Source organism: Rheinheimera pleomorphica (assembly GCF_011634895.1).
GTDB classification, from domain to species: domain Bacteria; phylum Pseudomonadota; class Gammaproteobacteria; order Enterobacterales; family Alteromonadaceae; genus Alishewanella; species Alishewanella pleomorphica.
The window spans coordinates 346,029-402,691 of the sequence record NZ_SIRR01000007.1 but is presented as its reverse complement, the minus strand read 5'-3'; the positions used below and the strand labels follow the sequence as shown (position 1 = coordinate 402,691).

Here is a 56,663-nt window from a genome sequence, read left to right as displayed (position 1 = left end):
GGTGATAATGCCGAAACGCCGTTCAGAATAAAAACGGTATGGGGCAAAGGCTATCTGTTTGTTGCTGATGCCTGGCAATAAAACGATAGTTAACTGAATGCAGCGGCTGTTCTGGCATTTTTATTTGTTTATTTTTCTGGTACTGCTTGGCACCGGCTGGGCCGTTGACCAGCTATGGCAACAATGGCAACCGTCAGCAGAGCCGCCCTGGCTAGACAGCTATACCAGCCTGCTACAACAGCAACTGCAACAGCCCACGGCCAGCTGGGCCAGTAACACCGGGCTGAATATTGTTGCCCTGGCCAACGACAGCATTAGCTGGCTACCCGCAGAGCAAGCCTTACTGGCGCAAGGTCAGGTGTTAAGCCTGTTTGAGGCCGAGCAAGTGTATTTTTACTACCAGCACGCCGACCAGCTGTGGCGGCTTGGGCCTTTGCCGCTGGTACAAAGTGACGGCGCACTCTGGTTTACACTGCTGTTTTTTGTCTTGCTGGCGGTGGCGGTAGCCTTATGGTTGTGGCCGGTAGCTCGCGACATTCGGATCCTGCAACGTAACCTGCAACATTTTACCCAGCAGCATGACACACCAGTACCGCTGCCGGCGCATTCTTTTATTGCACCTATTGCCGAGCGGTTTATGCAGATGAGCGGACAAATCCGCAGCCTGCTAAGCCTGCAGCGGGAAATGACCCACGCCGTGTCACATGAGCTGCGCACACCAATAGCACGCTTAAGTTTTGCATTGGAAATGGCGCAGCAGCTGCCCGAGCCGGAGCGCCAGCTAATGTTGCAGGATGTGCGTGAGCTGCAGCAACTGGTGGACGAAATTCTCGATTACGCCCGACTGGAAACCGGTCAGCTGCCATTGCAGCTGCAACAGATCAATTTAATCGAGCTGATTAGTAATGTGCAGGAAAAGCTGGCGCCGCTGCCCGGGGCTGATATCCGCTTACAGTTGCCCCCTGACGCCAGCTTGTATGGTGATGGCCATTACCTGGAGCGGGCGCTGCAAAATTTGTTGGTCAACGCGAAAAAATACGCCCGCAGCCAAATCTGTCTTAGTTTAAGCCGGCACCAGCAATACTGGCAAATCAGCATAGACGACAATGGTCCGGGCATCGCCGCAACGCAGCGCGACGACATTTTTAAACCATTTTTCCGGGTAGAAGCCAGCCGCAATAAACATTCCGGTGGTTTTGGCCTGGGGCTGGCGATAGTGCAGCGCGTTGCGCAATGGCATCAGGGCAGCGTAACAGTAACAGACTCGGCTCTGGGCGGAGCCTGTTTTATACTGCGTTTACCGCTGCGTCAATAAGCGTTACAGGCCAAGGTTCTTCAGAAAGTCGTCGTCTACCTCAACATCAGCGCTAACGGTGTTCTCCGGGGTATATTGCTGCGCATTGGCCAGAATATCATCCGGGTGCTCCTGTGCGACCTTGTCGAAATCGTGTAACTGGATAAACTCAGTTTTGTCCATTGCCAGTTCCAGATAAAAGATATTGTGCTCTGGCGTGCTAAAGGTGACCCGGCGCGCCTGCGGCTGATCGAGCTGGGTATTAATTAAAATTTGTACCTGCTTATTAATCGCCATCATTTTGGGCTGGCTCTGGTTAATCGAGGTATGCAGGTCATACCGCACGGTATTGGTAAAGTCACCGACGATCTGGTTCATCAACTCGCCCATCACATTACCCACTTCATCCGAGGTATGAAACTGCGCCAGCTCGTCTTCTGGCATACCCATACTCATCAGGTATTTCTTATAAATTTCCATTGCCGCCTGGGCAGTAAAATTAATGATCACCAGGCCGGAAAAGCCGCCATCGAACAGCACAAAACAGCCCAGGTCAGGGCGCAGGCAGGTTTTCTGGATCTTTTGCACCATAGGCGAGTACGCCACATTGCTGTTACCCGCACCTGACAACACTTTAGTGACAGACTGACATAAGGTCAGCAAAATCTCGTCCGTTGTAATAATTTTTGTTTTTTTCATCTGGAATACCCAAGCAGCGAAGTTACTTCAGTATAAGCCTAAGCGGGTGGTTAAGGCTATGGTGTTGCCGCGTTGCTGTCTGGCATATATTGCTGCAGTAGCTGCTGATATTCACCACTGTGTTGTAACTGGCGCAAGCCCTGGTTAAATATCTCGGTCAGATCCGGCTGCCAGCAGGCTGCCGGATAGGCCTTTTCGGCAAACAGCCTATGCGTTGTCAGGCGGTATTGTGGTGCTAGTGCCGCGGCCAGATAGTGCAATACCCGACGCTCACCGATCACCACATCGACACGGCCACTGAACAGCAATTCTAGCTGCAGTTCCCGCTCGGCCAATTCAAGGTAACTGGCATTGGCAATAACACGGCTAAATGCCTGCCCCAGCACACGTTCGGCCTGCTGGTAAGCAACAATGCGTTTATCCGCCAGTGCGGCCAGCTTATCGATTTGCAATTGCCGGTGCTGTAAGCTGACAGCAACATCCTGAAACGGCAAATAATCGCTACTGTAACTGGCTTCTGCCAGCTTTATCGCCATCGGCGAGGCACAGTCGAGCTTTTTATCGCTGAACTGCTTTATTAAACGGCTGTAACTGTGTAGCTCGTATTCGACGGCAAAACCCGCCCGGCTGAAAATACGTGAAACCAGCTGGTACTCTATGCCATCCAGTTCACCACTGGCAGTATAAAATGACCAGGGCGCCGACAAATGCAGACCTACGCGTATCGACGTCGCATCCTTATCCGGTTCATTGCCCGCTGCCAACGCCGGTGAGCCCAACAGCACTAGCAACACCAATACGCCTGAGATAAGGTTACCGGTAATGAACATATATCGCCCATCTGATTGACTGACCACCATTACAAAGCTTTCTGCGGCCAAATGCAATGTATGCGCTGGTGGCCAGACATATTTGCTAACCTATTTTTACACTCTGCCGTTAGCGGTAAGTGTGAAAAGCGCGTATTATAAAGCCCCGCTGTCGTACGAGCTTTATTCAATGTCACACAAACCCGCTGGCTGGATCATCCTGTTACTGGCCGCAGTTGTCGCCACTACCCCGCTGGCTATTGATATGTATCTGCCCGCCATGCCGGTGATGGCAAAGCAGCTGGACACCTCCATTGGCATGGTGCAGCAATCATTAAGTATTTTTTTGGCTTTTTTTGGCATTAGCATGCTGATTTGTGGCCCAATGGCCGACAGCCTGGGACGCCGGCCGCTGGCACTGTTTGGCTTAACCGGCTTTGTGCTGGCCAGTGTAGCGCTAAGCTTAGTTAACAGCATTGAATGGTTTTTAGCCTGGCGGGCGCTGCAGGCATTATGTGGTGCCGCTGCCACTGTGGTGGTGCCTGGCATCGTCAGGCAGCTGTATCAGGAGCACACTGCTAAAGGTATGTCCTATGTGTCGATGATCATGATGCTGGCACCGCTATTGGCGCCTGCGCTGGGCAGTGGTGTGTTGTGGCTGGCCAACTGGCAGATGATTTTTGTCTGCCTGGCCGGTTATGGCCTGCTGGTGTTACTGTTGAGCTGGCGCTATCTGCCAGAGATCCGTCCCGCCGGGCCGCGACAACGGCTGGCCTTTTTTGCTGGCTATAAAGTGGTATTCTCCCAGGTATCGGCACGGCCTGACATTGCCACCTCGATGTTTGCCTCCTTTTCGTTCTTTTGCTTTTTAACGGCCGTGCCCTTTGTTTACATCAAATATTTTGGCGTTGACGAGCAGCAATTTAGCCTGCTGTTCGGTTTTAATGTGTTAATGCTGATGCTGGCCAACTTTATTAACAGCCGTTTGGTCACCCGCCAGGGCCCGCAGCGCATGCTGCGTGCCGGCCTGGTTCTGGCAGTGATTAGCGCCAGCGCGCTGACATTATTTAATTTCTGGCAGTTTAGCCTGGCGTTTACCGTACTAAGCATAGCACCACTGATGGCCAGCCTGAGCCTGATTGCCACCAATGCTGACGCGATGATTTTAATGAAGTTTCCCGATAACAGCGGCACGGCAACAGCGGTAATTGGTACCCTGCGTTTTGGCATTGGTGCCCTGGCCGGCCCCTTACTGGCCTGGTCTTACAATGGTACACCGCTGCCATTTTCATTACTGATGCTGGCCGGCGTATTGTGCATTGCTATTAGCCAGTTGTGGCACACGCCAGTGCAACAACTGCCACCGGCCCAAACCGATTAAATTTTGCAGGCGCCGCCGCTACATTCGTCATCATCATCGCCAAATTGTGGCTCGGCTGCGCGCTGCAGCTCAGCTTGTTGTTGCTGTTCAATATTTTGCTCGGCCTGAGCAAAATCCAGGTGGTCCAGGTCAAAGTCTAAATCTGACATTATCGTCTCTCCGCATCGGTTAACAGTTGGCAGTGTAGCAAAGCGCTGCGCCGGTCTGAAGTAAAAACGCGGGCAAATTTAGCCGGTGCGGTTAAGCGATGAAATTGCTAGAATAGCCGGCAGTTTTCGCCTCACTGCCTGCAGGAGCTTTGCATGACCACCTTAACCATTCAAACCCCGGATGACTGGCATTTACACTTTCGTGACGGCGATATGCTGCACGAAACCGTGCCGGCCACAGCGCGCCAGTTTGCCCGCGCTATTGTAATGCCCAATTTAGTACCACCAGTCACTACCGCCGCGCTGGCTGTGGCTTATCGCGAGCGCATTCTGGCCGCACGGCCACTGGGCAGCAACTTCGAGCCTCTTGTGACACTGTATCTGACCGATAAAACCACGGCACAGGATATTATCGATGCCAAAGCTGCCGGCGTGGTAGCCGCCAAACTGTATCCGGCGGGTGCCACCACCAACTCCAGCCAGGGTGTGGGGGCGTTAGACAGCCTGTATCCGGTATTCGACGTCATGGCCGAGCAAGGCATGCTGCTGCTCATTCACGGTGAAGTGACCGAGCACGAGATTGATATTTTCGATCGCGAAAAAGTGTTTATTGACCGCCACCTGCAACATATAGTGGCACGCATCCCCAGCTTGAAAGTGGTGTTTGAACATATTACTACCGCCGATGCCGCGGCTTTTGTAACCGAAGCGTCAGCCAATGTCGCCGCGACCATTACGCCACAGCATTTACTGTTAAATCGCAACGACTTACTGGTTGGCGGCGTGCGGCCGCATAATTACTGCCTGCCGGTATTAAAACGCCGCACCCATCAGGACGCGCTGCGGGCGGCGGTGGCGGGCGGCTCCAGCAAGTTTTTCCTGGGTACCGACTCAGCACCGCATGAAAAACACCGCAAAGAATCGGCCTGCGGTTGCGCGGGCTGTTACAGCGCGCACAGCGCCATAGAGCTGTACGCCCAGGTATTTGATGATTTAGGCTGTCTGGATAAGTTGGAAGCTTTTGCCAGCCACTACGGTGCCGACTTTTATGGCTTACCACGTAATAGCGGTACGGTAACGCTGGTAAAACAGCCATGGCAGGTGCCTGCTGAAATTACCCTGCCCAACGGCAACCCTATAGTGCCGTTTTACGCCGGTGAAACCTTAAACTGGAAGCTGTTGTAACACTACCGCACTGGCGCTATAGCTTATGGCTGTAGCGCTATTTCATATTCCTGGCTGAACTGGCTAAACTCGGCGACCGACATTTTAATCACGACGTCAGCAGCGGAAAAATACAGTTCGCCCAGGTGCTCAAAATAGATTGGCTGACCATAACTTTGCGGCGATAAGGTGCACTTGGTTTCGGTGTGACACAACAGCCCGTTTTGCCTGACCCACATATATCCGTCCTTAGATACTATCCGCTGTGTTGGTACGTCGACAATTTTACCCAAAAAAGTTACAATGTAAACTTTTTGTGCAAATAAATTTTAAAATTTAACAAATTCAGCTTTTCAGGTAACTTAATAAGCGCTCCAGCGCGCGATAGCTAAGCGCCTCCATTAAATGCGCCCGACTGATCTGAGTTTGTTGTTGTAAGTCAGCAATGCTGCGCGCCACCTTAATAATTTTATGGTAGGTGCGTGCCGATAACTTAAAGCGATGTATGGTATCTTCTAAAAAGCGCGCATCAGCGCTTTGCAGCGGGCAGAAATCGGCAATCTCACTGCCACTTAAGCGGGCATTGGCCTTACCCTGCCGTTGTAATTGCAGTTGTCTTGCTGCCAGCACGCGCTCGCGTACACTGGCGCTGCTTTCTTCCTGCGTATGCTGGCTTAACATGCCCTTGGGCAGCAGCGGCACTTCAATTTGTAGTTCAATGCGGTCAATAAAAGGGCCAGACAAGCGGTTTAAATAGCGCATCACTTGCTCTGGCGTCGCGCGGCCATCCTGATGATGCCCGGTCGGGCTGGGGTTTAATGCCGCTACCAGTTGAAACTGCGCCGGAAACTCGGCCTGCCGGGCGGCCCGGCTGATGTGCACCACGCCGGTTTCCAGTGGCTCACGCAGTACATCCAGCACCTTACGCGGAAATTCCGGTAATTCGTCTAAAAATAAAATACCGTGGTGTGATAACGAAATTTCACCTGGTCTGGGCACCGAACCACCGCCCACCAGTGCCACCGCCGAGCTGGTATGATGGGGGCTGCGAAACGGCCTTTGCTGCCAGTCGGTTAAATTACGCTTTAGCCCGGCAATAGAGTAAATAGCGGCTGTCGCCAGCGCTTCGCTCTCGGTTAAGGGCGGCATAATGCCAGGCAGCCGCTGTGCCAACATCGACTTACCGGTACCAGCCGGCCCCAGCATCAGCAGGTTATGCTCACCAGCAGCGCATATTTCCAGCACCCTTTTAGCATGAGCCTGGCCTTTAACATCGGCTAAGTCAGGCAGTTGTTGCTGCTCGCGTACCGGTAACGCCGGTATAGCAGGCAATGGTTGCTGCGCTAATAAAAAGCTGTGTACTTGCAATAAATGTTCAGCGCCATGCACAGCAACCTTAGGCACCTGTTGTGCCTGTTGGGCGTTTAACATCGGCAGCACCGCTTCACGACCGGCATCACGACAGGCTATCGCCACCGGAATTTCCCCCACTATGCTTCTGATCTCTCCGGATAACGCCAGCTCGCCACAAAACTCATAGCCGTTCAGGCTTTTTTCTGCCAGTTGGCCGGACGCCACAATAATGCCCAGAGCTATCGGCAGGTCAAAGCGGCCACCTTCTTTGGGTAGATCGGCCGGCGCAAGGTTGACGGTAATTTTACGATCCGGAAAGGCAAAACCACTGTTCACCATGGCACTGCGTACCCGATCACGTGATTCTTTTACTGAGGTTTCCGGCAGGCCCACCAGCTGAAACGCCGGTAAGCCATTGCTAATATGCACTTCGACGGTAACCAGGGGGGCATCCAAGCCATGTCTGGCACGGCTAAACACGACAGCCAGTGACATCCTGTCTCCTGCTTAAATGAAATAAAAGATAAATTAATGTTTAGCACATTGTTAAATATTGGCAAGACTAATACGCTTATTTACTCTAATGGCGCCTTAACCGGCTCTGCTGGCGGGGCCTCTAAAATCAGCTTTAAATTATCCAGCCCTTGCTGTAGATCTGCGGCAATAATGCTTTCCACATCCATCACCAGCAGCATCAGGTTCATTGGGTACGGCATCCGCCCGGCAAAGCCCCAGCTTACCCGGGTTTGTTGCGCCGTAATCGCCTCCGTCGTCATATAAGCCGGCGATACAGATGCAAACGGCTCGGTGAACCGCAGCTCAAACTCTATCCGCTCGGCTTCTGTTATCGCGGTAATTTCCTGCTCACCGCTACCCACATCCGGATTATCACTGCGCCAGCTTGAGACAAAGCCGACGGTGCCGTCTACACCCCGGTAAGACTTTTGCATATTCGGATCCATCGCCGCCCAGACACTAAAATTGTCCTGATTGCTAAGAAAGCGAATATAGTCAAACACCAGCTGTGCTGGCTGCTGAATCACTACCTGGGTTTCTACTTTGTAATCCTGCTTAACAAATAATGCCAGCAGCAGCGGCGTCGCCAACAGCAGTACCATCACCAGCAGTATTTTTTTTATCATCGTGAATTATCCTTATTGTTATGTTTCACAGCCATTGGCGGCCAGTTGCACCGGCGCCATTTTCCGCTTAAACATAGCTGGCTTTTTGTTAACACTCCAGCCGGTGCCACAGAGTGCCCTTTTCAAACCTCACTAAGTGGCGTAATTCACCAGATATTAGTGCTTCAGGCTAATGCACAACACCACTATAAAAATATAAGCTTTTGAATTAAAATAAATTATGTAACGGCATTGATTTTGCTTAACTGCTGTCAGACATTGCTTAATCACTAAACTTCAAGGAATCCCGATGAAAAATTCTGTTTTAACCCTTGCTGCCGCCACCTTACTCAGTGGCTGTGTTATCTACGTCGGCAACGGCCACGCCGGTGACTTGCAGCACGAAGAGCGTACGCTGGCGTTAAATGCGGTAAACCTGAGCCAACTGATTGCCGATACCGGTGCCGGTAAACTCGACATTGTCGGTGAAGACGGCCGTACCGACATTGAGCTGGTGGCGAATATCTACTACTACAACGCCGACGATATCCGCCTGTCATTGGTTAACCGTGGTAGCAATGCCAAACTTGACGCCGGGTTTGACCAGGCTTTTCATTCCGGCAACAGCCCTTATATTGATCTGCAGGTTAAGGTACCGGCCCGCTTCGGCCTGCAACTGGATGATGGCTCCGGTGATACTGATATTCGTGGCCTTAAGGGCGATTTGCAGATTACAGATGGCTCCGGCGACCTGCATATCCGCGGCGGCAACAACGCCCGCATCACTGATGGCTCAGGCGAGTTGTCTGTCAGACAACTGACGGGCTCACTGCAGCTGGAAGACGGCTCAGGCGAGTTGCTGCTTGAAGACATTGCAGGCGATGTCACTGTCGACGATGGTTCAGGCGATCTAACCATACGTGCTGTCGGTGGTGTCGTGACCCTAGATGATGGCAGCGGTGATATTGACGTCGATGGTGCCGGCGGCCTGACCATTCTTGATAGCGGCTCAGGTGGTTTGAAACTGAATGCGATCAACGGCCCGGTTAACATTAACGATTAACTAATTATTTTACGCTACCGCATTTGGCTTAAGGCAAAACTGCGGTAGCATTACGCCTTTGTGTTTATTACTTGGGCGTTATGATCTCTGAGACGGCGTTTCCGCTTAGCCAACAACAACTGGAACACTGGTTTGATGCCGTGACCTTTCACCGCGCCCAGGCCTATTTGCAGGCCGGTAAAGTGGTGAAGCTGGAATACAGCAGTGACTTATCAGAAATCAGCGCTCAGGTCTGGGGCGCCGCTTTTACACCCTATCGCCAGTTTATAAGTTTGCAGCACAACAGTAATGGCTGGCGTTTGCAAAACCGTTGCACCTGCCCGGTAGGCGCTAATTGTAAGCATGTGCTGGCGGTGTTGCTGCGCCTGCAGCGCGATTATCAGCAGCATAAACTGCAACTGGAACAACAACCGGTGCGCCAGCTTAACCAATGGTTTGAGCAGGTTGAGCAATCCCTGGCACCACAGCAGCAGGACAAAGATATCGTGCTGTATCTGCTGTCTTATGGCCAGGCCGGCTTGCAGCTTAGCCCGCGCCGGGTTAAAAGCAGTAAAAAAGGCGGCTACACCAAAGGCGTGGCCATTGGTAAGTATGATTTAGTCAGCCCGGCGATACCGCACTGGATTGAAGAACAGGATTACCGGCTGCTAAGTTATTTCCGTGCCCAGAGCTTACGCGACTTACCCTTGCTGGAAGCCGACTGGGGCTATCAGCTGCTGCAGCAACTGCTGCAAAGCGGTCGTTGCTTTTTCTCAGAAGCGCGCTACCCGGTTGAGCAAGGGCCATCGCGGCCACTGAGTTTTAGTTGGCACGACAGCGCCGCCGGCCAGCAGCTTAGCTGGCAACTGGATGATGCCGACCGCGAGTTTGAATTGGTGTATACCGATCCGCCCTGTTATCTCGACACCAGCTACTACCAGATTGGCTTACTCGATACAGCTCTCAGTAGTGCCCAGCTCAAACTGCTAAACAAAATGCCGCCCATTCCGCAGCAGGCGCTGGCCCCCAGTCTAAGCCGCCTGCAGCAGCTGTTTAGCCAAACCAGCCTGCCGCTGCCGCGTGCGGCCGGGATTAAACAGGTACGCAGCAGCGCCAAACCCGTGTTGCAACTAAAAATGCTACCGCACAAAGCCCGTGGCCGCCATGAGCCCAGCGCGGTGCTGCAGTTTCAGTATGCCGACTACCTGTTACCGCTTAATTTAACCCAGGCGCAAACTGAGCTGAGCGACAACGGCAGCACCGTCTTTATTCAACGCGACCGCGCCGCAGAAACTGCCGCACTAGAACAGCTGCTGCAACTAGACTTACTTCAACTGCCGCCATTACCGCCGCCTTACCAGGAGCAAAGTGCCTTTGCTGTCGGCGAGGGGCCGGATAATCCGCTGTTATGGCAACCGCTGCTGGATGCGCTGCCGCAACTTGAGCAGCAAGGCTGGCACATAGCGCGCGATGACAACTTTAATCTGGATATTTTAACCGGTAATCCGTACTTACAGGTGCAGGATAATGCGGTTGGCGGCTTTGCGCTGGCAATACAGGTGGATATCGACGGCACCCAGGTACCGCTGCTGCCGCTGATTAGCCAGTGGCTGCGCCAGCACGGCTTGCCCGATGCCGACAAACCGATTTGGTTATCTTTACCGCAGGGCAAGCTGGCATTGCCGCTGGCACTGATCCAGCCGTTTATCGATACCATTATTGAACTGCTAAACCCGCATAAACCGCAGTTCAGCCTGGATTTGCCGGCGTTTAAAGCTGCGCTGCTGCCGCCGGAAACCGCCAAAGACATTCAATTTTTAAACGCCCAGCGCGTGCAGCGACTCACACAGCTGCTGCATAACTTTAATGGCATTACCCCTTGCGAAGTGCCGCCGGGCCTGCAGGCGCAACTACGCGATTACCAGTTACAGGGCTTAAGCTGGCTCAGTTTTTTACGTGAATTTGGCTTAGGTGGTATCCTGGCCGACGATATGGGCCTGGGTAAAACCCTGCAAACGCTTAGCCTGTTGCTGGCCCTGAAACAGCGCGGCGAGCTTAACCAGCCGGCGTTAATTATTTGCCCCACCAGTTTGCTGGGAAACTGGCTGGCCGAAGCCGCCCGTTTTACGCCACAGCTGCGGGTGTTACAGGTACATGGCAATAAGCGCCAGGGTCTGTTTAATACGCTGCATGATTATGATCTGATTGTCACCAGCTATCCGTTGGTGGTGCGCGACCATAAGTACTATCAACACCAACCGCTCAGCGCCGTTATTCTGGATGAAGCCCAGCACATAAAAAATGCCGGCAGCCTGGCGGCCAAAGCAGTGCGCTTGTTAAAGGCCGAATTTAAACTGGCATTGTCCGGTACGCCGCTGGAAAACCACCTTGGAGAACTGAAGTCTATTTTTGACTTTGTGCTGCCAGGCTTGTTAGGCAACGATGCTCACTTTAATCAGGTGTACCGCAAACCGATTGAGAAACACGGCGACACCGAACGCGCCCATGCCCTGAAAAGCCGCATCGCGCCCTTTATGCTGCGACGCACCAAGGCACAGGTAGCCAGCGAGCTGCCGGAAAAAACCGAAATAGTACAACTGCTGGAACTGGAAAGCGATCAGCGTAACCTGTATGAAAGCATCCGCCTGGTGATGGAAACCAAGGTGCGCGAGTTATTTGTGCAAAAAGGCGTGGCCGCCAGCCAAATTCAGTTTTTAGATGCGCTGTTAAAGCTGCGCCAGGCCTGCTGTGATGCCCGGCTGGTGCCGGTAGAACATGCGCGCTCGGTGCAAAGTAATGCCAAGTTGCAATGGCTGCGTGACACCCTGCCGGAAATGCTGGAAGAAGGCCGTAATATCTTATTGTTCAGCCAATTTGCCAGCATGCTCACCCTGATAGAAGACGAGCTGAACGCCCTGGGCATTAGCTACAGCAAACTGACCGGCCAGACCAGACACCGCCAGCAGCAGATAGATGCTTTTCAACACGGTGATACCCGGGTATTTTTGATCAGCTTAAAAGCCGGCGGCACCGGCCTTAACCTGACCGCCGCCGACACTGTTATACACTACGACCCCTGGTGGAACCCGGCCGCCGAGGCCCAGGCTACCGACCGTGCTCACCGTATTGGCCAACAAAAAAAGGTGTTTGTCTATAAGCTTATCGCCAGCAATACGGTAGAGCAAAAAGTACAGTTGTTGCAGCAACATAAACGGCAATTGGCCGATCAACTGTTTGCCGGTGGTAAAGGTCAGCCCTGGCAGGGCAAGGCTGACGACTTACTGGCGTTGTTCAGTGCTGACTAACGCCAGCAACCTAGTCGGCATACCACATTCTGGCCTGGCGTGCCGGAATGCTGAAGTTATAACTGCCGCCATTGATATACACCAGATTACCGCCGCTTAGCACATCGCGGTAATTGCGGTACCAGTAAAAGCGGCCGTGGGTATTAACGTTAAAGCTCTGGTTGCTGCTGCATTTATTAACACCTACCACGCCTTCCTGGCCACGGCGGAATAAAATGGCGCAGTCATTCCAGGCCAGCATTTCCATGCCCTGGCCCTGCATGCGGTTATGAAAATTCAGCATCTTACTGATATGGCTGGCTTTGTAGGCATTCACCCAGCGGCCGTTGTCGGTGCCGGTGCTGTCGCTAAAAATAAGCGGTTTGCCACCATCGCGGCCCATCACATAGGCATAGGCCAGATATTCATCGGTGGGGTCCATAATCAGGTAACGAAAACCGTCATTGGTCGGAATATCATGGGTAACGGTAAAGGTCACGGCGCGGCTGTTTTGCAGCGCCTGGCCGTAAGCAGCCGGATTAACCAACTGGCTTAAGCTGCCGCCAAAACCAAAAGCGCTGCGGATAGTACTAAACAGCGGAAAATCATAGGCTTTATGATCGGTATGGGCTAAGTACGGTGATAAGAAACTGTCGTACTCATTATTGCCGGCACCGCCACTGGTGATAATTTCGCCAAATACATACATACCGTCTTTAATGCTGCTGGTAAAGATTTCATTAATATGCCAAATCGTCATATGTTTGGCTGCATCCACCCGAAAGCCTTTCACCCCCAGGGCTTTTAGCGCACTGAGGTAGGCGCGCTGTTGCTGCACCACCCAGCTATTGGGGTTTAAGTCCGGTAAGCCGGTATCGCCACCGCCGCCGCACAGCCGGTAATTCTGAACCTGCCAGACATCGTTATAATTGCTGATACAGTTTGCCGGGTTAAAATCCCACGGGCTGAATAACCCCTGGCTTAAATTGCCAAACAGTTGCTGATTATTCCAGTAACTGCTGTTGTTGCCATAAGCATCCAGCGCGGCCTGGCCGGGAAAGTCGGTAGCGCCATAGCGCTCATTGGCCATATGGTTTAGCACAATATCAGCGTAAACCTCTACCTTGCGCGCAGGGTTGCTATCATTCAGGGCATTGATCATATTCACAAAAGATTGCTTATTGCCTTTGCAGTGGTCAATCACGCGCAGATCCTGCGGCTGATAACGCTGCCACCAGGCGCAACTGGCCGCGTTAGACTTTAGCGGCGGCGCTACCAGCACCGCCTTATAACCCAGGTTTTTAATTTCGCTGGCTTTAGCGGCTACCTCGTCATAGTGCCAGTCAAAGGCGTGTAAAATGGCATCGGCACTGGCTGCGCTGCTAAGCAGTGCCGGGCTGATGATCAGCAGCAGCTTAAACAGCTGATGCTTAATAGTGGTACTGATTACTTGCATTGGTCTATCCCTTATTCTGTTTGGTGTATGCAAGTCATCCGTGAGTAATTTACTGTGCGCTACAGGCGACACAGCGCAGTGTTAGTGACATCAAGCTCCGTTAACACCGGCCTACAGTAGCGGTTAAGTTTGTCTATTTATTGCTCATATACGCCAAGTTTACAGTTTTGCTACAACAGGAACAAAGTGTCTCATTGACCCCGCCGGCGACTGGATTTAGGCTAAATGCCAAGCCCCTTGTCGCCAGAGATAAGTCAATGAAAAACCTGACTGAGCATTTAAGCCAGTATGCCAAGTACCATAGAGATGAGCGTAATATCCTCACTCACTATGCTGGCATTCCGCTGATTGTTATCGCTATTTTTGGCCTGCTGTGGTGGCCACTGTTCAGCCTGGCCGGTATCAGTATTACGCCAGCCTTACTGCTGTTTATTGCCTCAACGTTATTTTATTTCCGGCTCGATTTACGCTTTGGTGTAGTGATGTTGCTATTCAGCGGTAGCTGTTTTGCGATTGCTGCCTACCTGGCGCTGCAGCCGACAGCCCTCTGGCTTAGCAGCGCCATAGCGCTATTTGTGGTTGGCTGGGTGTTGCAGTTTATCGGCCACTACTTTGAGGGCAAAAAACCGGCCTTTGTCGATGATTTAATTGGCCTGTTTGTCGGCCCGTTGTTTATTATCGCCGAGCTGGGCTTTAAACTGGGCCTGCGCAAAAACCTGCAACAGGATATCGAACAAATAGCCGGTAAAACGCATTAAATTCAGATTATCAATGCAGGGATCAGCTTGTTCTAAGTCAACCGTTGAAGGCATGGATGCTGACAAATTCGTCAGGAACGAATTTGAACAGCTCCGCTGGCCCGCAGGGTGAACTTCAGGATGAAGTTCATAATCGAGCCCCCATGGACGGGTTTACGGCGTGTTTATGTGAACAAGGTGAGCTCTGCTTTAACAGTTACACGGTTGTTCTCACTGAAGTAAGTGGTAGTGAATGCAGTATTTTTTTATTGTTGTTAGCAGCTTACTGCTGCTGTTATCCAGTGTCAGTTTAGCGGCGCCGACGAATTTTGACCAGGCGAAGAAACTAGCACAGCGTATTCACGCGCCTGAGGCAAACAGCTTTTATTGCGACTGCGATATCCGCTGGCAGGGCAAAAAAGGCATTCCCAACCTCAGCGGCTGCGGCTATCAGGTGCGCAAAAACGGCCCACGCGCCAACCGCATTGAGTGGGAACATGTGATGCCAGCACACCACTTTGGCCATCAACGCCAGTGCTGGCAAAATGGTGGCCGGAAAAACTGCGTAAAAACCGATGAAGTGTTTCGCCTGATGGAAGCCGATTTATATAACCTGGTACCGGCGATTGGCGAGGTCAACGGCGATCGCAGTAACTTCCGTTTTGGTGTGCTGCCATCAACGCCGGCCAAACACGGCGCCTGCCCGGTAAAGGTCGATTTTAAACAACAGGTGTTTGAACCCGCGCCTAATGTACGCGGCGATATCGCCCGCATCTACTTTTACATGGCCGACAAGTACAACCTTAACCTGTCCCGCGCCCAACAACAGCTGTTTATCGCCTGGCACAAGCAAGACCCGGCAACAGCGCAAGAGCGCGAGTTAAACCAACGTATCCAGCAGCATATGGGCCACGACAACCCCTTTGTCAGCGGCGTGCGCGAGTGGAATTTGGGCTATAAACCTACCGGGTATGGATTGGTAGTTAGCCGGTAAAATAACTAAAGCTACCCAAAGCAGCTAACTGTCTCTATGCTAAAGCCTGTTGATACAGGCTTTATGTTAAGGAGCATGATGATTACTGCACTCTACGCCGCCCTGCTCGGGCTGATGTTTGTTGTACTAAGTATTAAGGTAATTAAGCAGCGCCGCCGTTATCAGGTGGGCATTGGTAGCAAAGGTGAGCTGGCGCTGGAGCGGGCGATACGGGTGCACGGTAATTTTGCTGAGTACGTGCCTTTTGCACTGCTGCTGATGTTTTTGGCGGAGTACAGCGGCCTGGCGCCGGTGTATCTGCATGTATTGGGTATGGTGCTGATACTGGGTCGCTTAAGCCATGCCTTCGGCGTGCAACAAATCAAAGAACCGCTAAAGTTCCGCGTATTTGGCATGCTGCTGACATTTGCTGTGTTACTGTTATCCGCCGTTGCAATTCTGGTTTTACTGCTGTTAAAAACCGCGATCTAGTATTGGCGCTAGCCACCTTAGCTAACGTTACCGCCCGGCCCATTGATGGTGGTTACTGTTACATGGCCGGCGCGAATAGCACCGGCCAGATCGCTGTGCAACTGCGATTCAACCTCAGCAAAGCTGGTGTTAATACCTTCCACCATACAGGCCTGGTTGCGGCCGTTAGTTTTACTTAAATACAGCGCCATATCAGCAATTTGCAGCACCTTTTCCCAGTCCAGCTGCACCTCGCTGATACCGGCAAACGGCAGATGAATAAAACCACCACTCACTGTAACCGCAATGGGCTGGTTATCAAACATCACCGGCTGCTCAGCGATACAATTTAGCACCCGCTGCACAAAGCTGCTGACCTGGGCCGGATCGATATTATCCAGCACCAGTAAGATCTCTTCTCCGCCCCAGCGCACCACCATATCTTTGTCACGGCAGCTGTCCTGCAAACGCTGCGCGACGCTTTGCAATACCGCATCACCACCTGCATGACCGAAGTTGTCATTAATGCGTTTAAAAAAGTCGATATCCAGCAGTAAAAAGCCGGTCACGCTAGTAATAGCCAGATCACCTTCCCGACGCTTTAACGCCCGTTTTTGTAAGTATTCCTGTAACGCGCGGCGGTTATACAGCCCGGTTAGCACATCGCGTTGTGACTGATACGCCAACAGTTTATTGGTTTCATACAGTTTTTTGTTAGAGCGGCGCACCTTGCGGTACAACTGAAACACCATTACGGCCGCAAAAGCCACTATTACCACCACCAGCCACACCAGTTGCTGCTGTAAACGCTGGTTTTCCAGCAGCTGGGCATGCAGTGCATTTTCCTGCTCTAAGATGGTAATTTGCTGTGCTTTGGCTTTAGAGTCAAAGCGATCCTGCAGGGCAGCAAGCCGGCTTTCGCTATCGGCTTTACGGATATCAGCCTGTAATGCCATTTGTTCCAGCAAGGTGTCAGCTTGCTCTTTGTAGCGGCCTGCCGCCGCATAAGCTTTGGCCAGCCATTCATAATAGGGTTCATATTCCGTTTTGGCAGAATGCTGGCTTAAATAACGCATAGTACTTTCCATCTGCGCTATACCCTCATCATGCTCACCTTGCATAACGCGGATAAAGCCCAGATTTTGCATGATTAACTGCTTGCTGTGCTCGTCTTGCAGCTGCTCAGCACGCTTAAGTGCCTGCAGTAAGATGGTTTTGGCCTCAGCATACTGCGCCATCTGGATATAAGTAGCCCCCAGGTTATTCTCGAAAATAAGTGCAGTGCTGTCACGGCCCGAGGCATTTGCTGACGCCAGGCCTTGCTGATTAATTTGCACCGCACGTTGGTAATCTTTTTCAGAGCCCGCGATATAACCCAACAGCAAATACAGATCCGGCAAAAAGCCGTCGTGGCCATACTTCTTTGCTTCAGCAATATTCTGCTCGGTCAGGGTTCTGGCTTGTAACCAGTTTCTTAATTCGGTATGCACATGGGCAATGTTGTAGTTGAGAAAAGCCCGCCGCCTGAGGGTAAAAGCGTCATCGGTTTCACTTACCGCATCCAGCGCCAGAATAAAATGCTCCAACGCTTTTTCAAACTGCTGATCCGCTTTGTACAATCTGGCTATCACATTGTTGGCGTAATAACGCACCCGCGGTGTCACCGCACGGCTAACGCTTTGCTCTGTCCGCTCTAAATTAACAAAAGCCTCATTTAACTTTGTCTGGTACAAGCGGATTTCCAGCTCGGTGGCATAAATTTCTGCCAGCGTATCGGCATTTTCGGTTAGCTCTGCCTGCGCCAGCAACTGCTGTAACCGTTGCTCCAGCCGCTCACCGTCTTGCTGATAAAATTGGTAATTTACCAGGTAGCTGAGTAACCGCACCCGGCTGGCAATGGCCGGGTTCGCAGCGTGCTGCTGCTCGAGTTCCAGCAGTTTTTGCTCCGCAGCGGGTATATCTGTGGTCGACAGCATTATATAAGCATCAAGTGCGGCTTCCAGTTCTGCATCGACGACAGGCTGTGCTAACACCGGCACAGCCAGCAGCAGTGATATAAAAAACACAGCGCGATAAGCAGACAACAACAAAGACATAAACGCAGACACCTTAAAGGTTTTTATTATTTTTAGCCCAAGATAACGGATGCGTATACCTAATGCACATTTTTGCGGCAAATAACGGCTGCCTAATATGCTGCCGCCTGGCGCTGGTTTATTTTCGCTGTTGCTGGCGGGCAGGCTATTTCTATGCACTGCTAACTAAGGTATAACGGCGCAATGAAAATACCAAAACGTATTCAGCCACTGGTTGATGAAGGCCTGGTGGATGAGGTTATCCGCCCGTTAATGAGTGGCAAAGAAGCTGCTGTGTATATCGTCCGCTGTGGCGAGGAGATCCGCTGCGCCAAAGTGTATAAAGAAGCCGATAAGCGCAGCTTTAAACAGGCGGTGCTATACCAGGAAGGTCGCAAAGTACGCAGCTCGCGCCGGGCCCGCGCGATGGAAAAAGGCTCGAAGTTCGGCCGCAAGCAGCAAGAAGAAAGCTGGCAAAACGCTGAGGTAGATGCGTTGTTTAAACTGGCCAAAGCCGGCGTTCGGGTGCCACAGCCCTTTGGCTGCTATGACGGCGTACTGCTGATGGAACTGGTATGTGACGACGAGGGCATGGTGGCCCCCCGGCTGGCCGATGTGGCGATGGATGCCGACTTAGCCCTGGCCGACCATGCCACTATGCTGCATTACATTGTCATTATGCTATGCGAAGGCCTGGTGCATGGCGACTTATCTGAGTTTAATGTGCTGGTCGATGATAAGGGCCCGGTGGTCATCGATCTGCCCCAGGCAGTGGACGCGGCAGCCAATAACAACGCCAAATGGATGTTCTGCCGCGATGTGAACAATATGCGTGCTTACTACGGCCAGTATGCGCCGCAATTGCTCGGTACGAACTACGCCGAAGAAATTTGGGCGCTATATGAAGCCGGTGAATTACAGCCGGAAGTGACGCTAAGCGGAAACTTTATTGCCGACAGCAGCGAAACCGATGTTGATGCGGTACTCGAACAAATAAAAGCCGCCTTTGCCGAAGCCGAAGCGCGTAAGGCGCGCGCGTTGGATCAGGGCGATTAACCCAGGCACTAGGTTGTTCAGCCCCAGCATAGCTGTCTGCCAGAATGCAGATAATTAGTCATTTTCGCTATAAAGTGGTAAAAAATCCGCTCTCCCGGACGCCGCCACACAATAAATTGTTATTTTTCAACTGATTAAAATTGGCAGTGCTTTTGCAAACTACAGTGGCAAACTCACTATAACAAGGACATCACGATGAAATTATCGCAATTTACTGCCACTGTTGGCTTAGTTATCAGCGCCTGCTGTTTCACTGCCAGCACCGTTGCCGCATCCGGCTACGGTAATATCGACAAAGTCATGGGCTCTGCCGTTGTCGGCAGTAACCAGCATTACGGCGACATTTCACTGGTAAATGGCAGCGTGCAAATGGCCAGCGACAGCAGTGCCAAGGATGTGTCTGTCGTCAATGGCAGTATTGACCTGCGCGACAATGTCCAGCTACAAAGTGCCAGCACCGTAAACGGCAGTATTGAAAGCGGCAGCGGCCTTAAGGTGGCTGGCAACCTGGAAACCGTAAACGGTAAAATTCTGCCAGGCACTCATGCGGTGATAGCCGGCAATGTCGACAGCGTTAACGGCGATATCGTGCTGGACCATAGCGAAGTGGCGAAAGATGTCAGTACCGTAAATGGTGATATTAAGCTGACCGGCAATACGCTGATAAAAGGTGATCTGGTGTATAAGCCTCGCGGCAAGAAAAAAACCTTTTTCGGCTGGACGAATACCAATAAACCAACTTTGTATATCGCTGCCGATGCGGTAGTAGAAGGCCGCATTATTTTGCAACAAGACGTTGAGCTGCAAATCGACAACCCAGCCATGCGGGAAAAAATAGTGTACGACATTAACGACGGCCGTTAAGCCACCAGTGGCAGCCAGACAACTTTACTGAGTCTGGCTGCAACGCCGCTCTGAATGCGCCTTTGAATCGCCGCGATAATGTCAGTTGGTAAAATATTATTGCCGAATAAGCAGTGACATACCTCTCATGGGGCATGCCACTGCATAAAGCCTTGTCTATGCAAGCGCAAGCCCGCCTATACTTAATAATCTAACACCAACCTACCGGATAGCTGCATAGCGCCGATATGAAACAGACTTATCTGCTTTATTGCTTACTGGCATTGTTTTACCTGCCTGCCGGAGTAAAGGCAGAGCCGATGATTATTGTCGATGCCGTTGCACTGTTGCAGACAGAAGCAAAAACTGACAATGAAGCACAGATCCTGCAGCAGCTGTTAGCCGCCTATCCGGCCGGTTACAGTATTGAGGGTATTAGCCGTAACCGCGCCCGGGAATGGGTCAAAGCGGCCGATAATGCCTGTATGCCGTGGCTGAAAAAAACCGTCGCCCGCGAGCAGGATTTCTTGTTCAGCTTACCCTATATGGTAGAAGATGCGCTGCAATTGGTAATGCCGGCAAATTCTAAATGGCGCAGTACGCTGCAGGCCTTACAACAGCGCAATCAGCAAATATCCCTGCTGCAGATCCTCAGCCTTAAGCCTGGCCCGGTAATTGGCATTGAAATTAACCGTAGCTATGGCGAAGCGCTGGATCAGCTGCTGTCTCAGCGCCAGAGCAGTTGGTCAATTTATACCCGCACCACCTCAAGCAGCGAAACCGGCAGTATGCTGCCTATGCTTCAACGCGGCTTTATCGATGCCACACTGGAATACCGCAAAGTGGCGCAGCGCACAGACAATAGCCTGCGTTTTTACTCACTGCGTGAAGCCGAACCGGTTAACCTGGTGCATTTTGCCTGCTCTAAAGGCGAACGTGGGCAGCGTATCGTCCATTTACTTAATCAGACCATACTCAGCAAAAGCCAGCAGCCAGACTATCAGCAATTGGTGTTGCAGGGCATTGCACCATCAAGCCGGGCCTATGCATTAGAAGTCTGGCGACAGAGCCTGATTGCAGTGCCGTAAACACTGCTGGCTTATCAGTGCTTGCTAAGGTAAAACTATTGCAAACGACATTTGCCACCTTTGATAAACGCTGCACCTTTGCCAGCCGCTACCGGAAACAACGCTATGTTAGCTGTCCGCTTATTACGCGCTTTATACCTTAGTTGTTTTTTGCTATTGCTAAGCCATAACAGCTGGGCCATTGGGGCTGAGCCTGAGCAACCATCCGACTTAATCAACCTGCAACTTAGCGCCGGCGAGTGGCCGCCGTTTCTGAGTGAGCATTTGCCGCATCAGGGCGTGGTGGCGCATTTAATCCGCGATATTTTTGCTGCCGCCGGTTATGAGGTTACCTTTAACTTTTTACCCTGGGCACGGGCTTATCATGACACTGCCAACGGCAAATATGCCGCTACGGCGGTATGGATGCTGGCTGAAGAGCGCACCAAAGATTTTCTTTACAGCGAACCGGTACTAAGTGAACAGTTTGTGTTTTTTTATCTGAAGCAGCGCCGTTTTGACTGGCAGCAACTTACCGATTTGCGTGGCTTATTGCTCGGCGGTGGCCTGGGTTACAGCTACGGCCCGGCTTTTGACCAAGCACTGGAGAACAAAGTATTTAAAATGTCGCGCGTTGGCAGTACCGAGCAAAACTTCCGCCGTCTGGCTGCCGGGCGCATTGATGCATTTGCCGAAGAGATCAGTGTTGGTTATTACACGCTGAACCATTTAGCGCCAGAGCTGGCCGCTGAGATCAGCCATCATCCCAGGCCACTGCTTGTTAATCAGAGTTTTTTGCTGTTTCCACAAAACGCAGCCGGCAGCGCGCAGTTGCTACAGCTGTTTAACCAGCATTTGCAGCAGTTTAAGCAAAGCGGCCGCTATCAACAGTACTTCGACCGGCTGGCAGAGGGCGGTTATCAATAATGATTGTCGCCGCGGTCAAGCTGATAGACCTCTCCTTGCTACCAGCTATCAACAACGAATATCCGTAGCCACACTGCAATATCGCAGTCGAGCAAAAACATGGCGTCGATGCCATGCGTGGACGCAAACAATGCAAACTGAGTTGTGGCGGAGCAATAACAGACTAAACTGCTAACGCTTTCGTACCGTAGCACATTACTCTTTGCCAACAGAACCCAGGCCGATGAAAACATTTTATCTCTTTATGTTGTTGTTATTGCCAATGCTTAGCTGTGCCGACAGCAATGCCTGGCAAACTTGGCGTGAAGGCAAAGCCATACTGGTGATGCGCCACACGCTGGCACCGGGCACCGGCGACCCGGCCGGCTTTGTGCTGGAAGATTGCAGTACCCAGCGCAACCTTAGTAATGATGGCAAACTGCAAGCAAAACGCTGGGGGCAGCTACTGCGCGACAAATACCGCGCTGATATTACCGTTTATAGCAGCCAGTGGTGTCGCTGTCTCGACACCGCCCGACTGATGGGTTTAACGCCACCCACACCGTTGCCGGTGCTTAACTCCTTTTTCGCCGGCCGTGGCGATGGCGACAGCCAAACTCAGGCGCTGCTGCAACAATTTGCCACTGCTCAAACTGCACAACCGACGGTACTGGTCACCCATCAGGTTAACTTTACCGCCTTAACCGGCATTTTCCCACGCTCAGGCGAAGCCACCATACTCGCCTTACCGCTAACACAGCCGGCTACGGTACTAGCGCGGGTAGCATCACCTTAACAGGCACTGGTTTATTCGTTCCTGACAACGCTGGCAAGGGCTGCTACAAGGCGACTGGCGGCCAGGCGCGGTTATAGAGATATGCGCAGTAAAACTACCCTCACCTTAGATGAAGATATAGCGTTACAGTTAGTCGCCGGTATACCGGCTTTTTTCAGCGAAGCAGAATTTCTGGCGGCTCAGTTAAAAGAGCGAAAGTGGACTTAGTAAATTGGGCAACAACGTCAAAGCGGTTCCGGCAAGTGATTGCTAGCCACCGTCTAAGGACCACAGCCCTAAAAATTTTAGCAATGGCGGGAGGAAGATTAAAAGCACCATGGTGCAAGTACTCGCAAACCACCATAGTGACAACCACCACTGCAACGGCGTTGCTGCTTTCCGTACCAGTTCATCGGTGTCAACCATGTGCTTATTATTTTCATGCCGCCAGCGCGTCATCGGTATTAACACTGCACCAGCGTAAAAAATGCTTTGAAATGGTGGGATCACCCATTGGCTGAGATAATCCTGATTAGTTTGTCGCAATTTGCGCTGGATTGGTCGGGTCACAAATAGCGCAACAATTGGGTAAGCAATTGTTGCCGACAACAAAAAGCTAATTACCAATAGGTCATACCATATTGGAATATCTTTCATTATTTTCGCCCTGAAATTCGGTCATAAATCCGACCTGCTCTATCTTGGAAGTCATTGTCAGCATATGATGCAGCCATAAAGCCGCCCACTATCGCAGCACCAATTAATACTTTCCACCCTAGTGGTGTCAGCATTAACGCTATACCTATAGATCTTGTCCCCAAAGCAACCAAAGCACCAGTACCAGCACTTGCCAAAAAACCCGCAAACTGAGAAACACCTTCACGCCCTCGGTTGTCGGCGCTATAGACTTTAATACCGCGCAAGCCCAAATCCAACGCCAAAATGCCACGCCCTAACATTTGCGAGTCATTAACAAAACGCTTGACCGTAGCAACCTGCTGACTATTGGCAAAGCGCAGCGTTTGACCATTGCGTTGATTGCTACGGCCACTGCGCGCAACATTAATGCCACGCTCTGCGTTGAGCAATACTGAACGTTTAGCACTAGCACCTAAGTTAGCTGCATAGCGTTGTAACTGAGTTTTGAACTGCAGGTTCATTTCAGCATGCATCCGCCTTGCATGGAATTCTTTAGCAGCAATTACCGCATTATGTGCGCCTTTTGTTCTGGCACCACTCGCTTGAGCTTTAGCCTGGCTAGCTTCGTGCAAGTCTAACAAGGCTTGCTGATAACGTACTATAGAGCGTTGAAATACAGTGTATTTACTGTTAGCTGCACCGACGATGGCACCTGTAGCTGTCGTGCCATACTTATCCAACAACTGCATAACCGGCTTTATCAATTCTTCAGATACAAAGGCAAGTGCAACAGTTAGTTCGTCATACTCTTGCGCAACTTGCTGCAAACGTTGAAGCTCTGGAGAGGTAAATCGCTTAAGCGCTTGCAGTGTCTGGCCATCCCCCAGCTAACGTTCTGGTTTTGATACCGGTGACATGGCCGAGTTGACGTGTTGTTAAACAGCTATGCTGGCAAGCATAACTGCACTACGTTAAGCTAAGCAGCAAACCGCTTTGCCGCTTACAGGATTAATCTATGTTATTGGATATCAGCCCGTTACTGAATGCTATTGCCCGCCTGCAAGAAGGCTGGCAGCGTTACCAGCAGGATATCAGCGATATTCAAATTCGGGATGGCCTGGTACAGCGCTTTGAGTTTACTTATGAAATCAGCCACAAAATGTTAAAACGTTATCTTGAACAAAGCTCCGCTTCGCCCGATCAGTTTGATGTGATGCCCTTTGCTGATTTGATCCGCACCGCCAACGAGCAAGGCCTGCTGCAAGGCGACTGGCCGGCCTGGCGCGGCTATCGGGATATGCGCAGCAAAACCAGCCACACCTATGATGAAGATATAGCGTTGCAGGTGGTCGCCGGCATACCGGCCTTTCTTGCTGAGGCGCAGTTTCTGGCCACACAATTAACCGAGCGCCTGGCCCGTGGCTAAACCTGCAGGGTTACAGCTCAGCGATAGCGAATGGCAGCAGGTTAACGCCATTTTGCAGCGCTACCTGCCACAATACGAAGTGTGGGCTTTTGGCTCACGGGTAAAAGGCAATGCCAAACCCTACTCGGATTTAGATTTAGCTATTGTCAGTGATACACCTTTACCGTTGGCATTGTTGGCAGAGGTCGCAGAAGCCTTTAGCGAGTCAGACCTGCCATGGAAATTGGATTTAGTTGACTGGGCGACTACCTCAGAGCGATTTCGGCAGGTGATTGCAGAACAAAAGCTAATCTTACCAACCCGCTAGGCCGCAAAGTTGTCTGCATTTGCTGGAAAAAGTTGTAAATACAATGTATCTTCTGCGCGGCGTTTTTTACTACTTTCAGGGCATGGATGGCCAATTTTTATCATTTTCTTTTCTTCGGCATCCTCTTATCAGCTGTTTTAAATTTTGGCAGCGCTGAAGCCCAGTCTTTAACACAAAATTGCGCCAACGAACATGCCCAGACAAAACCGCAAATACGCGGCAAGCACTTGTTAAGGTCGTTTAATATTAGCTGCGATATATCAGGCCATATTCTGGTTCCCGCCAGGGGTTATCAGTGGCTTAATCAATTGGCTGGAACTTACTTTATCCCGGCAAGAACCCTTGTGAATCGTGACAGAACGGACTTACCGGCCGATTACTTCACCGAAATCTCTGCCTGGGCGCTGGACGGCAACGAGCGGGATATACTGGCAATAAACTTATTGCAACATACTTTTAGCGGCTTTTACCGGCCCAATTATGTCACACAGGTACACTTGAAAACGCTGCGTGGCGTTATTTTAACGCTGTATCTGATGCCTGATCGCGGCATACTTTGTCAAAATAACTGTGCAACATTGCAAGTGTTTAGTATCAAACATCCTACGGAACAGCAAGAAATGTCTAACGGACAAATCGGTATGCTGATTGTGATTGGTTTGCTTAACTGGCCGGTATTAGCGCTATATCTTGGCATGATGTTGATCCCCAGCTTATATCCAGATGGTTCATATGGCTCAAAAACCCTTGATGGCATGATGAAACACAACCATCGGGGGGCTTTAGTAATTCCTATGGTTATCGTTATGCAATGGAAAGTACTTATCGGTGCATACACAGAGCAAGCAATACGTTGCGGCTACATATCTTTGCTGCGTGCAGGCCAGGCTATGGTGCTGACAAATCTTGGCTTGATTGCCTACCTTATCGCGAATTACTAATGCTTAGCTGATAAAAATCATAATAAAAAAACGCCGCTTTCGCGGCGTTTTTTTATTAAGCTGGCTCTACTTCAATTTCTACCACTTCCGGCTGCAATTCTTGCTGCAGCGGCTGGCAGATTATCCAGTCTTTTTCATCCACCCAGTTTTGTGCGCCGTTGGCGACGGTGCGGATGGGTACAATATAGCGGCCATAAGCAAAATTATCTGCAATTAATTTCTGTACAAGATTATTAAAAACTAACACCGCAAACTAAATTGTTGCATAAACCCGAATTACTGTAGTTTTACCCTTCCTGATCTTCAAATAAAATCCTATCAATTTAGGATTTTATTTGAAATTTGTTGTATTTTTCATATAGTCCTACTTTTATAGGATTATATATTAAACGTGCAATGTTACCTCTATTAATCCTAACTATTTAGGATTAATATGCAGATCACAGCGACAATGCTTATTGCAGCTATAAGGTGGAATTTATGGCAAAGCGGGTTATGCCAACTGATAAACCGGATATACAACAGCCAGTAACATTGGCGTCGTTAAGTCAGTTAGTGCGATATAAACGCACTTCTATGGGTGTCTCTATTGCTGACGCCGCCCTCTTATTTGGACTATCCAAGCAGACATATCAGAATATTGAAAAAGACGCGGGCAATGTGCGGGCAGAGACTTTATTTACCGTATTGGCGTTATGGGGCATAGAACTGCAAGTAAAAGCAGCGGAAGGCAATAATGACTGGCTCTGATAACCTGCCCAAACTAAACGTCTATGCCAATTCTAGTCTGGTTGGTGAGTTGACATTCATGTCGCCAGGCAAATGCCAGTTTAATTATGCAGCCAACTGGTTAGCGCAAGGCTTTGCCATTTCGCCACATATAGGTTTTCAGCAAACTGTATCATCTGACACCTTGATCAACTTCCTGAAAAACCTGCTCCCTGAAGGTGACGCTTTAAGTAGTTTGCTGAGTTACGAGCGGTTATCCAAAGATAATGTGCTTGCCATCCTTAAAGCCATTGGGGCTGAAACCGCCGGCGCTCTATCGTTTCATAACAGAGAGCCTGCAAATGTCGTCAGCAAACTTCGGCCAATTACGGACGCAGAACTGGCTGAGCGCCTTAGCAGCCAGGACACAAGTCAACTGGTGTACTGGGACGGTAAGTTCCGGCTATCCGTTGCCGGTGTGCAAAACAAGTTAAATGTATATGTTGATGAAAACCAGCAACTATCGCTGGCTGATGGCAACTACTCCAGCACGCATATTGTAAAATTCTCTGCTGCCAACTATCGCAGTATCATCGTAAATGAATTGTTTTGCATGCGTTTGGCCGCCGCAGTTGGCATTGATGTTGCTGAAGTGCAACAACGGCATTTTGGTGGTCACCATGCTCTGTTGGTTACCCGATTTGACCGCAAACGTTCTGAACATGGCGTCAGCAAACACCATATGATTGATGCTTGCCAGGCATTAGATTTACCTCCTGAATATAAGTACGAACGCCAGTTTGGCGATGATCGCGACGTTGCCAATATCAGAGATGGCGTAAGTTTGAGTAAGCTCATTTCATTTGCCCGTCTTACTGCTGTGCCATTGCTAACCATCCAAAAAATGCTCGACTGGTTACTGTTTAATCTGATTATTGGCAATAGTGATGCGCACGGTAAAAATATTAGTTTTTTTGTTGGCCGCAGCGGCATGAACCTTAGCCCGTTTTATGATTTGGTTTCCATACTGTATGAAGCAGAGCAACACCCTCAACTTAACACTGATTTGGCCATGGCAGTTGGCGACAACTTCGATATCAATACTATCACCGCATACGACTTACTGACATTTGCAGACGAGGTTGACCTCAAACCGGCACTGATTAAGCGTCGTCTGGACTTACTGGCTATACGCTGCCAGAGCCTGGCTAACCAACTGGATTTTAGTACAGACCAACTTACCGTCGAACAGCAAGCTCATATAAAAAACTTAACCCAGCTCACTTTGCAACGCTGTGACTACTTTCTACAACAAAGCCGCCAGTTTAATGACGTTTTACGGGAAGCTTTTTAGCCAGCAATTATCTATGGACTAAATGTCCAAAGTACTAGTGGCATAACAAAAGCCATCATTAATGAAAGACCAATACAGGCCAAAGCCACGCTATTGAAATTGCCCCGATTCAGATGAGGTTGCTGACTTGATGCACTCCTATCTACCGGAACCCTTATATTTTTTAGCCAGCTATGAATGGGCTGAAAGAATCCCGCGTGTTTTAGATCAAGCGTTACTTTGCTGGTGCCCATATTCAAGGTTAAAAGCATCTGAAAAGGCGTAGCAAACCGCAATAGTGGTAGTTTTGATATATGAGATAAACGCGTTGATATATTAGAGATATCATCAATTGCAATTCGAAGTGATTGCTTAGTTTTGCCGACATTTGAGTTTCGTATCGCCCACGACGGAATAATCAGGTAATCATTACTTAGGACCAAGGGTTTGCTGATTTTCTTTATAAACACAACAGTGAATAAGAATTCCAATAGCATATAGCCAACCAAGGATGTCAATCCTGCAAATATAAGCTTGTCGATATCAGAAAACCTTTCCAACCCTATTTCTGCATATGCATTCGGAAAGTAGACTAAACCATACTTAAATAGCAGCATTAAGGTTGCAGCATGTGCCAGTATAAAAAGCACGGCGCTCTTCGGCCCACAGGCAATTGTAAACGTGGGGTATACTTTTCTGACTTTCTGATCCTTTAACGACACACTTTTTTCCTTACTAACTTAGCTGCTACAAATCCACTATAGCGATGCGTACACATACCGCCCGATCTGAACACACGAAATTTAGACGCGAATAGATACAATAACGTTACTTAATTGAGAATCAGATTTTACAGCTATTTTCTTGGAGCGCTCGCTAAGTTAGATAAGCATACTGCGTAAGCTCAGGACAGCAGCGATATTAAAATTCGTATTGATGAATGATTTTCCCACTACCAGAAATGACATGTTGACCCTGCAAGATTTTGGCGCAGTTGAAGGAGCTATTGAATGGTTGAACGGATTTCAGAAATGAGAACCGACGCGTACATAAATGCAGAGGCGCCGGTCATATTGGTTGCAAGTCTAGGGTCTGGGTGTCGTTCTGTCAATTAAGATTTTAATCACAATTCATTTTACTGTTATACCGTTTCAGCCATAGCTTCAACCTCTTCCGGCTGCAGTTCTTGCTGCACTGGCTGGCAAATTATCCAGTCTTTTTCATCTACCCAGTTTTGTGCGCCGTTGGCGACGGTGCGGATAGGCACGATATAACGGCAGCTGGTTTGTGGTTTCACCGAGGCAAAAATGGGCACAAAGCCAAAGCTAAGTGCAGTTTCGATAATGGCCTGCTGGTTATGCGGGTCGATATCGGCCGCTTCGTCGATGTAAATCGGAATACGGTATTTACCACGCTCGCGCTCGGCCAGTAACTGGCGGATAAACAACATACCGCACAGCAGCTTAATGGTAATACGGGTGCCGTTAGAACCGGCCGAGTCGATCTTGTCGAAGTACTCTTCTTCGCCAGCGCGGTTCACCACTTTAAAGCGGATATCAAATAAATCCGACAATGTTAAGCCGCCTTTTTCACTGGCCGCTTGTACTAAATAATCACGGGCAGCGTTAATATCGCGCTCGGCCAGGGTATTGCCAGCCAGTAAATCGAAAGTATCACCCTGCTCGTAGGCTTCAGAGGTGCTTAAAATGGTATCAATATGGCCAACTAGCAATTTGCGGTCGACTATCTCTATCTTAAAGTCTTTTAAGTTAGAGATTTGCTGACGCCAGATGCCGCGGTTAAAGCTGTTAAGCTCGCGGTGCAGCCGGTTTAAATCGTTGCGCAGGCCTTTTAAGGTCGAGGCCACTTCGGTTAATGCTACCCGGGCGCGGCGCTCAATGGCATCACGCTCTTTATCCAGATGATGGAACGCCTCAATCAGCTTCTGGTACTTCAGCTCAGTATCGCTTTCGGTTTCAAACTTGGTGATACCAGCGTTGTAGATAAACTGATAGGTGTTGGCGATATTCATCTCGGTTAAGCGCAGTTCCTGACAGTCTTTGTTAAAACTGCGGATACTGTCGGCTAAATTGTCAAAATCCAACACGATATCAATCATATAAGGCGTAACACGGCCGCTATATAGCTCCAGCTCGTGGTCGCGGCGCTCACGTTTTTCCTGATCAATGCGCTCTTTTTGCCGCTTTAACTGCTCCAGCTTATTGTTCAGCAGGTTACGCCGGTCGGACTGGCTGGCCAGCTTGTGCTGCACCTCATCCAGCTGGCCTTGCACACTGGCTTCCTCCTCTTCCAGCGCGGCCTGTAACTGCTGCTGATCGTCGAGCAATTGGCGCATTTGCTGGTAGCGGCTGAAATCTTTTACGTCCTGCTCAGCTTGCAGCATATCCTGATACAGCCGCTCTTTTTCGCGGGTTTTACCGGCTAAATCGGCAGCTACTTCAATTTGCTGGTTAAGCGTGTGCAAGCTTTGCTCTAAGGCCTCGATTTGCTGCTTAATTTGCAGCTTATCTTCGGCGCTGGTCATATCCGGTGCACTGTGTAGCGGCGCTAAATCGATAACGGCGCCCGGCAAATGCGCTTTGCCACCTTTAATACAATCGGCCAGCTGCTCCAACAGGTTGCTAAAGGCGCTGTCATCAGTGATCTCGACTTCGCCGCCTTTGGCGGTGGAAAGCGATAACAGATCCGGGTTTAGCAGCTTAGTAATGTGCTGCACTTCCGGCAGGCTTAAATCTTCACGCAACCGTGAATACAGGTTGTACTCGAGGTTTTTTAGCTGCAACTTAGCGCTTTTATGCTGCTTCTGCGTCTGCGCCAGCTGATGCTGCAAAGTGGCCAGATTGACGTTACTGGCACCCTGTAAGCTGTGGCTTAAACGCTCGTAGTCACTGCGGATATTGCCAAGGTTGGTTGCCAGCTGCTCACTGCTAGCCAGTTCAAAGCGGCTATGCAGCGCATCGTATTGGTTAAACCACTGGCTAAGCTCAAGCTGGCGGTTGCCTAAGTCTTTAATCTGGCCGACAAATAAACGTTGGCGCTCTTCTAACTGCTGCTTTTCGCTAAGTAAATCTTCCAGCTGTACACCGAGCTCACTGGTTTGGTCGTCAAAGTGCTGCTGATAGTCGTTTAAGGCAATATCGAGCTTAGGGGCAAAAGCGGCTAATTTACCTTTGTACACCGCGCGCGCATCCAGCATATGCTCCAGTGCGGTCACGCCTTCCTGCTGGCTTTGCAGCGCTTTTAGCTCGCGCCGGTCACGGTTTACTTTTTCAAAGGCTCCATGCCAGACAGCATAAAAATCGACTTTCGGGTCGCCCAGATGGCGGGCAAATACCGGCAACAATAAGCGCTTCACGTCCTGCGCGGTCAGCTTATGCAGGTTGAGAATACGGCGGAAAATATCTTTATACACCGGTGCATCTGATACGTTATTCAGCGGGATCATCCTAAGGTTAATGCGGCTGTCGTACGGTGTGGCGCCGCCGGTCAGCATGGCGTTAAGCTCGGACGGTTTCAGCTCAATCGGATCCAGGCCTTTTTCGCGCAGCACGTGGTCGAGCTTGTTGTATTTCACTATGCTGTTGCCGGCGATAAAGTGGTCTAAATCCAGTGCACCCTGATAGCAAAAATACTGGTACTTGTAGCCGGCAATTTTACCCAGACCGGCCACGCCGATCACCACTTTGCCATCGGGTAAGTTTGCCTCCAGCAGGATATAGCTCTGATCCGAGCCAAAATAGAACTTACGCGTTTCATCTAAATCGTGGCCGTCCCACTCAGTTAGGCGTAAATCGTTAATCAGCGGAAACTGCAGCGCATTAATTACCGAGCTTTTACCGGTATTGTTCGGCGCACAAATCGAGGCGGCATGATCCAATGGAATGACGCATTTGGCATAACCGGCGGTATTTAACAGCGCCAGTTTAGTCAGGCCGTACAGCTGCTCAGACATCGCTCATCTCCTCAGTATCCGGGGTATCAACCAATAACACCGTATCGCTGGAGTCTTGCGGTGCGTCATCATCCAACTGCAGTAAGGCATCTAAATAGCGGTGCACCGGTGAGAGCAGCTTAATATTGTCACCGCTGGCGCGGGCTAAGCCTAAACGCAGCATCCGGTTAGCCACCTCGCGTTTTACATCAGTGGCGCTAAAGATATCCAGCTGCTCGAACAGGTGATATTGCTTTTGTACAATGGCTGCGAACACTTCATGATCCAGCTCGCTATCAAACAGCGCTTGTAGTGGATCGCGGCCCTGATCGGCAAAATATTCCACCAGCGCATAAATTGTCAGCGCAAACAGGCGGGAAATTTTACCCATATTGGCGCTGGCGTCATCGACGTCAAAATAGAAGAAGCCGCGGCTGTCGCGCTTTAGTGTGTGGCCAAGACCAGAGAATAATGCGCTGTAGCCTAGTTCCTGCGCGTCCAGTTCTTGCCACAGCGCTAAGTCCTGCTCACTGATATGGTAACCGCCACTGAGCTTTTTATAGATCTCAGCCAGCTGGGTCAGCTCTTGTAAATCAAGATGCATCGGCCTTGGCCTCCTGCGAAAACGGGTAAAGGGTTAACTTATGCTGCTGTAACGTCAGTTCAACCGCCTGATGGTCATGATTAAGCGCCAAACCGTCTTCGCGGCTTAACGCCTGATACAGATACAGCAGCTCATCCAGCGCTAAATTCGGGTAGCTGTCATCCAGCCAGCGCGCCAGGTTAGTAATAGTGCCGCTACTGCGCGCTTTGTTCAGCACACTATCGTAATCCGGCAGTTGTAAATTCGGCGCCACACGCTCGTCTTGTTGCGTTGGCAACTGGTATTCAGCTTGCTGATAATCGGCCAGCTCGGCCATATAGCTGGTTAGCTGATTAGCACTGCCAAGTGAGAAACGCTGTGAATCTGAGGCGATCACTACCGGCAGCTGGCTTAACGTCAGATCAATGCCTTTTTTGCGCATTAAACCCAGCACCGCACTGGCGTTACGTGATAACAGCGTATTTTTACGTAGCTCTTCGCGTAGTGGCATTAACGCATCGGCGCTGCGGCTTAAGCTTTCACGGCCAATCTGGTTCATATCCAGTAAGCGGGTGCGCAGCTGCAGTAATAGCTCTTTTTCATGGCTTAGGCCGCCACTGATTTCCAGCGCGTTTATTTGCTCACTCAGCAGCGCTTCCAGGCTGGCAATAGTGGCCTGAAACGGGCCGTTGATATCAATCAGCTGCAGCATCGGCTCGATGTAGTCGTCAAAGGCTTCCATTACCGCGCTGTAACGGCGCGCTAAGGATAAATTGCGCTCATCAGCTTTGGCTTTATCGACCAGGTTTAAAATGGCAGTTTCGTTTTTGCCAAAATGTTTTACCACTTCGCGGATGCGCTCATCCATCTGCCAGATAAAGCGCTTGAGTTCGCTGGCATCGCGGCCTTTAGCAGCCAGTTCTAACTTGCGTGCCAGCCGGTTTAGCTCGTGAATACGGCTTTGAATATCTTCTGCCATACCCAGGTTATGCTCTTGCAGCAGATATTCAGCAAATTCCAGCACGGCGCGGTTCAGTTCCAGCTGGCTGGACTTGGCCAGTGGAATAAACACTTCCGCCTGCAACAGACGCTGCGCCTCTTTAAAGATTTGCTCACTGCTGTAAGTCGGATTAAAGCGTTTAATCAGCGCCTGCACATCCTGAAAGCTGAAACTGCCCAGGCTACTGCGGCCAATTAAGGCTTCAATAACCTGCCAGTGTTCGTCCAGACATTTAAGTATTTTACGCGGGGAAATCATGCGTGGATAAGCAGCCCTGCTTCGTTAAAACCAAAGCGTTATTATCCACGGATTCAGTGTAAACGCCAGCACCAAAGGCACAGGTGCTGGCGTGGTGTTGCCCATCTACAGTTTAGTCACTGCTTGGCGGCTGATCTGATTGCTCACTGGCGGCCACTTCGCTGAGCTTGTCACCCTGCGCCTCATCTGAGCGCTGCAACGCCAGCCAGTCGATAGCCTGCAACTGATCAAACTGGCTTTGGCTGAGTTCAAACCAATGCTCAATGTCGTTGCGGCGGATAAGCGCAGTATCGTCCTGTTTTACCAGCTGATACTGATAATCGCGGGCACTGCTGCGTACATTAAGCTCGGTAATATCACTGCTAAGTGGCGCTTTTTCTGCCCGTTTCAGCACCGAAAGTGAACTCAGCTTAGCCACTAAATCACGGGCGGCTGCGCTGTCTGCAGTATGGCTTTCGCCGTTAAGCGACAGCTGCCAGTTATCGCCCTGGCGGCTTAGGCTGTTAGCACCCTGCGCAATGCGCTCTACCACCGGCAAGCGCAGTAACTGCTTATCCAGCCAGGCGCTCTCCTCCGCGCTCAGCTCAAAGCGGTTGAGTGCCGCTTTGTAGATAGCCTCATCGCCGTCAGTGCGCACATACAACTGTCGAAATGCCGGGCTATCGCCCAGATACAGCGTGTGCAGCACTTTTTCGCCCTGCATCAGCACTAATTTTTGTTCAAACTTATCGTCAGCCACACTAAAACGGCCTTGCGCTTCGCTGCTTTGTGCCACCGGCCAGCCGGATTTGAGCGCGGTTAAATCGCGCAGCAGGCTATCCAGCTTGCCCTGGCTGACTGGCAGACCATTGGCCAGCTGCCAGTTATCGCCTTGCTTAGTGAGCGTTAGCTCGCCGTCTTTGCTGCTTAGCACTAAGCTGTCAGCCTGTGTAAGCTTTGGCAGCAGCGGCTCGCTTACAATATCGTTGTTACTGCTGCTAAACAGCCACAGCGCCAGCAACAACTGGACGATAAGCAGCACAGTTAAATTACGCATTAAAGGTGTCATTTCGCCTCCTGTTTAGTCTGCCAGTTGTTTCAGCCAGGCCAGCTGACGCCGCTTTTGCAGGCTGCGCTGCAGTAAAATCAGCGCCACCAGCAGCAACACGGCTATAGCGTAGTTCAGGTATTCCCAGAACTGCTGGCTGCCTTCATCCATGGGTAACAGCGTGCGGTTAAACTGACCGCGGGCGCGGATACTGGTTAAGGCGGCATCATCCAGCGCCCAGTCCAGCGTATTGGCAATCAGCTGCAGTGCAGCGATATCCTGTACGCCACTGGCCGCGCCGCTTAGCTGTAGTGCGGTGTCGCTGATAAAGTCGTTTGAACTGAGCACGATTAACCGCGCAGAAGACGGCGAGCGGCTTAGCACAGAGGAGACATTTAGCGCCGGCTCGTCAGCGGCAGCATCTTCGTTTGCTTCATCAACAGCTGTTTCATTAGCAGCTGTTAGCAGCGGCGAGTCTTTACCGGCAAAGTAGGAGCTAAACTCGCCCTCGATCACAGCGCCCAGCAGATAAGACTGCTGCTCACCCTCTGCCGTAAAGCTTAGCTCGCCATACTGATTCAGCGGCGGCAGTACCTCTGTACTGGCTGACAACCAGGCGCGGTTAGAGCTGTGAATAAGCTCCGTCACCTTGCGGCTGTTGTTTTTATCAGCATCAATAGCCAGCGGCGATGCCCAGTTCAAGGTTAGCTGCTGCAGGCTGGAAGTGGCCGGATGCTCGGCGTTTAAACCGTTCTGGCGCACATCAATAAAGTAGGGGTAATCCAGCATCCGTACTTCCTGCACGCGGAAGCCGCCCAGATCGCGTGTCACCGGCAGTGGCAGCGCAGCGCTTTGCTGGTCTAGCACTAAGGTGTTCTGCTGGCTGATACCATGATGCGCCAGCCAGTCGGTCAGGCCCGACTGCACCGTTTTCAGGTTCAGGCTACGGCCGCTAAAGTCAGCACTGTAAGGCGAGCTGGCCAGCAATACCGTACCACCCTGCATTAAAAACTGATCCACGGCAAACAACGCCTTGTCATCCAGTTTATCCGGTGCTGCCAGCAGCAGAATATCAGCATCACTGGCGACACTGCCGTCAGTCAGATCTTCGGTTTTAACATTCAGCTCATCGCCAAGGTACTGCTGCAACTGGCTAAAACTAACACCGCCGCCATAAGGGTTGGCCGCCGGTGCCGCTAAGGCTACCGTTTTGCGGTAACCACTGGCAAAGCGTTTTACTGCCGCGGTGAAATTGCGCTCAAAGCTTTCAGCTGAGAAATCGTCCAGCGGAATTTGCACCAGCTGCTCACCATCGCCGAGCAGTAAATGGAAGTAAAATGGGTTAGGGTCAAGCAAACCGGTGACCAGCGGGCTGATGCCGTAATCGTTAGCCAGTTGCTGCGCCAGCTCGCCGCCATTGGCATCCGGGTCCAGCGTTTGGCGGCTCAGTTTATCGCCAGCCTCAACAGTCAGCTTATCCAGCACGCTATTAATATCAGCAGCAAACTGCTGTAACTGTGCCGGCAGCTTGCTGCTCTCCGACAAGTAAGCAGTGAAGCTAAGCGGTTGGTCGACCGCAGCAAATAGCTCGCCACCGGCCTGGTAACCCTGCATTACCGCGCGAATGGTGCGGGTGATATCCAGCTCAGGGTTACGCAGCTGCACATTTAGCTCGGCCTCGCCGCCCGACTTCACCTCGATTAAGTCGCGAAAACCCAGGACTTTATATTCACTGCCGTACTGCACCAGTACGTTAAAATAGCTGCTGACAATCGACGACTGATAGCGATCCGCCACCTGAAACGGCACCGGCTCGATACCAAATTCCTGATTAGCCTGCTTTTCTGCTTCGGCAGAGCTTAACGGATCGACCAGCTCCAGCTTAATGCGGCCCTTACCGGCAATTTCATACTCACGTAGCAAATCACTTAGTTGCGGCACCAGAGGTGCTAATAGCGGGTGGGTTTTGCTGCTGAAATAGCCGCGCAGCAGCAGTGGCTCCTGTAATTGCGCCAGCTGCTGTTTGCTGGCCTCTGACAAGGTAAATTGCTGACCCGTGGTGCTGTCATAGCGCAGAGCTGATAACTGCCCCAGCCATAAATTCAATGCCAGCGCATTTACCACGACCAGGCTGGCAACCCACTGCCAGCGTTTAGCGGCAACGCCCGGCTGTTCACTCCAACGACCGCGCTCCAATGCCCAACAATTCAACGTTAAAAACACCAGCGTTAAGCTGACAAAGTACAATAAGTCACGCGCATCCAGCATACCGCGACTGATGGCTTCAAACCGGCCCGAGGTAGACAACAGGCTTAACCACTGGCTGATATTCTGACCAAATAAACTGGTGATGACATTGCTGCCAATTAAATAAAACACGCCACATAACAACACTGATACCAACAACGCCACGATCGGGTTGTCGCTGCGCGCCGACGCATACAGGCCAATCGCCAGGTACAGCATACCCAGCAGCAGGGTAGCAAGATAACCGGCCCACACCGGGCCCCAGTCCAGCTCGCCCAGCATGGCTACCGTGAACGGCAACGGTAGGGTGAGCAGCAACGCCAACAGCAGTAGCAGGCTGCAGCCGATAAATTTGCCCAGCACAAACTGCCACAGTGGTGTGCTTTGCGTTAGTACATGTTCCAGGGTGCCGCTGCGGCGCTCTTCGCTCCACAAGCGCATGGTTAAGCTGCTGGCAAGAAAAATCAGCAGCAACGGCATGGCATTAAACAGCGGCCGCACATCGGCAATATTGCGGGCAAAAAATGCCTCTCCCCAGAAAAACATAAACAGCACCACCGCTAAAAAGCCACCTAAAAACAGGTAGCTCACCGGTGAGGCAAAAAACAGGCTGATTTCTTTTTGCGCGATGCGCCACAGCATGGTGCGGGCATGTTGGGTGTGATCAGGCTGCATCTTTCACCTCCGCGTTGCTGTTAAGCTGACGAAAAACCGTTTCCAGATCGCGCTGCTCGATAAACAGCTGGGTTAAGCTGGCACCGGCGTTAAACACCGCCTGCGTCGTTGCCTGACACAGGCTGTTAAGATCGCTCTGAGTATCACTCAGTGTTAAGCGATACTGGCCAGCGCCAAGCTGGCGGATATCTACCGCGCTAAAAGCAGGTGCCAAGGCGTCACGCAGGGTTGGCAAACTAATATCGCTATGTAGCTGCACGCTATTGCTCTGGCGCAGGGCACTCAAGCTGCTATCGAGCACCAGCTCACCGGCGCGCAGCATCAGCACCTGGGTACAAAGCGCATCCACCTCCTGCATGATGTGGGTGGATAAAATCACGGTGGCATCTCTGGCCAGCTCGCGGATTAAATTGCGCATGGCTTCGGTTTGCGCCGGATCCAGGCCGTTAGTGGGCTCATCTAAGATCAGCAATTTCGGCCGGGTTAAAATGGCCTGCGCCACACCGACCCGCTGTTTAAAACCGCGGGATAAGGTGGCGATTGGCGCCAGCAATTTAACGGCAATGTCGGTGGCAGTGATGGCATAGCGGATAGCGTCGGTTTTTGCTTTACCGCTTAAGCCTTTTAACGTAGCAGCGTAATCGAGATAGTCGGCCACTGTCATATCCGGATACAGCGGCAGGCTCTCCGGCAGGTAGCCAATTTGCGCCTGTATCGCCGCGCGATCTGTGGCCATATCCGCACCGTTCAGACTGATACTGCCGCTGTCGGCGTCTAAATAGCCGGTAAGCATTTTCATAATGGTGGTTTTACCGGCACCGTTGTGGCCCAACAGGCCGACGATTTCACCGGGTTTAATACTAAAGCTGACGTTATTCACCGCCAGCATAGCGCCATAACGACGCGTTAAATGTGAAACCTGTAGCATGATCAATTCTCCGCAGCATGGTTAGTTCTGGTTAGACAGGTGCGAAAAATCAGCTGGCGGCGGTATAGCCACGTAAAAGGGCAGGATACGCTGAGACATTGTTTTTACCTTCCTCTTTGGTTGCCGGGGACATTCCCGTAAAAACAGTGTGTTAGTGCAAAGCCTGTTATATATAAGGCCGCTTGCTAAGAATTCAAGCGGCCGGATAAGTTCCTTATTTTACGGTTGATTAACTGAGATCGGCGGGTAGTACATAGCTGATATGCTGATAAAACCGCAGCATTAAGTCCTGCCGCTCAGGTGACAGCTGCAGTGTATCGGCAAAACTGCGAACAGCCGCCTCGACCTGATTCATAAAACGGCCATAACCAAACTCAGTATTGTCGTCGCTGTCGGCGACAATAATAAAATGTGCTGTGTCGACCAGTTTATCGGCCTGCCAGAACGCCAGCAGTTGCCCCTCGTTGCACTGCGGGTTAAAGCTGACTTTTTGCAATTCACTGTTTTGTTCGGTTTGATCCCATTTGCTGCTGCGCACTACCGGTATCAAACCATTCGCCACCAGCGCCAGCCGGTCCAACTTTTTACCGGCACAGGCCGTGGCAAACTGTTGCTGTAACTGCTGATACAGCGGGCTGAAATCTGTCGCATCGCGGCTAAGCAACTGCTGCTTAATCGCCCGGGTTAGCGGCAAGGTTACCGTGACATAGGTAATTTCGCTGTGCTCGTCGGGTAAAGTGCATTGGCGGGCGCGGTAACGCGGATACAAACCACGCAGCTTGTAGCCATAGCTTTCTTTGTGGCCCTTTTGTCTGGCAAATAAGTCGTAGGACAAATGTTGGTGATCACGCAGCTTTATGGCCGGTTTGCCGGGTAGCTGCTGTTGCCAGCTTTGCAGCAGTTGCAGCACCTTAGTGTGAAAGGCGGCCGCTTCACTGCGTAGCTCATCGCCGGTGGCTAAAAACACCGCGCGGATCTTACGCGCAGTGTAACCGGCAGTACTGAACAAGCCCTGCGCCTCATGGTATTTAGGGTTATAAAAAAACAGGATCTGCTTTTCCGTTTGCAGACTGTAGGCTTCCTGATGAAACCGTACCACCGGCAGCTTATCATTGGCAATTAACTGCACATTGCGCAAGCCCGCGGCGTCTGCCAGGCTAAACAGCTGCTGCGCCAGCTGCTGATAAGCCTGCTCAGCGCTGTCAAACTGCTGATAGAAGGCAGCATCTGGCTTAAACTCTGCCAACAGATACTGATTAGCACGGGCATTAGTCGGAATATAAACACGATGTGGATTGTGGTTGGCCATAAAAACCTCCGCTCAGGTAAATTTGCGGCAGTCTAACGCGATTTTATGACGGAAAAATTGTTCTGGATTAAGCTAATCAACGCTAACACGGCGCCAGCTTAAGGCTCGTTCAACTCGTTATGATGTTTGCTGAATACCGGTATCGTCAACTGCCACTTCATCGCAGCTAAGCGCAGCAGCAACAGCGCCACCATACCACTTAGCATGGCCGGCAGTTGCGCCACGCCCAGCGCCAGCAAACCAGTGTAGACCATACCACCAAAGATACAGGTAACAGCATAGAGCTCACCACGAAACACCATTGGTACTTCGCGGCACAACACGTCACGGATCATACCGCCGCAGACGCCGCTCATGGTGCCAAGCAGTATCGCCACCATGGTAGAGGTACCGTAATCCAGTGCCTTTTGCGTGCCCATTATCACAAAAAACGCCAACCCTAACGCATCAAACAGCTGCAGCGTATTGTGTGGAATGGTTAAACGGTTACGCAGCAGCAAAATGGTGCCGATAGCGGCGATAAAAATAGCGTAAAAGTAGCTGTTGTTGTTTATCCAGATCACCGGCACATCAAGAATAAGGTCGCGCAGGGTGCCGCCACCGATGGCCGTAACACTGGCCAGTACAATAACGCCAAAGCCATCCATTTGATTGCGCCAGGCCGCCAGCGTACCGGAGATGGCAAATACGGCGATGCCGAGTAAATCGAACCAGTGAAAGTAGTCTGCCATTCTGCCATACCTCTGAAGCCGCCATTGGCGTTGACGTTAGCAGGCTTACTGACGGAAATACAGCTTTTGATTAGCGTAATCCAGCACCAGCCGGCCATTGCGAAAGGCACGCAGCCCCATCAGCATAAAGGGTTTATCCTGATAGCCTAACTGCGTAAATACGTGCAGGTCGGCCTGAAAGGCCTTAGGCTCAGATACTTGTGCATTGCCAAGTTGATAACCCAGCCCCTGCAGTACCTTGCGCGGCTGCGCCGGGCCGGTTAAGCCCTGGGTTTGCTCCTCACCTGTTACCGTAAGACCCGTTAACTGCTGGGCTAAGGCCGAATTAATAAAACTATGGTGTGCACCGGTGTCAAACAACACATCGGCCGCCTGGCCGTTAAATACCGCACTGGCCCGGATCAAGCTGGTGCTGCTGTCGATATCCACCACATGCAGCGTGTTCAGGCTGGCGCTGTCACATTGACCGGGGGTTAATGTCAGCCTCTGTTCGGCAAAGTTCATATCAACACAATAGTGGCGTAAAAAGTCATGGCCCAGTAGCCCGGGTTGTGTGCCATCGGGCAGGCTCAGGCCACTCATATCGGCAAAGATATATTCCTGTTCAGCTTGCAAAGCACCACCGACCGCCGTGCTGTCGACAACGCCTTCTGTCATTTCCGTGGTGCCGGTAGCAGAGGTGACAGTGGTCGTATCCAGTTTGTCGGCGTGCAGCGCTAAGGGTGCCAGTAATGTCAGCGGCAACACGCCTTGCTGCGCCGCAGAGTCTACAATCATCGGATGGTCTGGCAGACCGTTGAAACTGGCATAGACATAAGCATGACCTCTGTCATTCAAGTGCATTGGCATGCTGTAACTCGTTACTGCTGCTTCAGCAGGCACCACAACGGATAACAGGGCTAACGCAGATAAAATCGGGGCTTGTCGCATTTTTTCGTCTCCATCAATTTGGTTTGATGGCACTTTACGGCGCAATTGTCAGGAAATTATCAGCATCGGTTAAAAACTGCGGTCAGCGTTATAAAGCCGCTTTCAGACTGATACAGACAGACAAACCGCCGGCCTGCCCCGCTTTGGCCGCAATATTGGCCTGCATCAGCTGACACAACTGATAGCATATCGCCAGGCCGAGGCCTGAGCCGCCCTGGCTGCGAGAATGGTTAAAACGTTGAAATAATTTCGCCAGTAGCTCGTCGCTCAGGCCTGGTCCTTTGTCTTCAACATAGATCGCTATTCGCCCGTTAAGCGGCAGCGCGGTAAGTTTTACCACGCCGCCACTGCTGCCGTAGCGAAAGGCATTATTCAAAAGATTACTCAGTACCTGCCGTAAGCGCGCCGCATCGGCCTGCACTGTTAAGCCCTGCCCGGCCTGTACTATTAATTGCACCGCAGCGGTATCGGCCTGAGCCTGATAGCTTAGTTGCAGATCCGTCAAAAGGGCGCTCACATCAACTGGCTGCAACGTTAACTGCAGCTGGCCTGCCTCGGTTAACGACAACAGATTAAGATCATCAATAATACGGCTAATCCGCATCACATCCGTTTGCAATTGCGCCAGTTGGGCAGGTTCAGTGCTGACAACGCCGTCCTGCATCGCTTCCAGCCTTGCTACTACCGCAGCCAGCGGCGTACGCAGCTCATGTGCGATGTCGGCACTCATTTGCCGGTATTGTTGATCCAGCCGCTGCAAACCATCAGCCAGATGATTAAAGCCATCGAACAACTGGCCCATTTCATCGCGCCGCGTACTGTGGATACGCTGGCCCAACTCGCCCTGTCGCAGCGCATTAAAACCCTGCAATAGCTGCTGCACCGGTTTTAGCAACCAACGGGCACCCAGCCAGGCCAAGAGCACCGCCAGTAGCGACAACAGTAAAAACAACTGCATAAAACGGTTATTCAGCTGCGCTGCCAGGCTATCCTGTTGCTGGCCAAGATCTAGCCAGGCCATTGGCAGCCAATACAAGCCGGCCTGGCTAAGGCCTGTTATTGCCACCGGCTCTGGCGCAGCAGGAAAACTAATAACTGACGGCGACATAGCGGCTTGTTTAAGCACAAACTGAAAGCCGTTGCCTTGAGCTTGCGCACTTAACTGCACCTCATCTGGCAGCGAGCTGCCAATCAGCTGCCCGCTATCCAGCAGAATAAAGGCATAACCGTTAAATTGCGCGGCTAACGCCGCCAATATCGACTCGGGGTGGCGCTGCATTATGCTGGGCAAATACAACTGCACCTCATCGTTATCCAACTCCAGCTTGGCCATGGTCAGCGCACTGCGTTTATTAAAATCGACGATGGCATTACGGGCGCTGTGCAGTGACAGCAGATAATAACTGCCCAGCATCAGCAGGGTGCAACTGGCAACAATTAAGGCAATTTTTGTTTTAAGTGTCATAGCTGCGACGGCCAATAAACTGATAACCGGCACCATGCCGGGTTTGGATAAAACGCGGATTACTACGCTGTTCACCGAGTTTCTTGCGCAGGTTAACCATATGGGTGTCGACACTGCGTTCAGTAACATCGTGCTGTTGCGGCCATACTGCGTCGAGCAAGGCGGCGCGGGAAAACACCCGCAAAGGTTGCTGCGCTAAGGTCTTTAACAGCGCGAACTCAGACGGCGTCAGGCTAAGCGGTACATCGTCAAGCCACACTTGCTGCGCGTTAAGATCCAGCATCATGCCGTCAAACCGCCACTGGCTTTGCTGGCTGCCATTGTTAGTGCGCCGCAGCAACGCCTGCACCCGCAGCACCAGCTCCCGCGGGCTGTAAGGTTTGCACAGATAGTCATCCGCCCCCAACTGCAGGCCCTCTATCCGCTGCGCTTCGCTCACCCGGGCGGTTACCATTAATGTAGCGATATGGCGCTGCATCGCTAGTTGCAATAAATCTAAACCACTGCCATCGGGCAAATTAATGTCCAAAACGGCCACATCACACGGCAGGTTGTGCAATGCCCGTTGCGCTGCTGTCGCACTATTAAAGTACTCTACATTCAAACCAGCCTGCTGCAGATAACGCAAGGTAATATCGGCAATGCTGGCATCGTCTTCAACGTAAACAACCTGTCCGGATTTCATACCACATAGATTACAAATTAAAAAAGCGGCAGCATACACCGAAATTGCCATCGTGCAACAGTGAAACCCTGTGTTAACATCCACCGCAGTTATCTCACAGTAAAAGGACTGAAAAATGAAAAAATCCGTGCTAGCACTGCTGGTCGTAGCTGTTGCAGCTGGCGGCGGTCTGTATTTTGCCAATATGCAGGCAGAGGACGCCATTAAGCAGCAGTTAGAGCAAGCCAACCAAAGCTACCGCGATATGGCTGCAGACGGTGAGATGCCTGAAATCAGCCTGAGTTATCAGGACATCTCAGCCAATGTGCTGACGTCCAGCTACAGCATTAGTGGCCTGGCCGTTGCTATGGGCGAAATGGGCACCGTTGCCACGGCCGATATGGTGCAGATGAAGGGGTTGCAGCCACAAGGACTGTCTGATAGCGGCAGTGTGAAAATTAGTGGCATTAAAGCGGCGGCGGCCGTACTGCAAATGCTGCCGCCACAAACCAGCGCCTATTTGCAGGGTCTGGCCCTGCACGGTGATTACGACTATGCCTACAACGACAGTGGTGAGCTGATGTTTAACCAGCAAACCCGCATCAACGACGAATTTGCGTTGAACTACAGCTTTAGCCTGGCGCAAATGCAGCAGTTCTGGCAATTTGCGAAAGAGATCAGCGCGCTGCCGCCAGAGCAGCAACAAGCCCTGGCCGCTGATGAGGCCTATGTCGGCCAGATGCTGGAAAAGTTGGCAACAGGTGCCCTGAGAAATGGTGCTATCAGCATTGAAAATAATGGCTTTATCGAGCGCACTCTGGCGTTGATGGCAGAACAGGGCCAAACCCCGGACTTTGCCACCGCCCAGGGCCTGGCTCTGGCCAACATTGCGGCGATAGAGCAGATACCAACTGATATGAAGCAAAGCCTGAGCGATTTTATCAGCAAGCCAGAGAAGCTCAGCTTAAGCTTCGGCTTTACCGAGCCTCTGCAATTCGCCAAAGTACAAAGTGGTGAACTGGCCGAACATATGGTCAGCCCGGAAGCGATGATTAAGTTTGCCAACGTGAAACTGCAAGCCAATTAAACGGCGGATTTATTACCGTAAAAACCCGCTTTGTGGCGGGTTTTATTTTTTCACTATCTAGCTAATACGTCCTGGACAGCTTGCTGCAGCTGCGGCAGCAGCTGCTCTGCAAACCAGGGGTTGCGCTTTAGCCAAATATTATTGCGCGGGCTGGGGTGTGGCAGCGGTATAATATCCGGCCAGTATTGCTGCCAGGCGGCAACGGTTTCAGTCAGCGAGCTTTTCGCATCAGGCAGATGCCAGGCCTGGGCGTATTGGCCAATCACAACAGTAAGTTGCAGATGCTTTAACGGTTCTAACAGCGCCTGGCGCCAGGTTGACGCACATTCCGGCCGTGGCGGTAAATCACCGCTGTTGCCGCGGCCGGGAAAGCAAAAGCCCATTGGCAATATGGCCACCAGCTTAGGGTTGTAAAACTGCTGTTCGCTAAGCCCCAGCCAGGCACGTAACCGCTCGCCACTGGCATCGGCAAACGGCCTTTCAGCGTCATGCGCTTTTCGCCCGGGTGCCTGGCCCGCGATCAGAATGCGGGCAGAGGGATGCCATTGCAGTATTGGCCGTGGCGCCAGTGGCAACTGTGGTGCACACAAAGTGCAATGGCGCACATCGTCAAGCATGCTCAGCCGCCGCATAGATCCAACATGCAGTGCCGGATTTTAGCGTCGCTTTTACCCGCACATAGGCATCCACTTCATAGTCATCAGCCTGCGCCAGCTCGACATCGGTCAGCTCAAATACGGTGCCGGGCACTTCGTCAGCCACATTACCGCTAAAGCGCAAAATCGGATGAAAGGCCTTACCGCTTTCGCGCAGTACCCGTTCGTCAGTAATTTCCACTTCGCCGATAATATAGCCCTGCAGAACATCTTTGCTGCCGGTGAGCTCGCGGCCAAAGTTGGCTAACTGGACGTTTTTTTGCTGCAAAGTGCCGTAAGAGAATAGTTTCGGCATGGTAACTCCTACTAAAAATCCGGACTGTCGAATTAACACTTTCAATTGTCTGTGTCTAATGGCTATGATACTGATTAATAGCCATTTACGAACCTCACTTATGCTAAAACGACTATTGCTTTGTTGCCTTCCGACATTAAGTAGTCAGCCTATTGTATTGGCAGAAACACCGCAAGATGCTATTGGTCAGCAGAGCTACAGCAAATGCAGGCACTATCTGGTACCAGCTTGGTGGTGTTGTTTGGCAGCTGGTGCCACGACAGTGAACGTGAAGTGCCGCGCTTGCTCAAGCTGATTGACCAATCTGGTGTTGAACTTGAGAGCCTGCAATTGCAAGGCGTTGATCGCAGAAAACAACACCCGGAAAACCTGCACAACCAATTTGCTTTGCGCTACACACCAACCATTATTGTGTTACGTGACGGTAACGAGCTTGGCCGAATCATCGAAAAACCGCAGCGATCACTGGCCGCAGATCTGGCTGCGCTAGCCAAACGCTAACGGCGGTACAGACCGCCTGCTGTGCTATTGGGTTCAATGTTGTGGCTACAATGCGATGTACTTTTCACCGGTATTTAATCCGCAACTATGCTCTCTGGTGTTTCTAAACGTCACCGGCACTGTCTGGCCACATGGCAGACTGTTGTAGTTTGGTGGCAAATTCGGGCCGCATTGTTGCACATCAAAATGCAAATGCGGGCCACCACTTTGACCGGTATTGCCACTTAACGCGATAACGTCACCCGCTGTTACCTGTTCACCTTCGTTAACTAAAGCACCGTTAAAGGTGAGATGAAAATATCTGGCAATGCTGCCATCACTATGTTGAATAAAGACGTAATTTTCCTTTAGATCTTCATTATTACCATCTTCGAAATTTTCCCGAACACTAACCACTTTACCATCTCTTGCTGCCAGTATTTTGGTACCAACCGGCATCACAAAATCTATCGCATAGGTGCCAACCCCCTTGTTTGCACTGCGATAATGCTCAGTGGTTGCATAAATATCCCATGCTGTACCTACCTCGTACGGTAAAACATAAGGTGAATCGTGCTGCGCTGGAAATACCGCACAATCAACGGCTGGTTTTGAGCAAGCGCTTAGCGAAACGCTGAACAACACTGCTGCCATAACTGATCTTTTCATATGAAATTCCTTTGCTAAAACCCTTTAGTCGCAGGTTTTCTCACATAGGTTTAAATCCAAATGAAAATCAGCGCAAAATCATAAACTTCTGACAATTTCACTAGTAACAGCACAGTGACGTAATGCTGATTTAGCAAGCAACTACAAAGCACAAACACCTCAGGGCAGCTATGCCGCTGAGGTGTTTGAACTAGCTATAAAACTAACAAAATCAGGCAAATGCAAGACCTAGCCCAACCAGGGCTGGCTGGCTTTGCGGCTTTGTTCGTAATCAGCAATTTGTGGGTTTAACTGCTCACTGCTGCCGATAAAATCCAGCCCGGATAACAGGCGCTGTTTAATATCGGCGTCGATATTAAAGCCCATGGCGGCATTGTTACCGAACAGGATTTCCTGGCTTTGCAAATCAATTTGCCACTGCTGCGGGCCCTGGGCGCAGCGGTTAAACAGCAGCTCGATATTGGTTTTGCTTAAGCTGATTAACAACATGCCGTTGTTTACGCTGTTATTAAAGAAAATATCAGCAAAACTTTCGGCGATTATTACGCTAAAACCGTACTGTTTAATCGCCCAGGGTGCATGCTCGCGGCTGGAGCCACAGCCAAAGTTAGCCCGCGTCAGCAAAATACTGGCGCCCTGATACTCGGGCTTATTTATGACAAAATCTGGATTTGGCTTACCATCGGCCAGATAACGCCAGTCGTAAAACATCGCCTGCGCAAAGCCATCGCGGCTGACGCTGGTTAAAAACTGCTTTGGGATGATCTGGTCGGTATCAACGTTGTTTTTATCCAGCGGACACACCAGGCCCTGTGCAAATATCTTACTCATGCCTGTTCTCCCTGTGGTTTAGCGGCAATATTGACAAACTTACCCGCTATCGCGGCGGCGGCGGCCATCGCCGGGCTGACTAAGTGGGTGCGGGCACCGCGGCCCTGACGGCCTTCAAAGTTACGGTTTGAGGTTGAGGCGCAGCGCTGACCGGCTTCAACTCTGTCGTCATTCATGCCCAGGCACATACTGCAACCCGGCTCGCGCCATTCAAAACCGGCGTCTTTAAAAATGCTGGCTAAACCCTCAGCTTCGGCCTGGCGTTTTACCACGCCGGAGCCAGGTACCACTAAAGCGCGCACACCGGCAGCGACTTTTTTGCCCTGCACAACACTTGCCGCGGCGCGTAAGTCTTCAATCCGGCTATTGGTGCAGCTACCAATAAACACCACATCCACTTTGCAGTCGGTCAGCTTTTGCCCCGGCTGCAACCCCATATAGGCTAATGCCCGCTCGGCTGCATCACGTTTGCTGGCATCGGTAAAACTGTCCGGCGCCGGTACGCTTTGGTCAACCGCAATCACCTGCTCCGGATTCGTGCCCCAGGTAATTTGCGGGGTAATAGTCGCCGCATCAATTTCCACCACCTGATCAAACACCGCGTCGGCATCCGAATACAGGCTTTGCCAATAAGCCACTGCCGCCTGCCAATGTTCAGCAGCAGGGGCATGGGCTTTGCCTTTAATGTAATCAAAGGTAATTTGATCCGGCGCGATTAAACCGGCTTTGGCACCCATTTCAATGCTCATATTGCACAGCGTCATGCGCCCTTCCATGCTCATAGCGCGAATAGCACTGCCGCAAAATTCGGCGACATAGCCATTACCACCGGCGGTACCCAACTTGCCGATTACCGCCATAATCACGTCTTTTGGCGTAACATAGCTGCTTAATTCACCATTTATCTCGACTTTTAACGTTTTTGCCTGCTGCTGCGGCAGGGTTTGTGTCGCCAGTACGTGCTCAACTTCTGAGGTCCCGATACCAAAGGCCAGCGCGCCAAAAGCACCGTGGGTAGAAGTATGCGAGTCGCCACAGACAATAATCATGCCCGGCTGGGTTAAGCCTTGCTCCGGGCCAATCACGTGCACTATGCCCTGATCGGGGTGGGTTAAATCTAACAATGGAATGCGGTTTTCCGCACAGTTTGCCGCTAAGGCTTCCAATTGCTTGCGCGAGGTGTCACCGGCGGCGTCGATACTGCGCCGCTGGGTGGACACGTTATGGTCCATGGTAGCAAAGGTTAAATCCGGCCGGCGTACCGAGCGGTTGGCCAGTTTTAAGCCAGAGAACGCCTGCGGCGAGGTGACCTCATGGATTAAATGCCGATCAACGTACAATAAATCGGTACTGGGGTTTAATTTACCCACTACATGGCTGGCGTAGATTTTCTGGTATAAGGTTTTGGCAGTATCATTATGGGCCATCAGTTTTGCTCCTGGCGCAGGGTGGCAACAATAGCTGCACCTACCGCAGCCGTACCATAAGTCGATTTCGGGTTAATGTCGCGCGTAACAACGTGCTGCTCTAAACACTGCTGCACGGCCTGTTCAATGGCGCGGGCGGCGTCTTCTTCACCAAAGCTGTAGCGCAGCATTAAAGCGGCACTTAAAATTTGCGCAATCGGGTTGGCAATGCCCTGGCCTGCAATATCCGGCGCACTGCCGCCGGCTGGCTCGTACAGGCCAAAGCCGCTGCCGTTTAAGCTGGCCGACGGTAACAGGCCTAATGAACCGGCAATAGCGGCAATTTCATCGGATAAAATATCGCCAAACAGATTGTCACACAGCAACACATCAAACTGCTGCGGGCTGCGAATTAGCTGCATAGCCGCATTGTCGATATACATATGCTCCAGCGTAACGCCGGGATAGTCTTGCGCTACCTGCTCTACCGTTTCACGCCATAAAATGCTGGTTTGCAGCACGTTGGCTTTATCAATCGAGGTGACTTTATTGCTGCGCTTGCTGGCAGCGTCAAACGCCACCCGGGCAATGCGTTCAATTTCAAATACGCTGTAGCGCTGGGTATCAAAGGCGTCTGTCTCAGTGCGGCCTTTTTCACCAAAGTAAATGCCGCCGGTCAGCTCGCGTACGCACAACACATCCATACCCTGGCTGCTTACACGCGGGTGCAGCGGCGATAAATCAGCAAAGGCCGGATAAATTTGGCCGGGCCGCAAATTGCAGAATAAATCGAAGGTTTTGCGAAGTGGCAATAAGGAGCCGCGCTCGGGCTGTTTATCCGGCGCTAACCCGGTCCATTTCGGCCCGCCGACCGAACCAAATAAAATAGCATCGCTTTGCTGACATACTGACAAAGTTTGCGCCGGTAAAGGTTCACCGGTAGCGTCTATGGCGGCGCCACCAACTAAGGCCGGCGTTAGTGTTAAGCCAAACTGAAATTTATCGGCGACGACCTGAAGCACTTTTTCTGCTTCGGCCATCACTTCCGGCCCGATACCATCACCGGCTAATACCGCTACCTTGTAGTGCTTTTTACTCTGTGTCGTCATTTAGTTGTCCCCTGCGGCAATTTTGTTAGTGTTCTGACGGGCGTGTTTATGCGCATCGATGGTCTGGGCGCGCTGGATCATATTCAGCACATGCACATAGGCCAGCACCGAGCTGCGCACGATGTCGGTGGCCAAACCGGCACCATGAAAACGGCGGCCTTCGTGTTCGGCAATAATATCGACCTGGCCCAGCGCATCTTCGCCGCTGCCTTTGGCCTGTAAGTTAAAATCAACCATCTTAATGTTCAGCTTACTAATGCGGGCGATGGCACTAAAAGCGGCTTCAACCGGGCCATTGCCGGTAGCCGCCTCGGTAAAGACTTTATCGCCGCAGCGCAGCCCAACCGTGGCACTTGCCACATGACCGGTGTGAGTGGATGAGCTTAAAAACTCCAGTGCGTAGTAGTCATTTTGCTCCTGCATGTTTTCAAAAAACACCAGCGCTTCTAAATCGTAATCAAACACCCGGCCTTTTTGGTCGGCCAGTGCAACAAAGGCTTTGTACACCGCTTCTAAATCATAATCGCCGCTGGTGTAGCCCAGTTCTGCCAAACGGTGCTGAATAACATGTCGGCCCGAGCGCGAGGTTAAGTTCAGTTCGTTCTGGCGGATACCCACCTGCTCCGGCGCCATAATCTCGTAGGTGTTTTGTGCTTTTAGTACGCCGTCCTGGTGAATGCCGGAGCTGTGAGCAAAGGCGTTTTCACCGACAATGGCTTTGTTCGGCTGAATGGGCATATTGCAAATTTGGCTTACCAAATGCGAGCTGCGGTAAATCTCGGTGGTTTTAATATCGGTATACAGCGGCGCCAATACGTCTTTGCGGGTATTGATAATCATCGCCACCTCTTCCAGCGAGCAGTTACCAGCACGCTCGCCGATGCCATTAACAGTACATTCAATTTGGCGGGCACCGGCCTGAATCGCGCTGATACTGTTGGCGACGGCTAAGCCTAAATCGTTATGGCAGTGCACGCTTAAGCGCGCTTTGTCGATATTCGGCACTTTGTTGCGCAAAGTGCTGATAATGGCCGCGAACTCATTCGGAATGGTGTAACCGACGGTATCCGGAATATTAATGGTGGTGGCGCCGGCGGCGATGGCACGCTCGACTATCCAGCATAAGTCGTCAATCGGCGTTCGGCCGGCATCTTCACAGGAAAACTCGATATCATCGGTATAACGGCTGGCCAGTTTAATCGCCGCAACGGCTTGCTCACTGGCCTGGGCTAAGGTTTTACGCAATTTATACTGTAAATGCAGCGGTGAGGTGGCAATAAAGGTATGAATACGGCGGCGCTCGGCGTCTTTTAATGCCTCGCCGCAGGCTTCGATATCGGCGCTGACGGCGCGCGCCAGACCGCAAATAACCGGGCCCTTGACTTCACGCGCGATGCGTTGCACCGAGTCAAAGTCACCTGGGCTGGAGACCGGAAAACCCACTTCCATCACATCGACATTCAGCCGCGCTATCGCATGCGCCAGCTGAATTTTTTGCTTCTGGCTTAAGCTGGCACGCAGCGCCTGCTCGCCGTCACGTAAGGTGGTATCAAAGATCCAAATTTTGTTATCGCCGCTCATCTTGTGTTTCCTGTTCCGTTAGTCGGTCGGTGGCAACTTATGGCGGGGGCTTAAAATGCAAAAAACCCCGGCCAGTGGCACGGGGTTTTTCGTTATCGGTTCGTTACATTTTTACCAATAAGCGACACCCCGCGCGCCGGTGAGGAGCACGAGGAGGCTAATAATAGAAACGCGACGATTAAAATTCATTGATTGCTCTGTTAGTAACGTTGGTTAGCAAAACGCCATTAGTAATAGCATGGTTATTTTTTAACTGCAACAGTATAGATGGCTAAATGGAAAAAAACTTTAGCTCATACAAAAAGCCGTGCTACACGTTTAACAAGGTTTTTCAGCTAGTACAACGATATGATGCGCCTACCCCGCACTGGATTGCTGGGCGGTTTTATGCTGATACATACGCTTGTCTGCCAGGGTTAATAAGGCTTCAACATTGCCGTTTACTTCATTACTGTGCGCTACGCCGATACTTAACGAGGCAGTAAATTCAGTACCTTGCCAACTTAAACGGGTCGTTGCAAAGTGTTGTAACAGCTTGTTCGCCTGCATCTGTGCCTGGGCTAACGTTTCTAACCGGTATAACACCACTAAAAATTCATCGCCGCCCATCCGGGCTACTAAGTCCGAACTGCGCAGCCGCCGCTTCAGCTGCTGGCCAACAAACTGCAGCAACGCATCACCGGCGGCATGGCCATAACCGTCATTAACCTGCTTAAAATGATTTAAATCGATATTCAGCAGTGCATATTGCGCTTTAGCAGTACCTTCATCCGTTAACTCGGACAGCTTTTGCATTGCCATACGCCGGTTTGCCAACCCTGTCAGCTCATCATAGTAGGCATAATTTCTTGAGCGCTTATATGACTGATAAAACAAAAACAGTGCGATATAACAAATAATACAGAGCAGGTAGAGCGTGGCACGAATAATGTAGCTTTGTGTGCCTTTTGCCGCTAAGGCGTGGTCTTGGTATTTCGCCGCCAGCAACCAACTGCCGCTGGGCAGGTTGATCGGTAACGTTAGATCAGCCTGGCTGAACAGGGTGTTATCGCCAAAAAACACCTCGCCCTGTTCGCCTTTTGCATCTTTACCGCGAATGGCAACCGTCGCGCCGTTAATGCTGGCCACACCGGCATGCTGCATTAGCTGCTCAAAGTCGATCACGACACTGACATTACCCCAGTAGTGGTGGTTTTCCGGAAAATCACTAAATACCGGATAGCGCACCACCACGCCCATACCGCCTTGCACCAGGCTCACCGGGCCGGCAATCATTACAGTTTGGCGGTTACGGGCTTGCTGTATAGTGTTGTATTGCTCGGCCTGGCTACGTAAATCCAGTCCCAGTGCTTTTTCATTACCTTGCAGCGGGTAGATGTAAGCAATAACGTCATTGGGTGCCAGCGCCACAGAACGGGCATGGGTCGATTTTTCCATAAACTGGCGGCCGATAACGGACCAGTTTTTTTCTACTACATCCGGCGCTACAGTTGCCAGCGTTGCCACACTGTTGCCGACATACGCATCCAATACCACGGCCGATTCCAAAGCCCCTTTTGCTGTCATCAGCTGCAAATTAACGTTACTGCGCGCCAGATTCATCTGCTTAGCGCGTTCGGCATGCAGAATTTGTTCAACAATGGCGATACTGAGCAAAAGATACAGACTGCTAACAAGCGTTGCTGCCAGCGCACGTTTTTGTTTCCCGGACAGCATAGTGCTCCACGCCTATTTAAAATCGGCTCAGCTTACCGCAAATAGCGCCCAGGCTGGCAAACTGAGATAGTTCCGCCAAGTGTAATCAGTAAATCGCTTGCTGTCAGGCATTTATATCAACATCGCTGTGCGGCCACTGGCGCAAACAGATTAAAAATGCGCTTTCACCAACAGATTCACATTTGACTCATTAGTACGAAACGCCGGGCTGTCGGCAATGCCGTATTTATTGCGCCAGTACACATATTCAACGCCAACATAAAGTTTATTTTTTAAATTAAACAGCGGGTGCAGCGCCCATTTTAGCTGTGACGTCATATTCATACTGGCGCGCTGATCTGCAGTGGTACTGTACCAGTCAAGAAAACCATCATACAAAAACTGCTGCCCACCCAGCGTAAACGGTACGGCCCAGGTGGTAGTAAGTTGCCAGTTATCGGCCAGTCCATCGTTGTTGCGACGGTAGAAATTCAGGTTCAGGTAACTAAACCCCGGCACCGCTAAATCAGTGGCGACGCCATACAAAAAATCTGTCCGCAGCGTTGACATTTCTACCGTGCTGGTAAAAAGCACATCTTTAATCACACCATACTGCAGTGGCTGACCAGAGAGCTTACTGAAGCTTAATCTGGGTGACCATTCGGCATAGTTGTCACGGCTACCATTATCGCCCCGCAGGTGGTCGAGAAAGAAAAAACTGTCACCCCAGCTGGTGCCGGCCACGTGCTCAAAGGTCAGGATCTGTTTATCCGGGCCATCGACCCGGTAGTTACTGCCATTTAAATAACTGACACTGAAATCCTGCCACAACACTTCGGCCTGCAGTGGTAAGCTGGCGGCCGCCAGCAGTATCGCCAGATGGTGTTTATTCATGTGCTATACCTTAAATTGTGTTACCAGATTACGCAGCTGCTCAGCGCGCTGCTGCAGTAAAGCGATGGCGGTTAATTGCTGCTCGGCATTGTGATGAATACTGGCGGCACTGTCGGAGATTAAATGCGCCGACTGGTTAATATGCTCTACCACTGTGCCCTGCTCTTCGGTGGCGGCGGCCACCTGATGATTACCGGCGCTGATCGCTTCAAACTTTTGTTTGATACTGCCAAGTGCTGCCGCAGACTGCTCGGTATGATCCGCGACTTGCTGACTACTGGCAGTGCCTTGTTGAATGGCAGCCGTCGACTGCCGTGCGGTTTGTTGTAACTGGGTAATTTGATCGCGAATTTCCAGCGTCGACTCCTGCGTGCGCTTCGCCAGATTGCGCACTTCATCGGCCACTACGGCAAAGCCGCGCCCCTGCTCACCGGCACGGGCCGCTTCTATCGCTGCGTTTAGCGCCAGCAGGTTAGTTTGCTCAGAGATGGCATTAATCACTTCCACTACAGAGTTAATTTGCGACGCCTGATTGGCAAAATCAACAATGGTTTTTTCAATATCGCCCATCACGCTATTTAGCTGCTGCATAGTGCGCGACGTTAGCGCCATATTGTCATTGGTGCTGTGGGTGTCCTGCACTGCAGCTTCGGTGTCCTGCGCGGTACGATGGGCAATACCAGACACTTCTGAAATGGTCTGGCCCATTTGTGTAATGGCCGTGGCCACCTGATCGGTTTGCGCCCGCTGCAACTCGGTTGATGCAAAGGTATCATTGGCCAGTTGCGCCAGCTGCTCAATACCGGTTTTTATCGCGGTTTCAGTATGTTGTATTTCTGCTACCAACTGACGAATTTTGCCGATAATGGCGTTGAAGCCTTTGGCCAGGTGTCCCAGTTCATTGTCGTGGCTGTCGTCCAGCCGTTTGGTCAGGTCGCCACCGTCGCCGGACATTTGCAACAGGTTTTCGCCCACCTGATAAATCGAATTACTTAGCGACTTGGCAAAGATCACCGTTAAGACGATACACAGCGCCGTCAGCAGCAGGCTGGCAATCACCGAAAAGGAAATCACCCGGTTTATCGCGCTGCTAATTTCCTGCGCCGGCAATACCGCCACCAGCTTCAGGCCGGTATCACGAATATCCTGCACGCCGATGTACACCGATTCATTGTTCAGATCAGTTTGTTGCAGGCTAAAGCCGGTACTTTGCTGCTTAATCTGTTGCGCAACTGGCTGATACTGCGGCAATTGCTGGATATTCTGCCGCGCCAGCGACAAATCACGGTGCACCACCATCATGCCATTGCCATCAACCAGAAATAAGAAACCATTTTGTCCCAGCTTGTACTCTGACACGAGGCTGGCAATAGCCGACACGTCATACCCCAGCCCGGCGACAGCCGCTCGCTTACCATCCACCTTTACTGCGGCGTTAACAAACAAGGTTAGTTTGCCACTGCGTTCGTCGGCATCCAGCGCCAGCTCGCGCCTGGCCGTACTGTTTAAAAAGTCAAAAAACCAGCTGTCGCGAGGCTCAGCTGCCGAAATCGTTTTAAACACGCCCGCTTCGGTGTAATAGGTTTTGCTGTAATCCGACACCCAAAACAGCGTTGCAGCACCGGCATCCTGCTGCTGTTGTTTAAAATAAGCCAACACCTGCTCATGGTTAGCCGCTGCTGTTTCGCCATCGCGCATCCAGTTATGCAGCAGGCTGTTAGCCGCCAGGTTTTCCGATAAGGTAATAGGATACATCAGCTCCGATCGCACCTGCTCAGCAATGCGGCCAACGCTGTTGGGCAAATACTCACGCTCGGTCTGGCCATAATACAGGTTCGAGAATTGGTTAATGTTAATCAGGGTGGATACCAAGGTCAGCAAGGTTAGCGCCAGGGTAACAAAGGCAATAAACACGGTGCGTAGTTTCAGCTGTTGCATAGCGGCTCCGTCGCAGTAACTGCAGAGAGTTTTCAACTAAGGTATAGATCAAGCCTAGCAGTGAAATCAAATAAGGTGTTGAAATATAAGTAACTAAAACGGGTATTTATCGTTAACCACAACAAGCATCGCGAAAATAGCTTGCATAATGGCAGCAGGTTACATAAGATGCGCGCCGTCTTACCAAGCGTATTCACGCAACGACTCTGCCCGGGTGGTGAAATCGGTAGACACAAGGGATTTA

At 51.2% G+C, this 56,663-nt stretch carries 55 protein-coding genes and 1 tRNA gene (2 of these 56 cut by a window edge); 23 read left to right on the top strand and 33 right to left on the bottom strand.

The window, feature by feature from the left end:
* Both EYB30_RS08835 and EYB30_RS08830 read left to right on the top strand, forming a co-directional pair.
* A protein-coding gene (locus tag EYB30_RS08835; protein WP_166838547.1) for a response regulator crosses the window boundary here: on the top strand, positions 1-81 show its 3' portion. It extends 612 nt beyond the left edge of the window; the window shows 81 of its 693 coding nt (coding positions 613-693); its start codon lies beyond the left edge, outside the window; its stop codon occupies positions 79-81.
* Positions 82-97: 16 nt separating this feature from the next.
* Positions 98-1,315 carry an ATP-binding protein gene (locus tag EYB30_RS08830; protein ID WP_166838546.1) on the top strand — a complete coding sequence of 406 codons (1,218 nt, stop codon included), beginning with the start codon at positions 98-100 and terminating at the stop codon, positions 1,313-1,315.
* 3 nt (positions 1,316-1,318) lie between these two features.
* Here EYB30_RS08830 and EYB30_RS08825 read toward each other — a convergent pair whose 3' ends face one another.
* Complete coding sequence (locus EYB30_RS08825; protein WP_166838545.1) at positions 1,319-1,993, bottom strand: DUF3334 family protein; 675 nt, start codon at positions 1,991-1,993, stop codon at positions 1,319-1,321.
* A gap of 56 nt (positions 1,994-2,049) precedes the next feature.
* Positions 2,050-2,823 (bottom strand): substrate-binding periplasmic protein, encoded by a 774-nt coding sequence (locus EYB30_RS08820; protein WP_166838544.1) that lies wholly within the window; start codon positions 2,821-2,823, stop codon positions 2,050-2,052.
* 169 nt (positions 2,824-2,992) lie between these two features.
* Between EYB30_RS08820 and EYB30_RS08815 the strand changes: the two genes are divergently transcribed.
* Complete coding sequence (locus EYB30_RS08815; RefSeq protein ID WP_166838543.1) at positions 2,993-4,183, top strand: Bcr/CflA family efflux MFS transporter; 1,191 nt, start codon at positions 2,993-2,995, stop codon at positions 4,181-4,183.
* On the opposite strand, the gene EYB30_RS08810 is transcribed toward EYB30_RS08815, so the two are convergent.
* Positions 4,180-4,332 (bottom strand): hypothetical protein, encoded by a 153-nt coding sequence (locus EYB30_RS08810; RefSeq protein ID WP_008220729.1) that lies wholly within the window; start codon positions 4,330-4,332, stop codon positions 4,180-4,182. The genes EYB30_RS08815 and EYB30_RS08810 overlap by 4 nt on opposite strands.
* 153 nt (positions 4,333-4,485) lie before the next feature.
* On the opposite strand from EYB30_RS08810, the gene pyrC reads away from it, so the two are divergent.
* On the top strand, positions 4,486-5,517 hold the full coding sequence (pyrC, locus tag EYB30_RS08805; RefSeq protein ID WP_166838542.1) for a dihydroorotase: 1,032 nt from the start codon (positions 4,486-4,488) through the stop codon (positions 5,515-5,517).
* Between the two features lie 23 nt (positions 5,518-5,540).
* Here the strand turns inward: pyrC and EYB30_RS08800 are convergent, their stop codons facing one another.
* From EYB30_RS08800 to EYB30_RS08790, 3 genes are all read right to left on the bottom strand, one after another.
* On the bottom strand, positions 5,541-5,735 hold the full coding sequence (locus EYB30_RS08800) for a hypothetical protein (RefSeq protein ID WP_166838541.1): 195 nt from the start codon (positions 5,733-5,735) through the stop codon (positions 5,541-5,543).
* A gap of 106 nt (positions 5,736-5,841) precedes the next feature.
* Positions 5,842-7,344 carry a YifB family Mg chelatase-like AAA ATPase gene (locus EYB30_RS08795; protein WP_166838540.1) on the bottom strand — a complete coding sequence of 501 codons (1,503 nt, stop codon included), beginning with the start codon at positions 7,342-7,344 and terminating at the stop codon, positions 5,842-5,844.
* 80 nt (positions 7,345-7,424) lie between these two features.
* Complete coding sequence (locus EYB30_RS08790) at positions 7,425-7,991, bottom strand: SRPBCC family protein (RefSeq protein ID WP_166838539.1); 567 nt, start codon at positions 7,989-7,991, stop codon at positions 7,425-7,427.
* A gap of 289 nt (positions 7,992-8,280) precedes the next feature.
* On the opposite strand from EYB30_RS08790, the gene EYB30_RS08785 reads away from it, so the two are divergent.
* Entirely contained in the window at positions 8,281-9,033 is a 753-nt protein-coding gene (locus tag EYB30_RS08785; RefSeq protein ID WP_166838538.1) for a DUF4097 domain-containing protein, read from the top strand.
* 80 nt (positions 9,034-9,113) lie between these two features.
* A complete protein-coding gene (locus EYB30_RS08780) occupies positions 9,114-12,317 on the top strand; it encodes a DEAD/DEAH box helicase (protein ID WP_166838537.1) in 3,204 nt (1,067 codons plus the stop codon).
* Between the two features lie 10 nt (positions 12,318-12,327).
* On the opposite strand, the gene EYB30_RS08775 is transcribed toward EYB30_RS08780, so the two are convergent.
* Complete coding sequence (locus EYB30_RS08775; RefSeq protein ID WP_174978739.1) at positions 12,328-13,752, bottom strand: alpha-amylase family glycosyl hydrolase; 1,425 nt, start codon at positions 13,750-13,752, stop codon at positions 12,328-12,330.
* Positions 13,753-14,009: 257 nt separating this feature from the next.
* Between EYB30_RS08775 and EYB30_RS08770 the strand changes: the two genes are divergently transcribed.
* From EYB30_RS08770 to EYB30_RS08760, 3 genes are all read left to right on the top strand, one after another.
* Positions 14,010-14,510 (top strand): Mpo1 family 2-hydroxy fatty acid dioxygenase, encoded by a 501-nt coding sequence (locus EYB30_RS08770; protein ID WP_166838536.1) that lies wholly within the window; start codon positions 14,010-14,012, stop codon positions 14,508-14,510.
* Positions 14,511-14,742: 232 nt separating this feature from the next.
* Positions 14,743-15,483 (top strand): endonuclease, encoded by a 741-nt coding sequence (locus tag EYB30_RS08765; RefSeq protein ID WP_166838535.1) that lies wholly within the window; start codon positions 14,743-14,745, stop codon positions 15,481-15,483.
* A 78-nt stretch (positions 15,484-15,561) separates the two neighbouring features.
* Positions 15,562-15,954 (top strand): MAPEG family protein, encoded by a 393-nt coding sequence (locus EYB30_RS08760; RefSeq protein WP_206674601.1) that lies wholly within the window; start codon positions 15,562-15,564, stop codon positions 15,952-15,954.
* Between the two features lie 17 nt (positions 15,955-15,971).
* On the opposite strand, the gene EYB30_RS08755 is transcribed toward EYB30_RS08760, so the two are convergent.
* Positions 15,972-18,029: a tetratricopeptide repeat-containing diguanylate cyclase gene (locus EYB30_RS08755; protein ID WP_166838533.1), complete on the bottom strand. Its 2,058-nt coding sequence runs from the start codon at positions 18,027-18,029 to the stop codon at positions 15,972-15,974.
* A gap of 183 nt (positions 18,030-18,212) precedes the next feature.
* Between EYB30_RS08755 and EYB30_RS08750 the strand changes: the two genes are divergently transcribed.
* The 6 genes from EYB30_RS08750 to EYB30_RS18755 all read left to right on the top strand — a co-directional run bounded on the left by EYB30_RS08750 (position 18,213) and on the right by EYB30_RS18755 (position 22,883).
* The gene (locus tag EYB30_RS08750; protein ID WP_166838532.1) at positions 18,213-19,064 is read left to right on the top strand and encodes a PA4780 family RIO1-like protein kinase; all 852 of its coding nucleotides are present in this window, start codon (positions 18,213-18,215) and stop codon (positions 19,062-19,064) included.
* A gap of 195 nt (positions 19,065-19,259) precedes the next feature.
* Complete coding sequence (locus tag EYB30_RS08745) at positions 19,260-19,928, top strand: DUF4097 family beta strand repeat-containing protein (RefSeq protein ID WP_174978738.1); 669 nt, start codon at positions 19,260-19,262, stop codon at positions 19,926-19,928.
* Positions 19,929-20,155: 227 nt separating this feature from the next.
* Complete coding sequence (locus EYB30_RS08740) at positions 20,156-20,995, top strand: hypothetical protein (RefSeq protein ID WP_166838531.1); 840 nt, start codon at positions 20,156-20,158, stop codon at positions 20,993-20,995.
* Between the two features lie 105 nt (positions 20,996-21,100).
* Positions 21,101-21,901 (top strand): substrate-binding periplasmic protein, encoded by an 801-nt coding sequence (locus tag EYB30_RS08735; protein WP_166838530.1) that lies wholly within the window; start codon positions 21,101-21,103, stop codon positions 21,899-21,901.
* 223 nt (positions 21,902-22,124) lie between these two features.
* Positions 22,125-22,676: a histidine phosphatase family protein gene (locus tag EYB30_RS08730; RefSeq protein ID WP_166838529.1), complete on the top strand. Its 552-nt coding sequence runs from the start codon at positions 22,125-22,127 to the stop codon at positions 22,674-22,676.
* 81 nt (positions 22,677-22,757) lie between these two features.
* Positions 22,758-22,883, top strand: a complete 126-nt coding sequence (locus tag EYB30_RS18755) for a hypothetical protein (protein WP_277816732.1) — start codon at positions 22,758-22,760, stop codon at positions 22,881-22,883.
* Between the two features lie 42 nt (positions 22,884-22,925).
* Here EYB30_RS18755 and EYB30_RS08720 read toward each other — a convergent pair whose 3' ends face one another.
* Entirely contained in the window at positions 22,926-23,312 is a 387-nt protein-coding gene (locus EYB30_RS08720) for a hypothetical protein (RefSeq protein ID WP_166838528.1), read from the bottom strand.
* Positions 23,312-24,121, bottom strand: coding sequence for a hypothetical protein (locus tag EYB30_RS08715; RefSeq protein ID WP_166838527.1), 810 nt, complete (start codon positions 24,119-24,121; stop codon positions 23,312-23,314). Before EYB30_RS08715 ends, EYB30_RS08720 begins: the two co-directional genes overlap by 1 nt.
* Positions 24,122-24,309: 188 nt before the next feature.
* On the opposite strand from EYB30_RS08715, the gene EYB30_RS08710 reads away from it, so the two are divergent.
* The 3 genes from EYB30_RS08710 (at position 24,310) to EYB30_RS08700 (ending at position 25,968) form a co-directional block, all read left to right on the top strand.
* Complete coding sequence (locus tag EYB30_RS08710; RefSeq protein WP_166838526.1) at positions 24,310-24,720, top strand: nucleotidyltransferase substrate binding protein; 411 nt, start codon at positions 24,310-24,312, stop codon at positions 24,718-24,720.
* On the top strand, positions 24,713-25,027 hold the full coding sequence (locus EYB30_RS08705) for a nucleotidyltransferase family protein (protein WP_166838525.1): 315 nt from the start codon (positions 24,713-24,715) through the stop codon (positions 25,025-25,027). The genes EYB30_RS08710 and EYB30_RS08705 overlap by 8 nt, the downstream gene beginning before the upstream one ends.
* 86 nt (positions 25,028-25,113) lie before the next feature.
* Entirely contained in the window at positions 25,114-25,968 is an 855-nt protein-coding gene (locus EYB30_RS08700; RefSeq protein ID WP_166838524.1) for a hypothetical protein, read from the top strand.
* A 55-nt stretch (positions 25,969-26,023) separates the two neighbouring features.
* On the opposite strand, the gene EYB30_RS08695 is transcribed toward EYB30_RS08700, so the two are convergent.
* On the bottom strand, positions 26,024-26,215 hold the full coding sequence (locus EYB30_RS08695) for a hypothetical protein (RefSeq protein ID WP_166838523.1): 192 nt from the start codon (positions 26,213-26,215) through the stop codon (positions 26,024-26,026).
* 233 nt (positions 26,216-26,448) lie between these two features.
* Between EYB30_RS08695 and EYB30_RS08690 the strand changes: the two genes are divergently transcribed.
* Together EYB30_RS08690 and EYB30_RS08685 are read left to right on the top strand one after the other, a co-directional pair.
* Entirely contained in the window at positions 26,449-26,718 is a 270-nt protein-coding gene (locus EYB30_RS08690) for a helix-turn-helix domain-containing protein (protein ID WP_166838522.1), read from the top strand.
* A complete protein-coding gene (locus tag EYB30_RS08685; RefSeq protein WP_166838521.1) occupies positions 26,705-28,030 on the top strand; it encodes a HipA domain-containing protein in 1,326 nt (441 codons plus the stop codon). The genes EYB30_RS08690 and EYB30_RS08685 overlap by 14 nt, the downstream gene beginning before the upstream one ends.
* An 11-nt stretch (positions 28,031-28,041) precedes the next feature.
* Here the strand turns inward: EYB30_RS08685 and EYB30_RS08680 are convergent, their stop codons facing one another.
* The 12 genes from EYB30_RS08680 to EYB30_RS08625 form a co-directional block, all read right to left on the bottom strand.
* On the bottom strand, positions 28,042-28,731 hold the full coding sequence (locus EYB30_RS08680; protein WP_166838520.1) for a hypothetical protein: 690 nt from the start codon (positions 28,729-28,731) through the stop codon (positions 28,042-28,044).
* A 419-nt stretch (positions 28,732-29,150) separates the two neighbouring features.
* Positions 29,151-31,982 carry an ATPase gene (locus tag EYB30_RS08675; RefSeq protein WP_166838519.1) on the bottom strand — a complete coding sequence of 944 codons (2,832 nt, stop codon included), beginning with the start codon at positions 31,980-31,982 and terminating at the stop codon, positions 29,151-29,153.
* A complete protein-coding gene (locus tag EYB30_RS08670) occupies positions 31,975-32,565 on the bottom strand; it encodes a condensin complex protein MksE (protein ID WP_166838518.1) in 591 nt (196 codons plus the stop codon). Before EYB30_RS08670 ends, EYB30_RS08675 begins: the two co-directional genes overlap by 8 nt.
* Positions 32,555-33,802, bottom strand: coding sequence for a hypothetical protein (locus EYB30_RS08665; protein ID WP_166838517.1), 1,248 nt, complete (start codon positions 33,800-33,802; stop codon positions 32,555-32,557). The genes EYB30_RS08670 and EYB30_RS08665 overlap by 11 nt, the downstream gene beginning before the upstream one ends.
* Before the next feature lie 112 nt (positions 33,803-33,914).
* Positions 33,915-34,850, bottom strand: a complete 936-nt coding sequence (locus EYB30_RS08660) for a DUF4340 domain-containing protein (RefSeq protein WP_166838516.1) — start codon at positions 34,848-34,850, stop codon at positions 33,915-33,917.
* A gap of 12 nt (positions 34,851-34,862) precedes the next feature.
* Positions 34,863-37,751: a Gldg family protein gene (locus EYB30_RS08655; protein WP_166838515.1), complete on the bottom strand. Its 2,889-nt coding sequence runs from the start codon at positions 37,749-37,751 to the stop codon at positions 34,863-34,865.
* The gene (locus EYB30_RS08650) at positions 37,741-38,679 is read right to left on the bottom strand and encodes an ABC transporter ATP-binding protein (RefSeq protein ID WP_166838514.1); all 939 of its coding nucleotides are present in this window, start codon (positions 38,677-38,679) and stop codon (positions 37,741-37,743) included. Before EYB30_RS08650 ends, EYB30_RS08655 begins: the two co-directional genes overlap by 11 nt.
* Before the next feature lie 229 nt (positions 38,680-38,908).
* The gene (locus tag EYB30_RS08645; RefSeq protein WP_166838513.1) at positions 38,909-39,988 is read right to left on the bottom strand and encodes a DUF3083 family protein; all 1,080 of its coding nucleotides are present in this window, start codon (positions 39,986-39,988) and stop codon (positions 38,909-38,911) included.
* 98 nt (positions 39,989-40,086) lie between these two features.
* Positions 40,087-40,719: a trimeric intracellular cation channel family protein gene (locus tag EYB30_RS08640; protein ID WP_166838512.1), complete on the bottom strand. Its 633-nt coding sequence runs from the start codon at positions 40,717-40,719 to the stop codon at positions 40,087-40,089.
* Positions 40,720-40,764: 45 nt separating this feature from the next.
* Positions 40,765-41,649, bottom strand: a complete 885-nt coding sequence (locus tag EYB30_RS08635) for a retropepsin-like aspartic protease (RefSeq protein WP_166838511.1) — start codon at positions 41,647-41,649, stop codon at positions 40,765-40,767.
* Between the two features lie 88 nt (positions 41,650-41,737).
* The gene (locus EYB30_RS08630; protein WP_166838510.1) at positions 41,738-43,114 is read right to left on the bottom strand and encodes a sensor histidine kinase; all 1,377 of its coding nucleotides are present in this window, start codon (positions 43,112-43,114) and stop codon (positions 41,738-41,740) included.
* Complete coding sequence (locus EYB30_RS08625; protein ID WP_206674600.1) at positions 43,104-43,850, bottom strand: response regulator transcription factor; 747 nt, start codon at positions 43,848-43,850, stop codon at positions 43,104-43,106. The genes EYB30_RS08630 and EYB30_RS08625 overlap by 11 nt, the downstream gene beginning before the upstream one ends.
* Before the next feature lie 64 nt (positions 43,851-43,914).
* Here EYB30_RS08625 and EYB30_RS08620 point away from each other — a divergent pair, with 64 nt between their 5' ends.
* On the top strand, positions 43,915-44,865 hold the full coding sequence (locus tag EYB30_RS08620) for a hypothetical protein (protein ID WP_166838509.1): 951 nt from the start codon (positions 43,915-43,917) through the stop codon (positions 44,863-44,865).
* A 53-nt stretch (positions 44,866-44,918) separates the two neighbouring features.
* On the opposite strand, the gene EYB30_RS08615 is transcribed toward EYB30_RS08620, so the two are convergent.
* Together EYB30_RS08615 and EYB30_RS08610 are read right to left on the bottom strand one after the other, a co-directional pair.
* On the bottom strand, positions 44,919-45,482 hold the full coding sequence (locus EYB30_RS08615) for a uracil-DNA glycosylase family protein (protein WP_206674599.1): 564 nt from the start codon (positions 45,480-45,482) through the stop codon (positions 44,919-44,921).
* Positions 45,475-45,816 carry a gamma-glutamylcyclotransferase family protein gene (locus EYB30_RS08610; RefSeq protein ID WP_166838507.1) on the bottom strand — a complete coding sequence of 114 codons (342 nt, stop codon included), beginning with the start codon at positions 45,814-45,816 and terminating at the stop codon, positions 45,475-45,477. Before EYB30_RS08610 ends, EYB30_RS08615 begins: the two co-directional genes overlap by 8 nt.
* Positions 45,817-46,020: 204 nt before the next feature.
* Here EYB30_RS08610 and EYB30_RS08605 point away from each other — a divergent pair, with 204 nt between their 5' ends.
* Complete coding sequence (locus tag EYB30_RS08605; protein ID WP_166838506.1) at positions 46,021-46,317, top strand: thioredoxin domain-containing protein; 297 nt, start codon at positions 46,021-46,023, stop codon at positions 46,315-46,317.
* Positions 46,318-46,362: 45 nt separating this feature from the next.
* Here the strand turns inward: EYB30_RS08605 and EYB30_RS08600 are convergent, their stop codons facing one another.
* The 8 genes from EYB30_RS08600 to EYB30_RS08565 all read right to left on the bottom strand — a co-directional run bounded on the left by EYB30_RS08600 (position 46,363) and on the right by EYB30_RS08565 (position 56,419).
* Positions 46,363-46,965 (bottom strand): M23 family metallopeptidase, encoded by a 603-nt coding sequence (locus EYB30_RS08600; protein ID WP_166838505.1) that lies wholly within the window; start codon positions 46,963-46,965, stop codon positions 46,363-46,365.
* A 228-nt stretch (positions 46,966-47,193) separates the two neighbouring features.
* On the bottom strand, positions 47,194-47,796 hold the full coding sequence (gene leuD, locus EYB30_RS08595) for a 3-isopropylmalate dehydratase small subunit (protein WP_166838504.1): 603 nt from the start codon (positions 47,794-47,796) through the stop codon (positions 47,194-47,196).
* The gene (leuC, locus tag EYB30_RS08590; protein WP_166838503.1) at positions 47,793-49,223 is read right to left on the bottom strand and encodes a 3-isopropylmalate dehydratase large subunit; all 1,431 of its coding nucleotides are present in this window, start codon (positions 49,221-49,223) and stop codon (positions 47,793-47,795) included. The genes leuD and leuC overlap by 4 nt, the downstream gene beginning before the upstream one ends.
* The gene (leuB, locus tag EYB30_RS08585; protein ID WP_166838502.1) at positions 49,223-50,311 is read right to left on the bottom strand and encodes a 3-isopropylmalate dehydrogenase; all 1,089 of its coding nucleotides are present in this window, start codon (positions 50,309-50,311) and stop codon (positions 49,223-49,225) included. The genes leuC and leuB overlap by 1 nt, the downstream gene beginning before the upstream one ends.
* A complete protein-coding gene (leuA, locus tag EYB30_RS08580; RefSeq protein ID WP_166838501.1) occupies positions 50,312-51,892 on the bottom strand; it encodes a 2-isopropylmalate synthase in 1,581 nt (526 codons plus the stop codon).
* Positions 51,893-52,249: 357 nt separating this feature from the next.
* Positions 52,250-53,608, bottom strand: a complete 1,359-nt coding sequence (locus EYB30_RS08575; protein WP_166838500.1) for a diguanylate cyclase domain-containing protein — start codon at positions 53,606-53,608, stop codon at positions 52,250-52,252.
* Between the two features lie 150 nt (positions 53,609-53,758).
* Entirely contained in the window at positions 53,759-54,481 is a 723-nt protein-coding gene (locus EYB30_RS08570) for an outer membrane protein OmpK (RefSeq protein ID WP_166838499.1), read from the bottom strand.
* A gap of 3 nt (positions 54,482-54,484) precedes the next feature.
* On the bottom strand, positions 54,485-56,419 hold the full coding sequence (locus EYB30_RS08565; protein ID WP_166838498.1) for a methyl-accepting chemotaxis protein: 1,935 nt from the start codon (positions 56,417-56,419) through the stop codon (positions 54,485-54,487).
* A gap of 208 nt (positions 56,420-56,627) precedes the next feature.
* On the opposite strand from EYB30_RS08565, the gene EYB30_RS08560 reads away from it, so the two are divergent.
* Positions 56,628-56,663 (top strand) — tRNA-Leu (locus tag EYB30_RS08560) (it continues 51 nt past the right edge of the window).

What these genes read in the sequence shown, in the direction of transcription:
- EYB30_RS08830 (WP_166838546.1), top strand. Translation starts at nt 98, where the DNA reads ATGCAGCGGCTGTTCTGGCATTTTTATTTGTTTATTTTTCTGGTACTG.
- EYB30_RS08825 (WP_166838545.1), bottom strand. Translation starts at nt 1,993, where the DNA reads ATGAAAAAAACAAAAATTATTACAACGGACGAGATTTTGCTGACCTTA.
- EYB30_RS08820 (WP_166838544.1), bottom strand. Translation starts at nt 2,823, where the DNA reads ATGTTCATTACCGGTAACCTTATCTCAGGCGTATTGGTGTTGCTAGTG.
- EYB30_RS08815 (WP_166838543.1), top strand. Translation starts at nt 2,993, where the DNA reads ATGTCACACAAACCCGCTGGCTGGATCATCCTGTTACTGGCCGCAGTT.
- EYB30_RS08810 (WP_008220729.1), bottom strand. Translation starts at nt 4,332, where the DNA reads ATGTCAGATTTAGACTTTGACCTGGACCACCTGGATTTTGCTCAGGCC.
- pyrC (WP_166838542.1), top strand. Translation starts at nt 4,486, where the DNA reads ATGACCACCTTAACCATTCAAACCCCGGATGACTGGCATTTACACTTT.
- EYB30_RS08800 (WP_166838541.1), bottom strand. Translation starts at nt 5,735, where the DNA reads ATGTGGGTCAGGCAAAACGGGCTGTTGTGTCACACCGAAACCAAGTGC.
- EYB30_RS08795 (WP_166838540.1), bottom strand. Translation starts at nt 7,344, where the DNA reads ATGTCACTGGCTGTCGTGTTTAGCCGTGCCAGACATGGCTTGGATGCC.
- EYB30_RS08790 (WP_166838539.1), bottom strand. Translation starts at nt 7,991, where the DNA reads ATGATAAAAAAAATACTGCTGGTGATGGTACTGCTGTTGGCGACGCCG.
- EYB30_RS08785 (WP_166838538.1), top strand. Translation starts at nt 8,281, where the DNA reads ATGAAAAATTCTGTTTTAACCCTTGCTGCCGCCACCTTACTCAGTGGC.
- EYB30_RS08780 (WP_166838537.1), top strand. Translation starts at nt 9,114, where the DNA reads ATGATCTCTGAGACGGCGTTTCCGCTTAGCCAACAACAACTGGAACAC.
- EYB30_RS08775 (WP_174978739.1), bottom strand. Translation starts at nt 13,752, where the DNA reads ATGCAAGTAATCAGTACCACTATTAAGCATCAGCTGTTTAAGCTGCTG.
- EYB30_RS08770 (WP_166838536.1), top strand. Translation starts at nt 14,010, where the DNA reads ATGAAAAACCTGACTGAGCATTTAAGCCAGTATGCCAAGTACCATAGA.
- EYB30_RS08765 (WP_166838535.1), top strand. Translation starts at nt 14,743, where the DNA reads ATGCAGTATTTTTTTATTGTTGTTAGCAGCTTACTGCTGCTGTTATCC.
- EYB30_RS08760 (WP_206674601.1), top strand. Translation starts at nt 15,562, where the DNA reads ATGATTACTGCACTCTACGCCGCCCTGCTCGGGCTGATGTTTGTTGTA.
- EYB30_RS08755 (WP_166838533.1), bottom strand. Translation starts at nt 18,029, where the DNA reads ATGTCTTTGTTGTTGTCTGCTTATCGCGCTGTGTTTTTTATATCACTG.
- EYB30_RS08750 (WP_166838532.1), top strand. Translation starts at nt 18,213, where the DNA reads ATGAAAATACCAAAACGTATTCAGCCACTGGTTGATGAAGGCCTGGTG.
- EYB30_RS08745 (WP_174978738.1), top strand. Translation starts at nt 19,260, where the DNA reads ATGAAATTATCGCAATTTACTGCCACTGTTGGCTTAGTTATCAGCGCC.
- EYB30_RS08740 (WP_166838531.1), top strand. Translation starts at nt 20,156, where the DNA reads ATGAAACAGACTTATCTGCTTTATTGCTTACTGGCATTGTTTTACCTG.
- EYB30_RS08735 (WP_166838530.1), top strand. Translation starts at nt 21,101, where the DNA reads ATGTTAGCTGTCCGCTTATTACGCGCTTTATACCTTAGTTGTTTTTTG.
- EYB30_RS08730 (WP_166838529.1), top strand. Translation starts at nt 22,125, where the DNA reads ATGAAAACATTTTATCTCTTTATGTTGTTGTTATTGCCAATGCTTAGC.
- EYB30_RS18755 (WP_277816732.1), top strand. Translation starts at nt 22,758, where the DNA reads ATGCGCAGTAAAACTACCCTCACCTTAGATGAAGATATAGCGTTACAG.
- EYB30_RS08720 (WP_166838528.1), bottom strand. Translation starts at nt 23,312, where the DNA reads ATGAAAGATATTCCAATATGGTATGACCTATTGGTAATTAGCTTTTTG.
- EYB30_RS08710 (WP_166838526.1), top strand. Translation starts at nt 24,310, where the DNA reads ATGTTATTGGATATCAGCCCGTTACTGAATGCTATTGCCCGCCTGCAA.
- EYB30_RS08700 (WP_166838524.1), top strand. Translation starts at nt 25,114, where the DNA reads ATGGCCAATTTTTATCATTTTCTTTTCTTCGGCATCCTCTTATCAGCT.
- EYB30_RS08690 (WP_166838522.1), top strand. Translation starts at nt 26,449, where the DNA reads ATGGCAAAGCGGGTTATGCCAACTGATAAACCGGATATACAACAGCCA.
- EYB30_RS08685 (WP_166838521.1), top strand. Translation starts at nt 26,705, where the DNA reads ATGACTGGCTCTGATAACCTGCCCAAACTAAACGTCTATGCCAATTCT.
- EYB30_RS08675 (WP_166838519.1), bottom strand. Translation starts at nt 31,982, where the DNA reads ATGTCTGAGCAGCTGTACGGCCTGACTAAACTGGCGCTGTTAAATACC.
- EYB30_RS08670 (WP_166838518.1), bottom strand. Translation starts at nt 32,565, where the DNA reads ATGCATCTTGATTTACAAGAGCTGACCCAGCTGGCTGAGATCTATAAA.
- EYB30_RS08665 (WP_166838517.1), bottom strand. Translation starts at nt 33,802, where the DNA reads ATGATTTCCCCGCGTAAAATACTTAAATGTCTGGACGAACACTGGCAG.
- EYB30_RS08660 (WP_166838516.1), bottom strand. Translation starts at nt 34,850, where the DNA reads ATGACACCTTTAATGCGTAATTTAACTGTGCTGCTTATCGTCCAGTTG.
- EYB30_RS08655 (WP_166838515.1), bottom strand. Translation starts at nt 37,751, where the DNA reads ATGCAGCCTGATCACACCCAACATGCCCGCACCATGCTGTGGCGCATC.
- EYB30_RS08650 (WP_166838514.1), bottom strand. Translation starts at nt 38,679, where the DNA reads ATGCTACAGGTTTCACATTTAACGCGTCGTTATGGCGCTATGCTGGCG.
- EYB30_RS08645 (WP_166838513.1), bottom strand. Translation starts at nt 39,988, where the DNA reads ATGGCCAACCACAATCCACATCGTGTTTATATTCCGACTAATGCCCGT.
- EYB30_RS08640 (WP_166838512.1), bottom strand. Translation starts at nt 40,719, where the DNA reads ATGGCAGACTACTTTCACTGGTTCGATTTACTCGGCATCGCCGTATTT.
- EYB30_RS08635 (WP_166838511.1), bottom strand. Translation starts at nt 41,649, where the DNA reads ATGCGACAAGCCCCGATTTTATCTGCGTTAGCCCTGTTATCCGTTGTG.
- EYB30_RS08630 (WP_166838510.1), bottom strand. Translation starts at nt 43,114, where the DNA reads ATGACACTTAAAACAAAAATTGCCTTAATTGTTGCCAGTTGCACCCTG.
- EYB30_RS08625 (WP_206674600.1), bottom strand. Translation starts at nt 43,850, where the DNA reads ATGGCAATTTCGGTGTATGCTGCCGCTTTTTTAATTTGTAATCTATGT.
- EYB30_RS08620 (WP_166838509.1), top strand. Translation starts at nt 43,915, where the DNA reads ATGAAAAAATCCGTGCTAGCACTGCTGGTCGTAGCTGTTGCAGCTGGC.
- EYB30_RS08615 (WP_206674599.1), bottom strand. Translation starts at nt 45,482, where the DNA reads ATGCTTGACGATGTGCGCCATTGCACTTTGTGTGCACCACAGTTGCCA.
- EYB30_RS08610 (WP_166838507.1), bottom strand. Translation starts at nt 45,816, where the DNA reads ATGCCGAAACTATTCTCTTACGGCACTTTGCAGCAAAAAAACGTCCAG.
- EYB30_RS08605 (WP_166838506.1), top strand. Translation starts at nt 46,021, where the DNA reads ATGCAGGCACTATCTGGTACCAGCTTGGTGGTGTTGTTTGGCAGCTGG.
- EYB30_RS08600 (WP_166838505.1), bottom strand. Translation starts at nt 46,965, where the DNA reads ATGAAAAGATCAGTTATGGCAGCAGTGTTGTTCAGCGTTTCGCTAAGC.
- leuD (WP_166838504.1), bottom strand. Translation starts at nt 47,796, where the DNA reads ATGAGTAAGATATTTGCACAGGGCCTGGTGTGTCCGCTGGATAAAAAC.
- leuC (WP_166838503.1), bottom strand. Translation starts at nt 49,223, where the DNA reads ATGGCCCATAATGATACTGCCAAAACCTTATACCAGAAAATCTACGCC.
- leuB (WP_166838502.1), bottom strand. Translation starts at nt 50,311, where the DNA reads ATGACGACACAGAGTAAAAAGCACTACAAGGTAGCGGTATTAGCCGGT.
- leuA (WP_166838501.1), bottom strand. Translation starts at nt 51,892, where the DNA reads ATGAGCGGCGATAACAAAATTTGGATCTTTGATACCACCTTACGTGAC.
- EYB30_RS08575 (WP_166838500.1), bottom strand. Translation starts at nt 53,608, where the DNA reads ATGCTGTCCGGGAAACAAAAACGTGCGCTGGCAGCAACGCTTGTTAGC.
- EYB30_RS08570 (WP_166838499.1), bottom strand. Translation starts at nt 54,481, where the DNA reads ATGAATAAACACCATCTGGCGATACTGCTGGCGGCCGCCAGCTTACCA.
- EYB30_RS08565 (WP_166838498.1), bottom strand. Translation starts at nt 56,419, where the DNA reads ATGCAACAGCTGAAACTACGCACCGTGTTTATTGCCTTTGTTACCCTG.